The 53,908-nt window shown below is 62.9% G+C and carries 57 protein-coding genes and 3 pseudogenes (1 of these 60 cut by a window edge); 34 read left to right on the top strand and 26 right to left on the bottom strand.

Annotated features, from left to right (window positions below):
* Window positions 1–153 precede the first annotated feature (153 nt).
* A complete protein-coding gene (locus tag NKJ11_RS25370; RefSeq protein WP_031213674.1) occupies window positions 154–522 on the bottom strand; it encodes a YciI family protein in 369 nt (122 codons plus the stop codon).
* 260 nt (window positions 523–782) lie between these two features.
* Between NKJ11_RS25370 and NKJ11_RS25375 the strand changes: the two genes are divergently transcribed.
* The 3 genes and pseudogenes from NKJ11_RS25375 (at window position 783) to NKJ11_RS25385 (ending at window position 4,466) form a co-directional block, all read left to right on the top strand.
* Window positions 783–1,742 carry a TAXI family TRAP transporter solute-binding subunit gene (locus tag NKJ11_RS25375; RefSeq protein WP_352613439.1) on the top strand — a complete coding sequence of 320 codons (960 nt, stop codon included), beginning with the start codon at window positions 783–785 and terminating at the stop codon, window positions 1,740–1,742.
* Window positions 1,743–1,969: 227 nt separating this feature from the next.
* Window positions 1,970–4,086 (top strand): annotated as a pseudogene (locus NKJ11_RS25380) (TRAP transporter permease).
* A complete protein-coding gene (locus tag NKJ11_RS25385) occupies window positions 4,083–4,466 on the top strand; it encodes a DUF1850 domain-containing protein (protein WP_352628860.1) in 384 nt (127 codons plus the stop codon). Before NKJ11_RS25380 ends, NKJ11_RS25385 begins: the two are co-directional and overlap by 4 nt.
* Window positions 4,467–4,646: 180 nt before the next feature.
* Here NKJ11_RS25385 and NKJ11_RS25390 read toward each other — a convergent pair whose 3' ends face one another.
* Both NKJ11_RS25390 and NKJ11_RS25395 read right to left on the bottom strand, forming a co-directional pair.
* Window positions 4,647–5,108, bottom strand: coding sequence for a thiol-disulfide oxidoreductase DCC family protein (locus tag NKJ11_RS25390; RefSeq protein WP_502895849.1), 462 nt, complete (start codon window positions 5,106–5,108; stop codon window positions 4,647–4,649).
* A gap of 180 nt (window positions 5,109–5,288) precedes the next feature.
* On the bottom strand, window positions 5,289–5,429 hold the full coding sequence (locus NKJ11_RS25395) for a hypothetical protein (protein WP_023813501.1): 141 nt from the start codon (window positions 5,427–5,429) through the stop codon (window positions 5,289–5,291).
* A gap of 149 nt (window positions 5,430–5,578) precedes the next feature.
* Between NKJ11_RS25395 and NKJ11_RS25400 the strand changes: the two genes are divergently transcribed.
* The 3 genes from NKJ11_RS25400 to ligD all read left to right on the top strand — a co-directional run bounded on the left by NKJ11_RS25400 (window position 5,579) and on the right by ligD (window position 9,211).
* Entirely contained in the window at window positions 5,579–5,743 is a 165-nt protein-coding gene (locus tag NKJ11_RS25400; protein ID WP_164893053.1) for a hypothetical protein, read from the top strand.
* Window positions 5,744–5,806: 63 nt separating this feature from the next.
* Window positions 5,807–6,676 carry a non-homologous end joining protein Ku gene (gene ku / locus NKJ11_RS25405; RefSeq protein WP_128305295.1) on the top strand — a complete coding sequence of 290 codons (870 nt, stop codon included), beginning with the start codon at window positions 5,807–5,809 and terminating at the stop codon, window positions 6,674–6,676.
* A 12-nt stretch (window positions 6,677–6,688) separates the two neighbouring features.
* The gene (gene ligD, locus NKJ11_RS25410; protein ID WP_352613447.1) at window positions 6,689–9,211 is read left to right on the top strand and encodes a DNA ligase D; all 2,523 of its coding nucleotides are present in this window, start codon (window positions 6,689–6,691) and stop codon (window positions 9,209–9,211) included.
* Between the two features lie 23 nt (window positions 9,212–9,234).
* On the opposite strand, the gene NKJ11_RS25415 is transcribed toward ligD, so the two are convergent.
* Complete coding sequence (locus NKJ11_RS25415) at window positions 9,235–9,909, bottom strand: ArsR/SmtB family transcription factor (RefSeq protein ID WP_352613449.1); 675 nt, start codon at window positions 9,907–9,909, stop codon at window positions 9,235–9,237.
* 68 nt (window positions 9,910–9,977) lie between these two features.
* Between NKJ11_RS25415 and NKJ11_RS25420 the strand changes: the two genes are divergently transcribed.
* The 3 genes from NKJ11_RS25420 to NKJ11_RS25430 all read left to right on the top strand — a co-directional run bounded on the left by NKJ11_RS25420 (window position 9,978) and on the right by NKJ11_RS25430 (window position 10,931).
* The gene (locus NKJ11_RS25420) at window positions 9,978–10,193 is read left to right on the top strand and encodes a DUF1127 domain-containing protein (protein ID WP_352794560.1); all 216 of its coding nucleotides are present in this window, start codon (window positions 9,978–9,980) and stop codon (window positions 10,191–10,193) included.
* 64 nt (window positions 10,194–10,257) lie between these two features.
* The gene (locus NKJ11_RS25425; protein ID WP_013528650.1) at window positions 10,258–10,590 is read left to right on the top strand and encodes an NIPSNAP family protein; all 333 of its coding nucleotides are present in this window, start codon (window positions 10,258–10,260) and stop codon (window positions 10,588–10,590) included.
* On the top strand, window positions 10,587–10,931 hold the full coding sequence (locus tag NKJ11_RS25430; RefSeq protein ID WP_352794562.1) for an antibiotic biosynthesis monooxygenase family protein: 345 nt from the start codon (window positions 10,587–10,589) through the stop codon (window positions 10,929–10,931). The genes NKJ11_RS25425 and NKJ11_RS25430 overlap by 4 nt, the downstream gene beginning before the upstream one ends.
* Window positions 10,932–11,091: 160 nt before the next feature.
* Here NKJ11_RS25430 and mbfA read toward each other — a convergent pair whose 3' ends face one another.
* Entirely contained in the window at window positions 11,092–12,075 is a 984-nt protein-coding gene (gene mbfA / locus NKJ11_RS25435; RefSeq protein ID WP_352554346.1) for an iron exporter MbfA, read from the bottom strand.
* A 173-nt stretch (window positions 12,076–12,248) separates the two neighbouring features.
* On the opposite strand from mbfA, the gene NKJ11_RS25440 reads away from it, so the two are divergent.
* The 3 genes from NKJ11_RS25440 to NKJ11_RS25450 all read left to right on the top strand — a co-directional run bounded on the left by NKJ11_RS25440 (window position 12,249) and on the right by NKJ11_RS25450 (window position 14,453).
* On the top strand, window positions 12,249–12,572 hold the full coding sequence (locus NKJ11_RS25440) for a hypothetical protein (RefSeq protein ID WP_024502197.1): 324 nt from the start codon (window positions 12,249–12,251) through the stop codon (window positions 12,570–12,572).
* A gap of 246 nt (window positions 12,573–12,818) precedes the next feature.
* A complete protein-coding gene (locus NKJ11_RS25445) occupies window positions 12,819–13,802 on the top strand; it encodes a threonine/serine dehydratase family protein (protein WP_352554347.1) in 984 nt (327 codons plus the stop codon).
* A gap of 51 nt (window positions 13,803–13,853) precedes the next feature.
* On the top strand, window positions 13,854–14,453 hold the full coding sequence (locus NKJ11_RS25450; RefSeq protein WP_352613457.1) for a DNA-3-methyladenine glycosylase: 600 nt from the start codon (window positions 13,854–13,856) through the stop codon (window positions 14,451–14,453).
* Window positions 14,454–14,479: 26 nt separating this feature from the next.
* Here NKJ11_RS25450 and NKJ11_RS25455 read toward each other — a convergent pair whose 3' ends face one another.
* Genes NKJ11_RS25455 through NKJ11_RS25470 form a run of 4 tightly spaced genes read right to left on the bottom strand, consistent with a single transcriptional unit; the run spans window position 14,480 to window position 18,183 of the window.
* The gene (locus NKJ11_RS25455; RefSeq protein WP_352613459.1) at window positions 14,480–15,616 is read right to left on the bottom strand and encodes an ABC transporter permease; all 1,137 of its coding nucleotides are present in this window, start codon (window positions 15,614–15,616) and stop codon (window positions 14,480–14,482) included.
* Entirely contained in the window at window positions 15,613–16,533 is a 921-nt protein-coding gene (locus tag NKJ11_RS25460) for an ABC transporter ATP-binding protein (RefSeq protein WP_352677906.1), read from the bottom strand. The genes NKJ11_RS25455 and NKJ11_RS25460 overlap by 4 nt, the downstream gene beginning before the upstream one ends.
* The gene (locus NKJ11_RS25465; RefSeq protein ID WP_352677908.1) at window positions 16,530–17,483 is read right to left on the bottom strand and encodes an HlyD family secretion protein; all 954 of its coding nucleotides are present in this window, start codon (window positions 17,481–17,483) and stop codon (window positions 16,530–16,532) included. The genes NKJ11_RS25460 and NKJ11_RS25465 overlap by 4 nt, the downstream gene beginning before the upstream one ends.
* A gap of 13 nt (window positions 17,484–17,496) precedes the next feature.
* Entirely contained in the window at window positions 17,497–18,183 is a 687-nt protein-coding gene (locus NKJ11_RS25470; protein WP_352554353.1) for a CerR family C-terminal domain-containing protein, read from the bottom strand.
* Between the two features lie 104 nt (window positions 18,184–18,287).
* On the opposite strand from NKJ11_RS25470, the gene NKJ11_RS25475 reads away from it, so the two are divergent.
* From NKJ11_RS25475 to NKJ11_RS25485, 3 genes are all read left to right on the top strand, one after another.
* Complete coding sequence (locus NKJ11_RS25475) at window positions 18,288–18,761, top strand: CYTH domain-containing protein (RefSeq protein WP_352554354.1); 474 nt, start codon at window positions 18,288–18,290, stop codon at window positions 18,759–18,761.
* On the top strand, window positions 18,758–19,696 hold the full coding sequence (locus tag NKJ11_RS25480) for a CHAD domain-containing protein (RefSeq protein WP_352554355.1): 939 nt from the start codon (window positions 18,758–18,760) through the stop codon (window positions 19,694–19,696). Before NKJ11_RS25475 ends, NKJ11_RS25480 begins: the two co-directional genes overlap by 4 nt.
* A gap of 85 nt (window positions 19,697–19,781) precedes the next feature.
* Complete coding sequence (locus tag NKJ11_RS25485) at window positions 19,782–20,588, top strand: C40 family peptidase (RefSeq protein WP_128305306.1); 807 nt, start codon at window positions 19,782–19,784, stop codon at window positions 20,586–20,588.
* Window positions 20,589–20,653: 65 nt separating this feature from the next.
* Here NKJ11_RS25485 and NKJ11_RS25490 read toward each other — a convergent pair whose 3' ends face one another.
* The gene (locus tag NKJ11_RS25490) at window positions 20,654–21,655 is read right to left on the bottom strand and encodes a helix-turn-helix transcriptional regulator (protein ID WP_245486339.1); all 1,002 of its coding nucleotides are present in this window, start codon (window positions 21,653–21,655) and stop codon (window positions 20,654–20,656) included.
* A gap of 146 nt (window positions 21,656–21,801) precedes the next feature.
* Between NKJ11_RS25490 and NKJ11_RS25495 the strand changes: the two genes are divergently transcribed.
* From NKJ11_RS25495 to NKJ11_RS25510, 4 genes are read left to right on the top strand one after another with little or no spacing between them, the layout of a single operon-like run.
* The gene (locus tag NKJ11_RS25495) at window positions 21,802–21,945 is read left to right on the top strand and encodes a hypothetical protein (protein ID WP_023813481.1); all 144 of its coding nucleotides are present in this window, start codon (window positions 21,802–21,804) and stop codon (window positions 21,943–21,945) included.
* Between the two features lie 11 nt (window positions 21,946–21,956).
* Window positions 21,957–22,301 (top strand): hypothetical protein, encoded by a 345-nt coding sequence (locus NKJ11_RS25500; protein ID WP_352613473.1) that lies wholly within the window; start codon window positions 21,957–21,959, stop codon window positions 22,299–22,301.
* The gene (locus NKJ11_RS25505; RefSeq protein WP_352613475.1) at window positions 22,294–22,812 is read left to right on the top strand and encodes a hypothetical protein; all 519 of its coding nucleotides are present in this window, start codon (window positions 22,294–22,296) and stop codon (window positions 22,810–22,812) included. Before NKJ11_RS25500 ends, NKJ11_RS25505 begins: the two co-directional genes overlap by 8 nt.
* Window positions 22,813–22,834: 22 nt before the next feature.
* Complete coding sequence (locus NKJ11_RS25510; protein WP_164893054.1) at window positions 22,835–23,275, top strand: hypothetical protein; 441 nt, start codon at window positions 22,835–22,837, stop codon at window positions 23,273–23,275.
* 13 nt (window positions 23,276–23,288) lie between these two features.
* Here NKJ11_RS25510 and NKJ11_RS25515 read toward each other — a convergent pair whose 3' ends face one another.
* Window positions 23,289–24,086 (bottom strand): helix-turn-helix domain-containing protein, encoded by a 798-nt coding sequence (locus NKJ11_RS25515; RefSeq protein WP_128305308.1) that lies wholly within the window; start codon window positions 24,084–24,086, stop codon window positions 23,289–23,291.
* 111 nt (window positions 24,087–24,197) lie between these two features.
* Here NKJ11_RS25515 and NKJ11_RS25520 point away from each other — a divergent pair, with 111 nt between their 5' ends.
* Window positions 24,198–25,058 (top strand): SMP-30/gluconolactonase/LRE family protein, encoded by an 861-nt coding sequence (locus NKJ11_RS25520; protein ID WP_352613134.1) that lies wholly within the window; start codon window positions 24,198–24,200, stop codon window positions 25,056–25,058.
* 347 nt (window positions 25,059–25,405) lie between these two features.
* On the opposite strand, the gene NKJ11_RS25525 is transcribed toward NKJ11_RS25520, so the two are convergent.
* Window positions 25,406–26,299, bottom strand: a complete 894-nt coding sequence (locus NKJ11_RS25525) for an NAD(P)/FAD-dependent oxidoreductase (protein WP_352613136.1) — start codon at window positions 26,297–26,299, stop codon at window positions 25,406–25,408.
* Between the two features lie 104 nt (window positions 26,300–26,403).
* On the opposite strand from NKJ11_RS25525, the gene NKJ11_RS25530 reads away from it, so the two are divergent.
* Entirely contained in the window at window positions 26,404–27,075 is a 672-nt protein-coding gene (locus NKJ11_RS25530) for a TetR/AcrR family transcriptional regulator (RefSeq protein ID WP_502895366.1), read from the top strand.
* Window positions 27,076–27,345: 270 nt separating this feature from the next.
* Here NKJ11_RS25530 and NKJ11_RS25535 read toward each other — a convergent pair whose 3' ends face one another.
* From NKJ11_RS25535 to NKJ11_RS25545, 3 genes are all read right to left on the bottom strand, one after another.
* Entirely contained in the window at window positions 27,346–29,103 is a 1,758-nt protein-coding gene (locus tag NKJ11_RS25535; protein WP_352613138.1) for a SulP family inorganic anion transporter, read from the bottom strand.
* Window positions 29,104–29,172: 69 nt separating this feature from the next.
* Window positions 29,173–29,451 carry a helix-turn-helix domain-containing protein gene (locus tag NKJ11_RS25540; protein ID WP_023813472.1) on the bottom strand — a complete coding sequence of 93 codons (279 nt, stop codon included), beginning with the start codon at window positions 29,449–29,451 and terminating at the stop codon, window positions 29,173–29,175.
* Window positions 29,452–29,773: 322 nt separating this feature from the next.
* On the bottom strand, window positions 29,774–30,199 hold the full coding sequence (locus NKJ11_RS25545) for a hypothetical protein (protein WP_352794563.1): 426 nt from the start codon (window positions 30,197–30,199) through the stop codon (window positions 29,774–29,776).
* A 92-nt stretch (window positions 30,200–30,291) separates the two neighbouring features.
* Between NKJ11_RS25545 and NKJ11_RS25550 the strand changes: the two are divergent.
* Window positions 30,292–31,058, top strand: a pseudogene (locus NKJ11_RS25550) (IS5 family transposase).
* Here the strand turns inward: NKJ11_RS25550 and NKJ11_RS25555 are convergent.
* Window positions 31,055–31,768 carry a phosphatase PAP2 family protein gene (locus NKJ11_RS25555; RefSeq protein ID WP_352613142.1) on the bottom strand — a complete coding sequence of 238 codons (714 nt, stop codon included), beginning with the start codon at window positions 31,766–31,768 and terminating at the stop codon, window positions 31,055–31,057. The pseudogene NKJ11_RS25550 and the gene NKJ11_RS25555 sit on opposite strands and share 4 nt — an antisense overlap.
* 14 nt (window positions 31,769–31,782) lie before the next feature.
* Window positions 31,783–32,124, bottom strand: a complete 342-nt coding sequence (locus NKJ11_RS25560) for a hypothetical protein (RefSeq protein WP_013528672.1) — start codon at window positions 32,122–32,124, stop codon at window positions 31,783–31,785.
* A gap of 172 nt (window positions 32,125–32,296) precedes the next feature.
* On the opposite strand from NKJ11_RS25560, the gene NKJ11_RS25565 reads away from it, so the two are divergent.
* A complete protein-coding gene (locus NKJ11_RS25565; protein WP_023813469.1) occupies window positions 32,297–33,691 on the top strand; it encodes a sensor histidine kinase in 1,395 nt (464 codons plus the stop codon).
* Window positions 33,688–34,347 (top strand): response regulator, encoded by a 660-nt coding sequence (locus NKJ11_RS25570; RefSeq protein ID WP_023813468.1) that lies wholly within the window; start codon window positions 33,688–33,690, stop codon window positions 34,345–34,347. Before NKJ11_RS25565 ends, NKJ11_RS25570 begins: the two co-directional genes overlap by 4 nt.
* A gap of 280 nt (window positions 34,348–34,627) precedes the next feature.
* Here NKJ11_RS25570 and NKJ11_RS25575 read toward each other — a convergent pair whose 3' ends face one another.
* Window positions 34,628–35,074: a hypothetical protein gene (locus tag NKJ11_RS25575; protein ID WP_352628838.1), complete on the bottom strand. Its 447-nt coding sequence runs from the start codon at window positions 35,072–35,074 to the stop codon at window positions 34,628–34,630.
* 544 nt (window positions 35,075–35,618) lie between these two features.
* Between NKJ11_RS25575 and NKJ11_RS25580 the strand changes: the two genes are divergently transcribed.
* Both NKJ11_RS25580 and NKJ11_RS25585 read left to right on the top strand, forming a co-directional pair.
* Window positions 35,619–37,622: a PhoX family protein gene (locus NKJ11_RS25580; protein WP_352628836.1), complete on the top strand. Its 2,004-nt coding sequence runs from the start codon at window positions 35,619–35,621 to the stop codon at window positions 37,620–37,622.
* 225 nt (window positions 37,623–37,847) lie between these two features.
* Window positions 37,848–38,015 carry a hypothetical protein gene (locus tag NKJ11_RS25585; protein WP_352794565.1) on the top strand — a complete coding sequence of 56 codons (168 nt, stop codon included), beginning with the start codon at window positions 37,848–37,850 and terminating at the stop codon, window positions 38,013–38,015.
* Between the two features lie 48 nt (window positions 38,016–38,063).
* On the opposite strand, the gene NKJ11_RS25590 is transcribed toward NKJ11_RS25585, so the two are convergent.
* Window positions 38,064–39,254, bottom strand: a complete 1,191-nt coding sequence (locus NKJ11_RS25590) for a flavin-containing monooxygenase (RefSeq protein WP_352794566.1) — start codon at window positions 39,252–39,254, stop codon at window positions 38,064–38,066.
* A 350-nt stretch (window positions 39,255–39,604) separates the two neighbouring features.
* On the opposite strand from NKJ11_RS25590, the gene NKJ11_RS25595 reads away from it, so the two are divergent.
* Window positions 39,605–40,642 (top strand): phosphatidylglycerol lysyltransferase domain-containing protein, encoded by a 1,038-nt coding sequence (locus tag NKJ11_RS25595; protein WP_127296923.1) that lies wholly within the window; start codon window positions 39,605–39,607, stop codon window positions 40,640–40,642.
* Between the two features lie 153 nt (window positions 40,643–40,795).
* On the opposite strand, the gene NKJ11_RS25600 is transcribed toward NKJ11_RS25595, so the two are convergent.
* Both NKJ11_RS25600 and NKJ11_RS25605 read right to left on the bottom strand, forming a co-directional pair.
* Window positions 40,796–41,557 carry an ABC transporter permease gene (locus NKJ11_RS25600; RefSeq protein ID WP_128305642.1) on the bottom strand — a complete coding sequence of 254 codons (762 nt, stop codon included), beginning with the start codon at window positions 41,555–41,557 and terminating at the stop codon, window positions 40,796–40,798.
* Window positions 41,554–42,480 (bottom strand): ABC transporter ATP-binding protein, encoded by a 927-nt coding sequence (locus NKJ11_RS25605; RefSeq protein ID WP_352628832.1) that lies wholly within the window; start codon window positions 42,478–42,480, stop codon window positions 41,554–41,556. The genes NKJ11_RS25600 and NKJ11_RS25605 overlap by 4 nt, the downstream gene beginning before the upstream one ends.
* A 259-nt stretch (window positions 42,481–42,739) precedes the next feature.
* Here NKJ11_RS25605 and NKJ11_RS25610 point away from each other — a divergent pair, with 259 nt between their 5' ends.
* Together NKJ11_RS25610 and NKJ11_RS25615 are read left to right on the top strand one after the other, a co-directional pair.
* Complete coding sequence (locus NKJ11_RS25610; RefSeq protein WP_352794567.1) at window positions 42,740–44,101, top strand: cytochrome ubiquinol oxidase subunit I; 1,362 nt, start codon at window positions 42,740–42,742, stop codon at window positions 44,099–44,101.
* Between the two features lie 9 nt (window positions 44,102–44,110).
* Window positions 44,111–45,115, top strand: coding sequence for a cytochrome d ubiquinol oxidase subunit II (locus tag NKJ11_RS25615; protein WP_352794569.1), 1,005 nt, complete (start codon window positions 44,111–44,113; stop codon window positions 45,113–45,115).
* 146 nt (window positions 45,116–45,261) lie between these two features.
* On the opposite strand, the pseudogene NKJ11_RS25620 reads toward NKJ11_RS25615, so the two are convergent.
* The 5 genes and pseudogenes from NKJ11_RS25620 to NKJ11_RS25640 all read right to left on the bottom strand — a co-directional run bounded on the left by NKJ11_RS25620 (window position 45,262) and on the right by NKJ11_RS25640 (window position 49,185).
* Window positions 45,262–45,548 (bottom strand): annotated as a pseudogene (locus NKJ11_RS25620) (GIY-YIG nuclease family protein).
* 184 nt (window positions 45,549–45,732) lie between these two features.
* Window positions 45,733–46,470 (bottom strand): peptide-methionine (S)-S-oxide reductase MsrA, encoded by a 738-nt coding sequence (msrA, locus tag NKJ11_RS25625; RefSeq protein ID WP_352794570.1) that lies wholly within the window; start codon window positions 46,468–46,470, stop codon window positions 45,733–45,735.
* A 142-nt stretch (window positions 46,471–46,612) separates the two neighbouring features.
* Window positions 46,613–46,870, bottom strand: coding sequence for a hypothetical protein (locus NKJ11_RS25630; protein ID WP_352554371.1), 258 nt, complete (start codon window positions 46,868–46,870; stop codon window positions 46,613–46,615).
* 101 nt (window positions 46,871–46,971) lie between these two features.
* Window positions 46,972–47,670: a DUF1223 domain-containing protein gene (locus NKJ11_RS25635; RefSeq protein ID WP_352794572.1), complete on the bottom strand. Its 699-nt coding sequence runs from the start codon at window positions 47,668–47,670 to the stop codon at window positions 46,972–46,974.
* 345 nt (window positions 47,671–48,015) lie between these two features.
* Window positions 48,016–49,185 carry a TadE/TadG family type IV pilus assembly protein gene (locus tag NKJ11_RS25640; RefSeq protein WP_352794574.1) on the bottom strand — a complete coding sequence of 390 codons (1,170 nt, stop codon included), beginning with the start codon at window positions 49,183–49,185 and terminating at the stop codon, window positions 48,016–48,018.
* A 259-nt stretch (window positions 49,186–49,444) separates the two neighbouring features.
* Here NKJ11_RS25640 and lepA point away from each other — a divergent pair, with 259 nt between their 5' ends.
* The 5 genes from lepA to NKJ11_RS25665 all read left to right on the top strand — a co-directional run.
* A complete protein-coding gene (gene lepA / locus NKJ11_RS25645; RefSeq protein ID WP_352794575.1) occupies window positions 49,445–51,250 on the top strand; it encodes a translation elongation factor 4 in 1,806 nt (601 codons plus the stop codon).
* Between the two features lie 253 nt (window positions 51,251–51,503).
* Complete coding sequence (locus NKJ11_RS25650; RefSeq protein WP_352794577.1) at window positions 51,504–52,547, top strand: UvrD-helicase domain-containing protein; 1,044 nt, start codon at window positions 51,504–51,506, stop codon at window positions 52,545–52,547.
* Window positions 52,487–52,909 carry a 3'-5' exonuclease gene (locus tag NKJ11_RS25655; RefSeq protein WP_352794579.1) on the top strand — a complete coding sequence of 141 codons (423 nt, stop codon included), beginning with the start codon at window positions 52,487–52,489 and terminating at the stop codon, window positions 52,907–52,909. The genes NKJ11_RS25650 and NKJ11_RS25655 overlap by 61 nt, the downstream gene beginning before the upstream one ends.
* Window positions 52,906–53,562, top strand: a complete 657-nt coding sequence (locus NKJ11_RS25660; RefSeq protein ID WP_352794580.1) for a DarT ssDNA thymidine ADP-ribosyltransferase family protein — start codon at window positions 52,906–52,908, stop codon at window positions 53,560–53,562. Before NKJ11_RS25655 ends, NKJ11_RS25660 begins: the two co-directional genes overlap by 4 nt.
* Window positions 53,563–53,583: 21 nt before the next feature.
* On the top strand, window positions 53,584–53,908 hold the start of the coding sequence (locus NKJ11_RS25665) for an ADP-ribosylglycohydrolase family protein (RefSeq protein WP_352794581.1). The gene runs 1,343 nt beyond the window's last position; only the first 325 of its 1,668 coding nucleotides appear in the window; it begins with the start codon at window positions 53,584–53,586; its stop codon lies beyond the right edge, outside the window.

Genomic DNA, 53,908 nt, shown 5'->3' on the forward strand with positions numbered 1-53,908 from the left:
TGCCGTCACCGTCTTCGACCGTGATCCCACCGCCGTGGGGGGGGCGGGGGGGGGGGGGGGGGCCCCCGCCCCCCCCCCCCTCCTGGGCTTGGCCGCCCGGCGGGCCGGCGCGGCCCCCCCCCCGGGCGATGTCCGGGCGACTGTCCATCACCGTCATTTCTTGGGCATGTAGTCGGCCATTTCCCAGATCGGCCGCAATTCGACCGTGCCGGTGCTGGCTGCCGGACAGCGTGCCGCCCATTCGATGGCTGTATCGATGTCAGCCGCCTCGATCATGTAGAAGCCGGCAAGCTGCTCCTTGGTGTCGGCATAGGGGCCGTCGATCACGTTGGTCTTGCCGTCAGCGATCCGCACCGAGGTGGTGGCCTGGGTCGGGCGCAGCCTTTCGCCAGCCAGCCACGCACCGGATTTCTTCAACGCTTCGGTATAGGCGCCATAGGCCGCGCTCATCTGCTGGGCCTTCTCGATCGGCGTGTTCGCCAATGCGGCTTCGTCGCTATTGATCAAAATCATGTATCGCATGGTCTTCTCCCGTTTTGCGAAGGCCGCGTCCTTGCGAGGCCGGACGTATGTCGCGCGGCAGTGGCCGATTTCGACAGGCTGCTCAAAAAACTTTCGGCCCCGATGGCTTTTTGTGCAAGCCGCCATCTGTTTCCTGATCCCTCAACCGTTCGTCTAACGAGCGCAATTGCGGGTTGGCATTTGCGGCTCGCTGTCTAAACTCGCCCCGGTTCGCATCTAGGAGGCGGTGCGGTCGTCGATATTTTCAGGGAGGAGATCCGATGTTCAATTTCAAAACGAAATTCGTTGCAGCCGGCGCCGTGGCGCTCTCGCTTGGCCTGGGCACCATCTCAGCCAGGGCGCAGGAATTCATCAATGTGCTGACCGGCGGCACATCCGGCGTCTATTATCCGCTCGGCGTGGCGCTGTCGGAAATCTACGGCAAGGGCATCGAAGGCGCACGCACCCAGGTACAGGCGACAAAGGCTTCGGTCGAAAACCTCAATCTGTTGCAGCAGGGCAAGGGCGAGATTGCGTTTGCGCTGGGCGATTCCGTCAAGCTGGCCGCCGAAGGCAATGCCGAGGCCGGTTTCCCCGGCAAGCTCGATAAATTGCGCGGCATCGCCGCCATCTATCCCAATTATATCCAGATCGTCGCCAGCCAGGAGTCCGGCATCAAGACGCTGGCCGACCTCAAGGGCAAGAGCCTGTCGGTCGGCGCGCCTGCCTCCGGCACCGAGCTCAACGCCCGCGCCATCTTCGCCGCCGCCGGGCTGAAATATGAGGATCTCGGCCGGGTCGAATACCTGCCCTTCGCCGAATCGGTCGAACTGATCAAAAACCGGCAGCTCGACGCCACGCTGCAATCGGCCGGGCTCGGCGTCGCCTCGATCCGCGACCTCGCCACCTCGGTGCCGATCAATGTCGTGGCGGTGCCGGCCGAGGATGTCGCCAAAATCGGCTCGCCCTATCTTTCGGTGGTCATTCCCAAGGGCACCTATGAGGGCCAGAGCGAGGATGTCGCGACCGCCGCCGTCGGCAATTTCCTCATCACCCGCGCCGATGTCTCCGACGAAACCGCCTACCAGATGACCAAGCTTTTGTTCGAGCATCTCGACCAGCTTGCCGCGGCGCATGCCGCTGCCAAGGCGATCGACCCGGCCAAGGCGCTCGACGGCATGCCGGTGCCGCTGCACCCCGGTGCCGAGCGTTATTACAAGGAGAAGGGGCTGTTGAAGTAAGACGCGTGGCAACCTGACATGTCTTCGCCAGGCGCCCCCCTCTGCCCTGCCGGGCATCTCCCCCTCAAGGGGGGAGATTGGACGTCACCACACCCTTCGCCAATCGCTAACGTTGCAGGACGTGCGCAGACACCAACGCTGCTGATCTCCTCCCTTGAGGGGGAGATGCCCGGCAGGGCAGAGGAGGGCGCCACGCACTACACTTCGCTCCTTTTGGAGACCGTCGGATGAGCGAAGCAACGTCTGGAACAATACCCGACGGCAAATCCGCCACCTTCCATCTTCCTGTCGTCGAAGAGCAGGTTGAAGGGCTGCCGCCGGGCTTCGGCGACGGCCTTGCAGGCAAGGCCGCTTTTCTCATCGCTGTCGCCTTTTCCGTGTTCCAGATCTATGTCGCCGCCTATGGCAGCATTCCGAGCCAGGTGGTGCGGGCCATGCATGTCGGCTTCCTGCTGCTGCTCGGCTTCGGCCTGATCGCCAATCTGCGCGCCAAAAGCATGCCGGCCAAAGCCGCGTTCTGGACGCTCGGCGTGCTCGGTTTCGGCACCGGCCTCTACAATTGGGTGTTCTACACCGACCTCATCCGGCGCTCCGGCTTCCTGACCACGCCGGACCTGATCGTCGGCGCTGTGCTGGTGGTGCTGGTCTTCGAGGCGGCGCGGCGGCTGATGGGCCTGCCGCTGGCGGTCATCGCCTTCATCTTTCTCGCTTACTGCTTTTTCGGCAACCATCTGCCGCCGCCGCTCATCCATCGCGGCTATGATTTCGCCCAGCTGGTCGACACCTTCGCCTACGGCACCGAAGGCATCTACGGCACGCCGATCTATGTCTCGGCCGCCTACATCTTCATCTTCGTCGTCTTTGCCGCCTTCCTCGAACGTGCCGGCATGATCGCGCTGTTCAACGATTTCGCGCTGGGCCTTGTCGGCACATGGCGCGGCGGCCCGGCGCAGGTCTGCGTGCTGTCGTCGGCGCTGATGGGCACCATTCCGGCTCGGGCGTCGCCAATGTGGTGGCCAGCGGCCAGTTCACCATCCCGCTGATGAAGCGCTTCGGCTTCCGCTCGGCCTTTGCCGGCGCCGTCGAGGCGACCTCCTCGATGGGCGGCCAGATCATGCCGCCGGTGATGGGCGCGGTCGCCTTCATCATGGCCGAGACGCTGAACGTGCCTTATGCCGAAGTGGTCAAGGCGGCGATCATCCCGGCGCTGCTCTATTTCGGCGCCTGCTTCTGGCAGGTGCATCTGGAAGCCGGCAAGGCCGGCCTGCACGGCATGGCCAAGGCCGAGCTGCCCAACCCGTGGGACGCGGTGCGGCAACACTGGCCGCTGGTGCTGCCGCTGGCAGCGCTGATCTATCTGCTGTTGGCCGGCTACACGCCGATCTTCGCCGGCACGATGGGCCTGGCGCTGACCATCGTGCTCATCCTCGGCACGCCGCTGGCGGCGGCGATCGGACCGCTCGCCTTCCGCATCGTCTTCTGGATCGCGCTCGGGCTTGCCGCCGCCTCGTTCATGAAGTTCGGCGTCAACCTCCTCGGCCTGGTGATCGCCGCACTGGTCGTTGCCTGCTTCACGTTCAAGGGCGGCCGCGAGACGTTGCAAATCTGCGTCGACTCGCTTGCCGAAGGCGCCAAGAACGCGCTGCCGGTCGGCATTGCCTGCGCCATCGTCGGCATCGTCATCGGCACGCTGACGCTCACCGGCATCGCCTCGACCTTCATCGGCTGGATCATCTCGATCGGCCAGGACAATCTGTTCCTGTCGCTGGTGTTGACCATGGTCACCTGCCTGGTGCTCGGCATGGGCATCCCGACCATCCCCAACTACATCATCACCTCGTCGCTGGCCGGGCCGGCGCTGCTGGAACTCGGCGTGCCGCTGCTGGTCAGCCACATGTTCGTGTTCTATTTCGGCATCATGGCCGATTTGACGCCGCCCGTGGCGCTGGCCGCGTTTGCCGCCGCACCGATGGCTAGGGAAAGCGGCCTCAAGATCGGCATCCAGGCGACCAAGCTGGCTATTGCCGGCTTCGTCGTGCCGTTCATGGCGGTCTATACGCCGGCGCTGATGCTGCAGGACGCCGGGCCAATCGCCGCCCAGTTCGGCTATCCCGCCGAGGTCGCATACATCGTCGCCAAGGCGTGCATGGGCATCGTGTTGTGGGGTGCCGCCGCCGTCGGCTTTCTCGCCCGCCGCATGGCGTTGTGGGAACGGCTCATCGCCTTCGCGGCCGGCGTGCTTCTGGTCGCTGCGGTGCCGCTCACCGACGAGGCCGGCTGGGTGCTGGCGCTGGCCTGGATCGGCTGGCACTGTTTTCGCTCACGGCAGGCCGCTAAAGCATGAGCCTGTGCATCCTGGCCGCCGGCAAGACGGTGACGCTCTCCGTTGCCGCCTTCACCCTGTCCTGGACGCATTCGGTGGAACGGACGCGGTGGGAGGAAGACTGGAAGGTCACGCCTACCGGCCTGCAGTTGGTCGAAGCCCGGATCGAGGGCTCGGGCGCCGGCATGGAGCCACCGGAAGGCGCGCTGCTGAAGGAGGGTTGGTGGAGCTATGCGCCAGAGATCGACCCACAACGACGCGTTGTGCTCGCCGCTTCCGGCGCGACCGGCGACGGCTGGACACTGTGCACGGTTCAGGGCTGCAGGGAATTGGGCATGGCTGCAGGCGGACCGATCGTGCTGGAGCCGTGCGGGCCGGATGGCACGAGCCAACCACGATAATGCGTGATCGGCCTTCAGAGCAGATGAGAAATCTCGCCGGGAACGCGGAAGCGGCTTCCTCGGCGGCTTCGAACAATGTGGGCAGCGATCACAGCCACCTTGGCAACGCAAATGGACAATGCAGCCGCCAGAAGCCGTCGGTGTTAGATGAGACGCTTCACGCGCTGCTCCCCACGTTTTCTAGCCAAGGAACCGTTCCCGCAGCTCGGGTGCGGGGATCTCGCAGCTGTCCTTCCTGCCGAACAGGGCGTAGCGGTTCTTGGCGATGCGATCGTAGAGCCAACCACGCAGCGGGCGCGGCAGCAGCAGCAGTGTTTTTGCCGCCCGCCAGGGCCAGCCGAGTTCCGCCATGACGGCGACGAAGCTGTCCAGCCGCGTGAAGGCGACGCCGTCGATCAGGACGAGATTGGTTTCGTAAGAGTCCGTGCGCAGTCCATGCTTCCGAAACAGCGTTTCACCGAAGGGCGACTGCGCGCTGGCGAAGCGGAAACGGCCTTGGCGGTCGAGCCTGACCACCATGCGCACGAAGCCGGAACAGAGCACGCAGACGCCATCGAAAACGATCAATGGATGGCGTGCGTCGAGAGTTGTTCCGGAGGGACGGTTTGACTTGGGTCGACTGGGTTGGGAATGGTCGGTCAAGCTGGCCTCGGCTGCTCGTGTCCTACGACACTAAGCCGGGCCAGCGTCGGTATCAAAGCCGTGGCGATGTCGCACGGCGCCTGTCGGCGAGAGCGGGACGCTCGGCGCGATAGGTGGTGGCGCGGGTAGAGGCGGCGGGCCTGCAGATCCGGCTGTCGTGGCGATTTTCGAAAGCCATGATCAGTGCGCGCCCAGCGAGTTGCCGCGACGGGCGCAGGCCGGGCCGGGGCCGCGCATGTAATAGCGCTCGGGCCGATAAGTCGGCGCGATGAATTCGCGGATTGCGGCGGCATAGCCGATGAGGTGCGCGAGGAAGTTCATTACCCTGGTCCCTGTCCCGATTTCGGATGTCCCTTCCGAATTGCGGTCATCATAGCGTCGAGGCGTGAATAGTCGGTGAACGTGATGTTAATATCTGGTCGAAAATGCCTCGCTTCGTGGCTGGAATGCGGCTGATTCGGGGTCTTTCGGTGCAGTTGGTCGGCATTCCGGTCAATGTGACTTTTGCATCACATATGTTTCGTTTGAATGTCGCCCGTGCGCGGTTCTGTTTCAACTTTTGCCGCGCTCGCGAAATTTCCGTGCTGGCGGCCAGAACGCCACGGGTGGCCCTCGGCATCCAGATCGGCGCGTGAGCGCGGAACTGGAGCGCGGTCTGTCCGTTCTCACCTTCATCTCGTTCTGGAAGGGAAGAGCTCATGGCGCCGCGTCCGGCCTGGAAGGGCTATCTGAAGCTATCGCTGGTCACCTGTGCCGTCGAACTGACCAATGTCGTCACCCACACGGAGCGGGTCTCGTTTCGCATTCTCAACCGCAAGACCGGCAACACGGTGAAGCGGCTCTATGTCGATGCCGAAACCGGCAAGCCGCTGGAGGAGGATGAGGAGGTCAAGGGCTATGAACTCGACGATGGCGATTTCATCCATATCGAGGAGGACGAGATCGAGGCGGTACAGATCGAATCCTCGCACACGATGGCGCTGGACGGTTTCGTCGACAAAGCTTCGATCCAGCAGATCTATCTCGATACGCCCTATTATGTCGCCCCGGCCGACAAGGTGTCGGAAGAGGCGTTCGCCGTCATCCGGGATGCGATGGCGGGCAAGAAGATGGCCGGGTTGGCGCGTATCGTGCTCTACCGACGCGAACGGCCGGTGGTTATCGAGCCGCTCGGCAAAGGGATGGTGCTGACGACCTTGCGCTACGACAACACGGTGCGCCAACCGGAAACCGTGTTCGGCGACATCGAGTCCGTGAAGACCGATCAGGAGATGACCGACCTCGCCGAGTTGATCATCGACAAGAAGAAGACGAAGTTCGACCCCTCGAAATTCGACGACAAATACGAGGAGGCGCTGCTGGAGCTGATCCGCGCCAAGAAGGCCGGCCACAGGGCGCCGAAGGCCAAAGCGGCGCCCAAACCTTCCAATGTCGTCAATCTGTTCGACGCGCTGAAGAAGAGCCTGTCGGACTCCGGGTCATCGAAAAAGCCTTCTTCGGCGAAAGCCAAGCCGGCGGCCAAACGCGCCAAGCCGAAAGGCAGCGCGCCCAAACGCAAATCGGCCTGAGGAACCCAACGGATGGCCAGCCTCGAACAATATCATTCCAAGCGCGATTTCAAGAAGACCGCCGAACCGGCCGGCAAGGTTGCCCTGGCCAAGAAGGGCGAGGCCGGCGGCATCTTCGTCATCCACAAGCATGCCGCGACGCGGCTGCATTACGACCTGCGGCTCGAGCATGACGGCGTGCTATGGAGCTGGGCGGTGACGCGCGGCCCAAGCCTCGACCCGCATGAGAAGCGGCTCGCCGTGCATGTCGAGGACCACCCGATCGACTATGCGCCGTTCGAGGGCACCATTCCCAAGGGCGAATATGGCGGCGGTTCGGTCATCGTCTGGGACGAGGGCACCTGGACCCCCGAGATCGACCCGGCCAAGGCGATGAAGAAGGGCCATATCAGCTTTGAGCTTGAGGGCCACAAGCTGCATGGGGCATGGCATCTGGTGCGACTGAAGCCGCGTGCGGGTGAAAAACGCGACAACTGGCTGCTGATCAAGTCGGACGATGCCGCAGCGCGTCCTGGCGAGGATATTCTCAAGGAGGCGCCAGAATCGGTGAAGTCCGGCCTGACCATCGAGGAGGTCGGCGAGGGCAAGTCCGCAAAGGGTGAGAAGCCGAAAGTATGGCATTCCAACAAGCCGGCCGCCGGCAAAGCGAAACCCGGCAAACGCCTCGACTTCATCGAGCCGCAGCTGGCCACGCTTGAGCGCGATGCACCGCCGGGCAAGGACTGGCTGCATGAGGTGAAGTTCGACGGCTACCGCATGCAGGCGCAGATCGCCGGCACCGATGTGCGGCTGCTGACCCGGACCGGCCTCGACTGGACAAAGAAACTCGGCAGCGAGATCGTCGCGGAGCTGGCCGGGCTGAAGTGCAGCGACGCCATCATCGATGGCGAGGTGGTCGTGCTCGCCGACAGCGGCGTCTCGTCTTTCGCGCTGCTGCAGCAGGACCTGTCGGCGAAGCGGACGCATCGGTTCGTCTATTACGTGTTCGACCTGATGCGCCTCGACGGAAGGGATTTGCGCCGCGAGCCGCTGGTCGAGCGCAAGCAGGCCTTGCAGGAGCTGCTCGGCGAACAGTCCGACAATCCCGCGGTCCGCTTCAGCGACCATTTCTCCGAACCTGGCAAGATCATGCTGGAGCATGCCTGCCGCATGGGCCTGGAAGGCGTCGTCTCAAAGCGTGCCGATGCCCCCTATCGCAGCGGCCGAGGCCCGACCTGGGTGAAGTCGAAATGCACGGCGCGGCAGGAATTCGTCATCGGCGGCTATCTGCCGTCGGACAAGACCGGGCGCGGATTGCGCTCGATCCTCGTCGGCTTCCATGAGGGCGGCAAGCTGCATTATGCCGGCCGCGTCGGCACCGGTTTTTCGGGCAAGGGCGCCAATGAGCTGAAGGCAAAACTCGATGCATTGACGGCAAAAACATCGCCCTTCGCAACCGCCGTGCCGAAGGGAAAGGGCCTGGTCTGGGTCAAGCCCGAGCTTGTCGGCGAAGTGGAGTTTCGCAGCTGGACCTCGGACCGTATAATACGCCACGCCTCGTTCCAGGGATTGCGCGAGGACAAGGCGGCGGAGGAAGTCGTGCAGGAAAAGCCCAAAGCGTCGACAGGCAAGCCATCGACAGGCGAGAGCACGGCCAAGCCGGCACCGGGTGGCAAAGCCGCTAGATCGATGACGACCACGGTAAAACTCTCGCACCCCGACAAGCTGCTGTGGCCGGACGAAAACATCTCAAAGCGGGGCCTGCTCGACCATTACGCGCAGGTTTGGCCGCGCATGGAACAGTTTGTCGTCAACCGGCCGCTCAGCCTGGTGCGGGCGCCGGACGGTGTCGGCGGCCAGCGTTTCTTCCAGAAACATGCCTCGGCCGGCATGAGCGACAAGATCGCCCGCATGAAGGACCCTAGTGACGGCGAGGAGATCCTGTACATCCGGGATTTCGATGGTGTTGCCGCACTGGTCCAGTATGGCGTGGTCGAGATCCACATTTGGGGGTGCACGATCGATGAGATCGAAAAGCCCGACCAGATCATCTTCGATCTCGATCCCGATGAAGGTGTGGACGTGAAGGCGGTGCGCGAGGCTGCACTCGATATCAGAGGCAAGCTCGACGAGCTGTCGCTGCCGAATTTCGTCAAGACGTCGGGCGGCAAGGGTTTTCACGTCATGGTGCCGCTGAGACCAGCGGCGGATTGGGAGGAGGTCAAAACCTTCGCCCATGATTTCGCCAGGGCGCTGGAGCAGGGTGCCCCCGACCGCTACACGGCGACGCTGTCGAAAAAAGCGCGCACCGGAAAGATCTTCGTCGACTATCTGCGCAACGGCAGGGGCTCGACGACGGTCGCGCCCTATTCGTCGCGCGCCAAGAAGGGCGCCACCGTGTCGATGCCGGTGAGCTGGCCAGAGATCGAGGCCGGCTTGGCGCCGAACGCTTTCCCGATCGGCGACAAGACGACGCTGAAGCAATTGGCGAAAGCCGATCCGTGGAAGGAGTTTTTCGGGCGGGGGAAGGTGTTGAAGCGGGGGGGAGCCTCGTGAAGGTGTGAGCGAGCGCCAACACCTCAACTCAAAAACACCCTCTCAAACGCCTGCTTGCCCGGCGGCGAGAAGATCACCGCGCGGCTGTCCTTCTCGCGGCGCGCCCATTTCTCGGCAAGGATCTTGTCGAGGATGGCGGCGCCCAGCGTGCCGGCGAGGTGTGAGCGCCGCACGCTCCAGTCGAGGCAAGCGCGGCACACCGGCCGTCGCGGCTTGGTGTAGACGTCGATGCCTATCGCCGCGAAATGCGAAGCCGCCGATGGCCCGAGCCTGATCTCCTGCTCGTCGCGGACCAGTACGTTCTTGGCGACGAGCCGATCGAGCATCGCCACCGCCTGCTCGCCGGCGAGGTGATCGTAGCAGACGCGCGCCACGCGCATGGCGCCATCGCGCGGACCCGGGCGCACACGCTTTGGACCGACGGCTTCCGCGACGCCTGTGATGGCTTCGATCATGCCCGCCACCTGCGGTCCGGCGAGGCCGTAATAGCGATGCCGGCCCTGGCTCGCCACCGTGAGCAGCCCGCCTTCCATCAGTTTGCCCAGATGCGAGCTGGCGGTCGGCAGCGAAACGCCGGCCTCGAGCGCCAGTTCGCTCGCCGTCAGCGCCGTGCCGCCCATCAGGGCATTCAGCATGTTTGCGCGTGCCGGGTCGCCGACCAGGCTGGCTATGCGGGCGATGTCTGGTCCTTCGCGCATGGTTCGTTCCTCATCGAAGCATCCTCGTCAGATAACCACTATTCTCAGGTGAGATCAAGGAGACGACGATGGCCGCACGAACCGCTTTCCCCGCAGCCCCACTTCCCAGCCGCCGATCGTTCCCGTTCGTCACCTGGCTTCGCTCGCGGCTGCTGGCCCGCTGGTATGACCGCCATTTGCAGCGTCTCGACCTGGCCGAGATCGACGATCACCTGCTGAGCGATCTTGGGCTGACGCGGCGAGACGTGCGCCGCGAATGCGCGAAGTCTTTCTGGCAGCCCTAGCAGACCAGACGAGACAACGTTTCGGCGCCGCTCGAACTATCGACGCAACCCCAAGGAGACCACAATGACCATCACCTGCTTCATCCGCTACGAGATCGACCCGTTCGGCAAGGCGGCCTTCGAGGAGTATGCGCGCAACTGGGGCCAGGCCATTCCACGTTGCGGCGCCGATCTGATCGGTTACTACGCGCCGCATGAGGGCTCGGCGACGACCGCCTATGCCGCCTACAACATCGAGAGCCTGGCGGCCTACGAAGCCTATCGCGCCAGGCTTGCCGCCGATCCCGCCGGCAAGGCAAACTACGAATTCGCCAAGCGCGAGAGATTCATCCTGAAGGAGGATCGCATGTTCCTGAAACTGGCCTCAGGCCCGCACGCGAAACTGGTGCTGCCGTGATTGCCGTCATCTTCGAAGTCGAGCCGGCGGAAGGCCGGCGCGACGCCTATCTGAGGATCGCCGCGGACCTGCGTCCACTGCTCGACGGCATCGACGGCTTTCTTTCCATCGAGCGTTTCCAGAGCCTGGCCGATCCGAACCGGATCCTGTCGCTGTCATTCTGGCGCGACGAGGAAGCCGTGAAGGCCTGGCGCAACACCGAGGAACACCGCCAGGCGCAGAAGGCCGGCCGTGGCGGTATCTTTGCCGGCTACCGATTGCGCATCGCCCATGTGGTGAGGGATTATGGGCTGAAGGAGAGGGACGAGGCGCCTAGGGATAGCCGGGCGGTGAATGGGTGAGTGGTAGCCGATCGCCGCGCCGTCGCCCCCTCATCCGGCCGCTTCGCGGCCACCTTCTCCCCCAGGGGAGAAGAGTTGGCGCCGGCGCTGGTAGTCTCCTCTCCCCTCGGGGAGAGGTCAGCCGAGCGAAGCGGAGGCTGGGTGAGGGGGCGCTTTGCGGTTACGCATTCCCGATCAGCACGCCGGCCGCGAACACCAGGGCGCCGCCCAGCACCACCTGGAAGGCGGCACGCAGGAAGGGCGTCTGCATGTAGCGGTTCTGGACAAAAGCGATCGCCCACAGTTCGAAGAACACCACCACTGCAGCGACACCCGTCGCCGTCCAGAAGCTCGGAATGAGATAGGGGAGCGCGTGTCCGAGACCGCCCAACGTCGTCATGATGCCGACGGTCAAACCGCGCTTGATCGGCGAGCCGCGGCCCGACAGCTTGCCGTCGTCGGAAGCGACCTCGGTGAAGCCCATCGAAATGCCGGCGCCGATCGAAGCGGCAAGCCCGACCAACAGCGTCTGCCAGGTGTCATGCGTGGCAAAGGCAGCGGCAAAGATCGGCGCCAGCGTCGACACCGATCCATCCATCAGCCCGGCCAGCCCTGGTTGCACATAGGTAAGGATGAACTGGCGCTGCTCGGCGCTGGCCTCCTCGGCCTTGACGGCGCCCGGTACATGTTTCTGCTCCAGCCGCTGCGCCAGGGTCTCATGGCCCAGTTCGGCCACCGCCAGATCGTCGAGCAGTTTTCGCGTCGAGGCATCTGCCGTGCGCTTGGCCGCCTCGACATAGAAAAGGTAGGCTTGCCGCTCCATCGCCTCGGCTTGGCTGCGCACGTGCTCGATGCCGAGCGGCCGGACCAGCCAGTCGGGCTTGCGCTCGTAATAACCCTTCACATGTTCGCGCCGGATCAGCGGTATGCGCTCGCCGAACCGCTTGCGGAAAAGCTCGATCAGCGCATCGCGATGGCCATCCTCTTCCTCGGCCATCTCCTCGAACACTTTCGCCGATTGCGGGAAGTTTTCCGTCAGCCCGTCGGCATAGGCGCGGTAGATGCGTCCATCATCCTCCTCGGACGAAATGGCCAGCGCCAGGATCTCCTGTTCGGACAGCGATTCGAAGGGACGGCGGCCGAAGCCGAAAACACGGGAAAGCATGAGGAATTCACCCTAGTTTAGAATAGTTCTAAACTAGGGTTTTGAGCGCCTCCGGTCAATTGCGCGCTCGGTCGCGGTCAAGAATTGTTGAAGCTCGTAAGCCGGGCTGGCCCTTCATTATCAGTGAATGTTCACCTATATAATTTTACCTAACCAGAACAAGGAACCGGCAGATGACGGCAAAACAGCCTCCGCATCCCTATGACCCAAAGCCCGTTCTCGATCTCATCGCCAGCATCGAGGCCGACCTGCAGCGCCTGAAGGGCCTGGTCGAACAGCAGGTCGAGAAATTCGACCCCGCCAATCCCCACAACAAGGCGCCGGATGGCAAACTGACCGAGGAAGGCGTCGAGTGCTGCTACCGCATGTTCGACGAGGGCAAGTCGCGCTACTCGGTCGCCCAGCAGATGAAGATCTCGTTTGCCGCCGCCAGCCACCGGTTCAACAACTGGCGCAAGCTGGGTGGGAGCAAGAGGCAGAGAACGCTGTTGGGGTGAGAACCCGGTTCGCCGCAGGCGAATTGAAAGGTCCGGTGGACCTTTCAAAGGATTCGGACCGGGGAGCTGCCGCAGGCAGCGGGCCCCGGTTGAGACGCTCGGCCATAGCGGAGCGAGACGGCGGCGGGCGTGCCGCCGTGGCGTTGCCGGTTGCCCCGCCAAACTTTGTGACGGTCACATTTTTTCATTGGTGCGCCACATCTTTTTGCGGGCATCATGGGAAGACCCCCGTCCACTGGACCTCACATGACCGCCATATCCCCTCCCGGCATCGCCGACATCCACGCCGCCGCCGCACGTCTCTCCGGCCTGATCGTCGAAACCCCCTTGATCGAATCGCAGGAGCTGAACAAGCGCTTCGGCGGCCGCATCCTGTTCAAGCCGGAGACGCTGCAGCGCACCGGCTCGTTCAAATTCCGTGGCGCCTACAACAAGCTGTCGTCGCTGAGCGAGGAGGAACGCAGTCGGGGCGTCGTCGCCTTCTCGTCGGGCAATCATGCGCAGGGCGTCGCGGCGTCGGCGGCGATGTTCGGCGTCGAGGCGGTCATCGCCATGCCTTCGGACGCGCCGGCGATGAAGATCGCTAACGTCCGCAAGATGGGGGCGGAGGTGGTGCCGTTCGACCGCTTTCGCGACGACCGCATGACCGTGGTTCGCCCTTACATGGAAAGGGGCATGGTGCTGGTGCCGCCTTTCGACGACCCGGCCATCATTGCCGGCCAGGGCACGATCGGCCTCGAATTGATGCGCCAGGCAAAAGTGCTTGGCGTCGACCTCGACGCGGTGATCGTCCCCTGTGGAGGCGGCGGCTTGTCGAGTGGCATCTCCGTTGCCGTCAAGGACGCCTCGCCTGACACCGCGATCTGGGCCGTGGAGCCCGAGCATTTCGACGACACCCGCCGGTCGCTGGCCGCCGGTGCCAGGGTTTCGAACGAGCCCGGCCATAGCTCCATCTGCGACGCGCTGCTGACCGCCGAGCCTGGCGTGATCACCTTCGAGATCAACCGCAGGAATCTCACCGGCGGCATCGCTGTCTCGGACCAGGCGGCGGCGCAGGCGATGCGCGACGCCATGGCCTATCTCAAGCTGGTGGTAGAGCCCGGCGGCTGCGTGGCGCTGGCGGCACTGTCATCGGGCGAGATCGAACTGTCGGGCAAATGCGTTGCCGTGGTGCTGTCCGGCGGCAATGTCGATTTCGGCACTTATGCCGGGATCATGGCGGCTGCTTAAAGCGGTGACAGGCGGGTCGAGCGGATACCCTGAAATCCGGCAGCGCTGAGCATGGCCATCCACCGCCCGCTCGCGCGCTCGGAACTGCTTGGTGATACGGCATCGCTGGCCCGCACTCTCATCGGCAAGATCGTGGTGCGCGAGCTTCCTGAAGGCGTCGTCAGCGGCCGCATTGTCGAGACCGAGGCCTATGTGACCGGCGACGCCGCCGGGCACGGCTACCGGGGCATGACGCCGCGCAACCGTTCGCTGTTTCTCGAGCCTGGGCACGCCTATGTCTATCTCGCCTACGGCATCTCCTACATGCTCAACGTTTCGAGCGAGATGGTGGGGACCGGAACCGGCGTGCTGATCAGGGCGCTGGAGCCGCTCGAAGGCATCGCGATCATGCGGCTCAATCGCGGCATCGAGCGTTTGCGCGACCTGGCGCGGGGACCGGGAAGGCTCGCCCAGGCGTTGCGGATCGATCGTTCGCTCGACGGGCTCGATCTCTGCCGCGAAGGCCCGCTATGGCTCGGACATGATGGTGGCGAACCCGGCGAAATCGGGAAGAGTGTCAGGATCGGCATCTCGAAGGATGCGGACCGCCTGCTGCGGTTCTATGTCAAAGGGAACCCGTTCGTCAGCGGTCCAGCTTCGCTCAACGGTTAAGCGATGGCCGCTGATTGGCCTTGACCCTAATCCAGCGTCCGCCTGAACCGCACCAATGCCACACCGGCAAACAAGGCCACGAACACCACCAGCCAGCCGATCTCGCCTGCCACTGCGGGCAGTTCAGCGCCCTTCAGCATCACGGCGCGGGTGATGCGCAGGAAATGCGTCAGCGGGAATATCTCGCCGAAGATTTGCGCCCAGTCCGGCATGCCGCGATAGGGGAACATGAAACCCGACAGCATGATCGACGGCAGGAAGAAGAAGAAGGTGAGCTGGAGCGCCTGCATCTGCGTGCGGGCGACGGTCGAAATCGTGTAGCCGAGCAGCACCAGCGCCAGCACGAAGATCAGCACGGCGGTCAACAGCAGCGACATCGACCCGGTGAAGGGGATTGCGAACAGCAGCTTCGCCGCCGCCAGCACCACCACCACCTGCACGCCGCCGACCGCCAGATAGGGCAGCACCTTGCCCATCATGATCTCGAGCGGGCTCGACGGCATGGCCAGAAGGTTCTCCATCGTGCCGCGCTCGGTCTCGCGCGTCAGCGCGATCGAGGTCATCATCACCATGGTCATCTGCAGGATGACGCCGAGCAGGCCGGGCACGATGTTGTATTGCGAGATGCCTTCGGGATTGTAGCGCCGGTGTACGACGACATCGAGCTGACCCTTGGCGGCCTCGGCGGCGGCTTCCTGCGTGCCTTGCGCCCTCAGCAGCGCCTGGCTGGCGACGGTGCCAAGCGTCGAGATGGCGCCGCTGGCCACAGCCGGGTCGGTGGCATCCGCTTCGATGAGTATCTGCGGGTTGTTGCCGCTCTCCACCCTCCTGGCGAAATCGGCGGGGATGGTGACGACGAAGGCGACGTCGCCGCGCGATATCAGGAACTCGGCCTCGGCGGCACTTTGCGCGACATGGTCGAAACGATAGTAGCCGGTGGTCTGCAGCGCCGCGACAATGGCACGCGTGTAGGGATCGTTGCTCGTCGCCACGAGTGCCGCCGGCAGGCTCTTCGGGTCGTTGTTGATGGCGTAACCGAAAAGCACCAACTGTATCAGCGGCACGCCCAGCATCATGGCGAAGGTGATGCGGTCGCGCCGCATCTGGATGAATTCCTTGATCAGCAGCGCGCCAAGCCGGGCGAAGGAAAAGACGCTGTTCATGCCATGTTGTCCTTCGAGCCGGACATGAACTGGATGAAGACGTCCTCGAGGCTGGTTTCGCCGGGCGAAACTTTCACGCCCTTATGTTCTTTCTCGACGTCGGCGAGTGCGGCTTCGAGCTTCTTCCTGTCGGAGCCGACGACATGCAGCGTCGCGCCGAACGGCGCCACCTGGTCGACGCCGGGGCGGCCCTGAAGCGCTTCGGCGACCTGATCGAGCCGCGGGCCCTGCAGGACAAACGTGGTCAGCCCGGCATTTTTCACCACTTCGGCGACGGTGCCGGTGGCCAGCATCTTGCCGTAGGAGATATAGCTGATGCGGTGGCAGCGCTCGGCTTCGTCCATGTAGTGGGTGGAGACCAGCACGGTCAGCCCGCCGCTGGCGAGGCGATGGATCTCGTCCCAGAATTCGCGCCGCGCCTTCGGATCGACACCGGCCGTAGGCTCGTCAAGCAGCAGCAATTTCGGCTTGTGCATGATGCAGGCGGCCAGCGCCAGCCGCTGCTTCCAGCCGCCCGACAAGGTGCCGGCCAGCTGGTTGCGGCGCGACGCCAGGCCGAGGTCCTCCAACGTGCGCGCCACATGCTCCTCGACCGGCTTCAACCGGTAGAGCCGCGCCACGAATTCGAGATTCTCGCCGATCGTCAAATCCTCGTAGAACGAGAATTTCTGCGTCATGTAGCCGACTTCACGCTTGATGCGCAGGCTCTCGGTGCGGATGTTGAAGCCGAGCACCGTGCCTTCGCCTTCGTCCGGCGTCAGCAGGCCACACATGATGCGGATGGTGGTGGTCTTGCCCGAACCGTTGGGCCCGAGAAAGCCGACGATCTCGCCCTCGGCGACCGACATCGTCACATGGTCGACGACGGTCTTGTCGCCAAAACGCTTGACCAAGCCATGGACGTCGATGGCGTTCATTTTGCACTGTCCGCGAGATCAACATCGACGATCTGGCCGGGCTGCAGCGGCCCGGCATCGCCCTCCGGCCGCGCTTCGACCAGATAGACCAGCTTCTGCCGGTTCTCGAGCGAATAGATCACCGGTGGCGTGAACTCGGGATCCGGCGAGACATAGCTGACGCGCGCCTTCACATCCGGGCCGCAGCCGTCGCAATGGACGCCGAGCAAGGTGCCGACCTTGACCGAGGAGAAAGCGTTCTCCGGGATGTAGACGCTGAGCTTGACCGCGCCGTCGGGCAGGATCGAGATGACAGGCGCCGTCGGACCTGATGTATCGCCCGGATTGCGGATGACATCGTTGACGCGGCCCGGAGAAGGCGCTGCCAGCACCCGCTTCGACAGCCGCCATTGCGCCTGCTCCAGGGCCGCCTGCGCCTGCTTGACCTGATTGTCGGCGGCCTTGATCGTCTCGGGGCGTGCCGGCAGGCCGCCGACGGCGAGATTGGCATTGGCCTGGCCGACCTGCGCATTGGCCGTTTCGAGCGAGGCCGACGCGGTGTCGAAGTCGGCTTGCGTGCCGGCGCCGCGCTTGAACAGATCGGCGGCGCGGTCGTATTTGCGCTTGGCGTCGGCGGCCTGGGCGCTGGCCATGTCGACCTCGGCCTTCAGCACGGCGATCTCTTCCGGCCGCTTGCCGATCTGCAGGTCGGCCAATTGCGCCTGGGCCTGGGCAAGGCCGGCCTGCGCCTGCGCCACCGCGATTTTTGCGTCGGCACTTTCCAGCGTCACCACGGTCGTGCCGGGCACCACACGGTCGCCGCGCTTCACAGCGACGGTCTCGACCTGCGCCACCTCGATCGGCGCCAGCAGCACGTAGTCGCCCTCGACATAGCCGACGGCCAGCGGGGCTGCCGGGGCACAGGCCGAGAAGAGCTGCGCGGCGAGCGGCAGCGAACACAGAAAGCTCATGGTCTTTGCCCCTTCATGCTTTGCTCTTTTTGGAAGCCAATATGGCCTTGAGATTACCCGATGTGACCGCCACCACCTTGGCCGCCTCGGCGGCGCCGATGTCGTTCCAGCCCATGCGGCGCATCACCGCCTCGCGGCCGATGCGGAAATAGATGACCTGGCCAATCAGCGTGAACACGGTGAGCCTTGTGGCCTCGCTTTCGGCGGGCTCGCCGGTTGCCTGTTCCCAGAGTTGGCACAGCCGGCGATGGCTCGGCTCGAAGACACCGTCATAGATACGATCGAGGGCTGCCGTTGGATGGGAAAGTTCGCGCAGGATGAACTGCACGATCTCGCCGGCCTGCGGACTGGCCACGACAAAGCCGACCATTCGCTCCAGCGCCGCGAAGAGCTGCGCCTGCGCTGCCTCGGGACCGACCGGCGCGGTCGCCTGCGCGTTGCCGAGCGCCGGGCCGGCGACCGTCTGGATGGTCTCGACGATAAAGTCGGCGGCGGCCGTGCGAAGACCCTCCTTGCCGCCGAAATGATAGGCGATCGAGCCGATATTGGCTTGCGCCTCGGCGGCGATCTCGCGCGTCGAGGTGCCATCGAAGCCCTGCCTTCCGAACAGCTTCAGCGCCGCCTGGACAAGGGCCGCGCGCGTCATCTCGGCGGGAGATGCTTCGCGGCGAAGGTTTTTGGCATCGGGCTGCTTGATCATTTCGCGACTTTAATCAATCGATTGATTAAAGTCAATTCACGAACGTCAATCCGTGTATGTCATCGTCTTGCCACGGATAGCGGCAACCGCTTTAGTGCGCGGCCATGGGTAAGGAAGTCGAACGAAAATTCCTGGTCACCAGCACCGCATGGCGGGAGCTGGCCGAGGCGGATATCCGCATTCTCCAGTTCTATCTCGCTGCCGGCCCCGAGCGCACGGTGCGCATTCGCATCAGCGATGGCACTTCCGCCAGGCTGACGCTCAAATTCGGCAGCAAGGCGCGCGAACGCGACGAATTCGAATATTCGATCCCGCTGTCGGAGGCGGTGGAGATGCTGGACTTCGCCATCGGACGTGTCATCGAGAAGACACGTCACCATGTTAGGCACCGTGGCTATCTCTACGAAATCGATGTCTTTGGCGGTCCGCTTGCGGGACTTGTGATCGCCGAACTTGAGACGCCGGAGGACGTGCCGGACGAAATGCTGCCTGACTGGCTCGGCCGCGAAGTCACCGGCGAGTCAAAGTTCTACAACGCGTCGCTCGCCCTTGGGGGGATACCGGAGATCGCCGCATGAGCCTTCGTATCGATCCGCGCCTGCCGCTGACCGGCGAGGTCAGGCGTATCCTTGCCGAGGAAATCGGCAAGGCGCTGCATCACCTTGACGCCGCACGGAGCCGCCCGGAACAGGCGCTGCACAAATGCCGCAAGCGACTGAAGAGCGCCCGCGCCCTGCTGCGGCTTGTTCGTTCCGGCGACGAAACGTTCTGTGAGACCGAGAACCAATGCTATCGCAATGTGGCCGGCCTGCTTGCCGGTCCGCGCGAGGCGACTGCGCTGATCGAGACCATCGACCGGCTGGCGGCGAGCTTTCCCAAGGAGAGCGCCGACGATGGGCTTACTGCTGCGCGCGACAGGCTGATCGCGCGCCAGCATGAACTGCACGAAGGCAGCGGGCTCGAAGCGGCGATCGGCGCGGCGACCGCCGCTTGCGAGGATGGCCTCAAACGCATCGAAGCGCTGGCCTTGCCCGACCAGCCGGAACAGGCGGCCGACGTGCTTGCCGAAGGTGCCCGCGTCACGCTGCGCCGTGCCAGGAAGGCGCTCGACAAGGCCGGATCGCGGGGCGCGGCCGATGATTTCCACGATTTGCGCAAGGCGGCCAAGACCCACGGCATGCATCTGTCGCTGCTCGGCAGGCTGTGGCCGACACCGATCAAGGCCCGGCGCAAGGCGGTCGACGAACTGGGCGAGCGGCTGGGCGACCTGCACGATGTGCTGGTGATGCGCGCGCTGCTCGAGGCCGACGACCAGCCGCTCGGGCTGCCCGAGGACACGAAACTTCTGGGCAAGCTGTTGAAACGGTCGGAGAAGCAGCTGAAGAAGAGCTGCCTTGCTGAGGCGGCCGAACTGTTCAGCGACAGTCCCAAACGCTCGACACGCAAACTGGCCCGCAAGGCGCGTGACGATCTGGCTGCGCCGCCGGAAGAGGCCGCTGCGACGGCAAGCTGACTTGGCGCCTTCCTCTCGGTCCGGACAGGGGGAGGAAAGGCGTGCGCTAGCCCTCATTACCCGCCCATGCTAATCGCCATGGGGCATGACCGAGCCCGGCGACACGCTTCTGGATCGACTTGGCCGCTGGCTTGCCGGCCGGCTGCAGGAAGAATCCTCCGGCTACGAGCCCTACACACCGTCCGATGCCGAAACGCTGCGCCGCACGCTTGAGCCCGGCGACATCCTGCTGATCGAGGGCAACCAGAAGATCTCGGCGGCGATCAAATACCTGACCCAGTCGACCTGGTCGCATGCGGCCTTCTATGTCGGCGACGCCTTGCCAGAGCCGCAAGACGGCTCGGAGCGGCCGCGGCTGATCGAGGTCACGATCGGCGAAGGCTGCGTCGCCGTGCCATTGTCGCGCTACCGCACCTACAACACCCGCATCTGCCGGGCGAGCGGGCTGGCGCCGGAGGATCGCGACAAGGTCGTCGCGTTCATGATCGGCAGGCTCGGCCTGAAATACGACCTCAAGAACATTTTCGACATGCTGCGTTTTTTCTTCCCGACACCGCCGGTGCCGGTGCGCTGGCGGCGCCGCATGCTGGCCTTCGGCTCCGGCGACCCGACACGGGCGATCTGCTCTACGCTGATCGCCGAGGCCTATGGCCAGATCCGCTATCCGATCCTGCCCGAGATCACCCGTGCGCCCGGCCGCGCCTCGGCGCAGTCGAATTACTCGCGCAAGGAGATCCTGCACATCCGCCACCACTCGCTCTACACGCCGCGCGATTTCGACCTGTCGCCCTATTTCCGCATCGTCAAGCCGACGCTGGAATATGGTTTCGACTACCGGGCGGTGACCTGGGATGACAAGGTTGCCGATCCCGGGGCGAAGGCCGCCGAATAGACGCGATCAAATGAGTCCAACCGCGTGGACGGCCCGGGAGCGCGCCGGTCGGCGGCGCTTTGGCGTCAGTGCTTGCAAGCCGCAGCGCGCACGTCCGAGGGAGTAGCGTCATAACGCCGACGGAACGCCCGATTGAAATAGGAAAGGTCGTTGAAGCCGGCCTCGTAGGCGATCGCGGTGATGCTGCGTCCGGCATGGCGTGGATCGCCGAGCATGCGATGGGCGCGCGCCAGCCGCTGGTTCATCATGAAATCAATCAAGGATGTGCCATCGCTCTCGAACAGCTTGCGGACGTAGCGTGCCGACAGTCCGTGGCGGGCGGCGACGTCCTGCGCCGACAGGTCGACATGGCCACCATGCGCGACGATATCGGCCTTGATGGCGCGCAAGCGGGCAACGCTGACGCCACGGCCGCGTGCGATCTGGGCCGCATCCCTGGTCGCGCCCATGGCGAGTGCGGCAAGGTCGAAGACATGCGTCGCCGCAAGGTGGCAGGCCTCCGCGGTCAACTCGTCTCCGACCTCCTGGATCGAGCTGATATAGTCGAGCAACAGCCGCATCGCCCCGCTCTGGGTCGGCAAGGGCCGCATAAGGACCGCGGCCGGATCGCCGATCAGAGGCGAAAGCTGCTTGCGCGAAAAACTGAGATTGACGAAGCGGAACCCGCCGGCGCCGATCAGGTTGAGGCCAACCTCTTCACCGCTCATCATGAGCGCCTGGCCGTTGCCGACCGCCTCCTCGCGGCCGCGATGCTTCATCACGCTGCCCCCGTCGAGGGCCGCCAGAAGAACGAAGTCGTCGTTGTCGATCAGCGACGACGTATGATGCACCCGGAATTCCGATGAGCTGCCGGTGGCGATGCCGAGGCCCGGCAACGCGCGCACCCGCATGTCGATCTGCGCCGGCGCCAGCGGATCGAGGTCCACCCTCAGAACGGTGCGGCCGTAAACCTCGCGCGTAATCTCGACGCGATCCCGCTCCGGAAACATCTCCGTCGCCAGCCTGAACGAAGCTGACGGCCCCATCGTCGCAGTCATCGACACCCCCATGCCCAAGAGCGCGGTCATATGCGCCGCGGCCTGCAAAACGTCAATCCCGGGCCGTTTTGGCCGCTTTCAGTGCCGTTCTGTCCAAGCTGACCCCCTTCGATGCCCCTAGTTTGCGGCGCGATTCCAAAACCGGAACCGCATTGGCGGCAATCCAAGGGGGCACGATGTTTCATTTGCAATTGTTCAAGACGCTGTCGGCACTGGCCGCGGCGGGCTTCAATCCGCGCGTCTATCTGCTGTCGATCGCCTTGGGCAACGCGGTGACCGATCATCGCGAGGCCAAGCTGCCGCCGCGCGCTGCCCGATGATGAGCAGCACCATGAAAAGGATCATTTTCCTGGCCCTGACCCTTGCCCTGGCGGGCTGCCAAACGGGCCAGGCCGACAACAACCCGGCATCGATCGCGAGCGCGGCCGGCAGCAAGAAGGCCCAGAACGAACCGACGACGGAAACGGCCTGCGCCGATGCCGCCAAGACGGCGGCGAAGGCGCAGACCAATGCGGCTCTGCTCGGCGGTGTCCTGTCGATGGCGGGGGGTCTTGGCGGTCTGGCTGGCAATGGTGGGGTCATTGCCGGCCAGGCCGCCTCGATCGGCGGCTCGGTTCTGCAGTCCCAGGCGACGAGCAGTGCCCGGGCCGGCATTGCGGAGGATTGTTATGGCTGAGCGGCGTTTCGCAGCCATGCGCCGGCTGGCCGGCGCGCTCGCACTTGCCGGCATGATCTTCGACAGCCCGCAGGCCTTGGCGCTGACAGCGCGGGATGCGTCGGCGGTCGTCGGCCTGATCGAGGCCTTGCAACCCGAATTCGGTCAGTTCGCCTATGACGAGGAGATCGCCGCCGACTGGTACGAGCGCGATGCCGCGGACAAGGGCTTGATCGGCACAGCCGGTTTCACCGCCGATAGCTGGAAGATCGCGCTTGGCGAGACCATGCGCGGGTTCCTGGCGACGATGCCGGTCGCAGAACTCGATGCCATTTTCGCCAAGCTCAGGAATGCCATATCCGGCATGAAGGAGCTGACCGACGCACAGAAGACAGAGACCATCGCCGCCATCGACGAAGAGGTCGAAGGGTTGATGGCTTTGCGGGCCGAGGGCGACCCCTTCGCCGATGTCGTCAGGCCGCTGACGCCAAAAATCCGCAGCCTCATCCTCGGCCCGGCGATGGGGCGATAGGATGTTGGGCAACAGGAAACGGGTGGCGGGAAAAGCAACTCCGAGCGGGAGCCTCGAGGCCGAACATCGCGGCATTTTTCCAACCACGGCACGTGTCAGGCGGGGCAGCCCGATCGCGATGCTTATCTGCCTGCTGGCGTCCAGCTGCAGCCAGACGGCCGCCAGCCCGCCGATCACGCCAGAGCAGCATGCGCAATTGGCGGAGCTGGCGGCCGGCCCGGACTCGCCGGAGGGCCTTGGCGAGGCCCTGGCTGCAGTCGAGGCGACCAGGAAAATGCAGGACTGCAGGGCCAGCATGAACGAGACGGCCGGGCAGATGAAGATGATGGGCGCGGTCAATGGCGCGGTCGGCATCGCCGGCCGCATGGCAGGCCCAGGCGGCAAGACAGCGGCGAAAATGGTGGCCATCGGCACCGCCAGGGCCGTGCGCGGCAAGCTCAGCCGCCAGATGCAATCATGCTGAGACGATTGGCCGATCAGGCCGGCAGCGGCCGCCGTGTCTTGGCGGCCGGGTCCGTTGCTCTCGCACCGGCATCTCGCGCGTGCGGCCCGATCGGCATGATCGCCGGGAATGGCGTCGCGCCAAAGGCAAACGTCCATTTGTAGCCGACCAGCCCGTCTTCCGGCGTCGTGTGCTGGTCGTGATGGGCCAGCAGTTTGGCGCGATCGGCGAGGTCCTGCGCCTCGCGTCGCACCATCTCCGCCGTCTCCGGCCGCATCCGCCTGCTAAAGCTGACGAAGGTCGCTTCCTTGTCGATATGGGTGATCGCCCAGCCGATGAAGTTCTTGTTGGTCATCTCGAACAGCGGCCGCAGCGGCCCTTCGAAATTCCACTGGATCGGCGTCTCGACAAGCAATCTCGCCGTGAGCCCGCGGCCGAGCGCGATCAGGCCGAGCTCCTCGAGATCGCGCAGATAGAGGAACATCGAGGCTTCGCTCAGGCCTTGCGAGCGCATGATGCCCTCGGGCGTGAATTTTTCCGACAGCATGACGAAGATGAACAGCAGTGCCGGCCGGCCGGCGAGCCTGCGTTCGATCTCCGGCGCGATGTGGTTGACCGGCCCAGGCCCCCGGTTCATCGAGCCGAGCACGTTCTCCAGCTCGACACCGGCGGCAGCGCAGATCTCCACCAGCCGGTCGAGCTTGCAGTTGCGCTCGTGGAAGATGCGCTTCACCGTCGGCTCGGAAACCCCCATGCGTTCGGCAAGCTCGCGATAGGTGACGCCCTTCGCCTTCAGCGTCCGCTTCAACGCGTCGAAGATAAGGCCGTTCATGGAATGCACCTCTTGCCGTGGGTTTCGTATCGACTTTCGATACTAGCGGTTATCGGCCTTTCCGGAGTATCGAAAATCATAGCTCTCCGCCGTCATCACAGGAGAGCAGCCATGAACACCCTCGTCACATCAGCCTTTCTCGCCGTCATCGGCATCGCAGCCGCGCCTGCCGCCGAGGCTGGAGAACTCTGGCGCGCCACCGGCCTCGAACAACCGGAATCGGCACTGTTCGACGCAGCCAACAATCGCCTTATCGTTTCCAACATATCAGGCAATCCCGGCGAGGCCGACGGCAACGGCTATCTCAGCGTGCTGTCCGTGGACGGCAGGACGGTCACCCGGCACTGGACCGACGGCATGGACGCGCCCAAGGGTATGGCGATAGCGGGCGGCAAGCTCTATGTCGCCGACATCACCAAGGTTCGCGTCGTCGACCTCGCTAGCGGCAAGCTCGTCGCCAGCATCACGGTACCGAACGCTGTTTTCCTGAACGACATGACATCGGACCAATCAGGCAAGATCTATGTCACCGACATGCTGGCCGACACGATCTATCGCATCGACGGCGAACAACCGGAACTGTTCGCTAGGGATGCGATGCTGGCTTCGCCCAACGGCGTCTTCGCCGATGGCGACAGGCTGATCGTCGCCTCCTGGGGCAAGGGCATCAAGCCCGACTTCAGCACGGCGGAGCCGGGTGGGCTGCTGTCGGTCGACATCGCCAGCAAGGTGGTTTCGCCCTTGCCGGGCGCGCAGAAATTCGCCGATCTCGATGGCGTCATAGCCATCGGCGACACCATCTACGCCACCGCCTACATGACCGGCACGCTCTACCGCTATCAAGCCGGCGGCGCGCCGGAAGCGTTGGCGCATTTCAAACCGGGCAGCGCCGACATCGGCACCGACGGCAAGTCGATCCTCTATGTGCCGTTGATGAACGAGGGCGAAGTGGCTGCGCTGAAGCTCGACTGAGAGCCATGATCGGTGCCTCAGGGCCGATCTCTGAGACGTTCGCCAACAGCCCCTGTCGTTCATCGGCGAGGATCGCCAACTCGAACTCTTATTGTGGCTAGTAAACGACGTCGCCCGGATCGGCCCGCCAAGCGCCAATAGCGTACATTGCCAAGCAGATATTTTGATGTCGCCTTTGGGCCGGTAGCAGTCCGTCAGCTTCTAGTGGAGAGGCATCGAAAGCGGACATCGGGTTGCGGGCGTACCGACGGCTCAATTGGGGCCGGCAGCAGACTGGCTGGTATTGTCGGGCAGCCGACGGTGGCGACGACGTAGGGAGACCGGTGCGGAGAGGGGAATCTGTGTTCTCAAACCAGCATCGACTGCTGGGCGGAGATACCCGCCGTCGCGCCTTGCGATATTGCCGTGGTGACCGAGGCCATGGCCGGGTTCGCAAGATCGCCGGCAGCATAGATGCCGGCTGTGCTGGTTTCGCGGCGCTCATCGACCTTGATGGCGATGCCGAGGGGCGTATTGACCGTGGCGAGGCCCACTAATTCATGCAGGCTTGCGGACGGCTTGTTGCGCGGATGCGCGAACAGGATGTCGACCGCGGCATTGCGGCCGCTCTCGAGATTAACGGTGGTGATATGGCCCCGGTGATGGGCGATTTCGGCGATCCGGCCATCAACGATAGGTATGTTGCGGCGCGCCAGATCGGCTCGAACATCGGGTGAAATGTCGTGACCATCGGCGAAGACCGTCAATGTTTCGGTCCAGTCGTGGTACAGCCTGACATAATTGTGCGACGGCGGGCCGGACCAGACGAGGCCCCAATGCTGGTCGGCGACTTCAAAGCCATCGCAATAGGGGCAGGGCACAATGGATGTGCCCCAGCTTTCGGCAAAGCCCGGAACATCCGGCATCTGGTCGGCGACGCCATAACTCAGGATCAGGCGGCGCGCCCCAAGGCGTTCGCCATCGCCAGTGAGGACCGAGAAATCGTCGATGGTGCCGGAGATGCTGTCGGCCCGGCCATTGACCAGCCTGATCGTGGGATAACGCGCCAGTTGCTTCCGCGCTTCGGCCAGGATGTCCAGCGGTGGCTTGTGATCGTGGCCGAGCAGACCATGCGAGTGGCCGGCGAAGCGGTTGCGCGGCAGGCCGGTATCGAGAACGGTGACCTTGCGGCGGGCACGTCCGAGCTGCAGGGCGGCGGCGAGACCGGCAAAGCTGCCGCCGATGATGATGACGTCATCCATGGTGATGGGCTCCGTGTGTGGATGAGGGATGGCTTGGCCTGGCTTGCACATTTTTGACACTGCGTGGTCGTAATTCAAGAATTATGATACTGTCAAGGACTGGAATTGTCGTGACCGAAAACAGCCAGGGCCGGCGCGGCCGGCCCGCCAATGAGGCGCTTGGCCAAACGATAGTCGACGCCGCGTGCGAACTCTTTGAGGAATTGGGTTTTCATGCGACGACATTGGACAAGGTCGCCCAGAGAGCGAAGATATCCAAGCTCAGCATCTATCGGCACTTCGAGAACAAGGAGGCGCTGTTCAGCGCGGCCATCGCGGCCCGCTGCCATCAGTTTGCACCACAGGCCCTTTTTGAAGGCGTCGACGGTTCGGCCGAAGATCAGCTCATGGTGGTGGGATCATCCCTGCTTCGCACGCTGTTGAACCCGGACGTCCGCAGTGTCGAAGCCATGATCATGGCCGACAAGACGAATCAAAAGTCGTTAAGCAAGCTCCATTACGAAGCCGGCCCCGCCCATGTCATCGCCCAAATCGAGGCCCTGTTGCGTCAGTTGCACGCGAAGGCGGTTCTGAACGTGACCGATCCTCTCCGGTCCGCCCGCCTGTTTGCCGCGCTTATCAAAGGATCCGATCTCCTGATTATCGCACGCTTCGATGAGGCGAGAGCAGAGGACGACAACGAAATCGAATCCTATTGCCGGTCGGCCGTCGCCATGTTCATCGCCGCGCACGGTGGCACGACCACCCGGGCGGATAGCCCAGGAGTACTTGCATGATATTTGGGGCTCGCATTGACATCAACGCGACTATTATCGTTGGGCAGCGGGCTGACCGGCGGCGTAACCTGCTACCACCCCATTCGAGGCCTTAGTGCTGGCTTAGCAGACCGTCAGCTTTCGGGAAGCTGCAACGATAGTCTGAATGGCGGAAACGAGGGCGCAAAGCGGCCGTTCACGTCGCGCCGTGCGTGAGTCAACCCAGGGCCAAAACGTTTGCGTTCAACCGGCGGACACCTGTGTGGCCCGCCGACCGGCAAATCCCGATTTCTACTCTGCCTCCAGCTTCCCTTTCAGCTGCGCCCGCGCATCCTTGATCGAGGCGGCATAGGTCACCAGCGGGCGCTTGACGCCGTGGTTGATCAGCATACGCCGGATCTGCGGCGCGGCACCTGATATGATGAAGCGGACGCCGGCGCGTTTCGCCTTGTGGGCGGCGCCCTCGATGACGTTGGCCGCCGTCGAATCGAAGAACGGTACGGCCGAGCAATCGAGGATGAAGTTTTTGCGCTGGTCGGCGATGCGGTCGAGCACGGTGCCGACGGTCGACGCGGCGCCGAAGAAGAAAGCGCCGGAGATGCGGTAGACCACGGTGTCGGCGTCGGTAGCCTCGCTGGCATCGTAGGCGTTGGTGCTGTCGGCGACATCCTCCTGCACCAGCGGCTGATCGGCCTCGACGGCAATGGACTTGGCCATGCGGTCGATGAACAGGATCGACCCCAGCACGAAGCCGACGACGATGCCTTCGGTCAGGTCGCGGAAGATGACGAGCAGGAAGGTCGCCATCAGCACCAGCGCGTCGCCGCGCGACGTGCGCAGCAAGGTGGCGAAGGCCTGTTTCTCGAACATGTTCCAGCACACGACGGCCAGCACGCCGGCAAGGGCGGCGAGCGGGATGTAGCTGGCGAGCGGCGCCGCCACCAGCATCAAAGCGAGCAGGATGGCGGCGTGGACGATGCCCGAAACCGGTCCGTGGGCGCCGGCCCGCACATTGGTCGCCGTGCGGGCGATGGTGCCGGTGGCACAGATGCCGCCGAACAGGGCGGACGCGATGTTGGCGAAGCCTTGCGCCACCAGTTCGCAGTTGGAGCGATGCCGCCGGCCGGTCATTCCGTCGGCGACCACTGCCGACAGCAGCGATTCGATGGCGCCCAGCAAGGCGAAGGCAATGGCATCCGGCAGCACGTCAATCATCCTGTCCAGGCTGACCGGTGGCAGAGCGGGCATTTGCAGGCTGCGCGGGATACCGCCAAAGCGGGTGCCGATCGTCTCCGCCGGCAGCGCAAGAAGCGCCACGACCAGAGACGCCAGCCCGATGGCGATGAGCATTGCGGGCCATGTCGGCCGCCAGCGCTTCAGGCCGGCGATGGTGACGAGGGTCAACACCGCCACCAAGGTCGCCGCCGGGTTGATGGTGCCGGCCGCCTCGGCGACCGCCATCAACTTGGACACCAGCGGTCCGGGCTCCTTGCCGGCAAGCCTCAGCCCGAACAGTTCGACGATCTGCCCGGAAAAGATGATGACGGCGATGCCGGCGGTGAAGCCGACCGTCACCGGATAGGGAATGAACTTGATGTATGTCCCAAGACGAAGATAGCCGATGGCGAGCAGGAAGACCCCTGCCATCATCGTTGCCAAAAGCAGCCCATCGATGCCGACACGGGCAACCGTCGCTGCCACCAGGACGATGAAGGCGCCGGCCGGACCGCCGATCTGGAAGCGGCTGCCGCCGAGCGCCGAAATGATGAAGCCGCCGACGATCGAGGTGTAGAGGCCGCGCTCGGGAGCGACGCCCGATGCGATCGCGATCGCCATCGACAAGGGCAGCGCGACGATGGCGACCGTCAGCCCGGCAATGGCGTCCGCCTTGAAGTCGGCGAAGGTGTAGCCCTCGCGCCAGACCGTCACCAGCTTGGGCGTGAACAATTCGGAAAATGTCGGCTTTGCCGACCCGTGGGCCGACCCGTGGCCAAACCGGTGGGCCGACTTATGGACCGGTTGATGCACTGCCCGCTGCGTCTGATCCATGGACTGCCTTTCGCACCCTGAAAGGCGGCGGGATCGTCGGCAGGGCTGTCGGCGGTCGCCGTCGCGACTTTATGCCGGCTCAGCCTTGGGACCCCGCGGCACGGCAGGCTTGAGGCGCACGCCCCGGCCGCCGCGCTCGCTGGTCTGGTTCTCGCCGATCAGCTCCACCCCGGCCTCGTCGAGAGCCTGGATGACCTTCATCAGCGTGTCGACCACGCCCCTGACCACGCCATCGCTCGCCTCCATGCGCTGGATGGTCGGAAGCGAAACGCCGGCGCGCTCGGCGAGCGTCTTCTGATCGATGCCGGCCAGCGCCCTTGCGGCGCGCATCTGCGCGGCAGTGATCATCGGCCACAATCCCCGTCTGAGTCTGCAGGAGTAAGGTGTAATACCATCATAGTGATGTTTCAAGCATTAGTATGAACCTCTGAGACGTAATGGGGCGGGCGTGACCGATCATTTTCAGATACTTCCCGGGATTGCGCGCTAGGGTGTCCATCTGGGCAGGGGGTAACGCGGTTGAGCATCCTCAAGACCTTCATGACGTGGGCGGCCTTGCTGTCGGCCGGCTGCGGGCACGGGCTGATCAACCGGCTGATCTAGGACGTAAACTCATAAACGCGGAATTATGAGGATAGAAAAGCGGTCCTTTCAAAAGTGGCCGGTTGGGTCACGGTTTTGAAGCGTAAACCAGACCGAGGAGGCTCTTTCCGAACCGTTCATCCCATAGCCGACCCCAATCCGCGATAAGCCGCTCCTCTGGTGTGACTGCGCGTCTAAATTCTACTAACCTCGATATGCCGCCGTCTTCCGTCTCAACATCTGCATGGGTCATTTTCGGAGTTCCGTCAGAAAAGCGTAGATACATGTACGCAAAAACAATCAGGTGCCGCTTTCCCAATGACGCGACACGCTCGTCAATTGTCTTGACCGCAGACTGCACTGCATTGAAATCAGCAATCCTTACCGCTCGCTCAAGCCGAACGAAGTCCAGAAAAACCAACTGATTCGTGATCGTAATAAGCCCGTCGGGCGTCTTATCGACGCCATGGGAAATCAGTTTCTCCTTGACGAATCCATAGATCGAACCGGGCATTCACAGCGTTTACAATGTGAACCACTGCGTTCGCTAGGAGTCTTTTCGACTGGCGGCTTTCTTATTGCTGCTAAATCTGATTCAGGCTCGGCATGAGCCGATATGACCTGACCGACTTCGAATGGGGCGTGATCCAGCCGCATCTGCCCAACAAGGTGCGAGGCGTGCCGCGTGTAGACGACCGACGTGTAATGAATGGCATCTTCTGGGTTCTGCGCTCCGGTGCGCCGTGGCGCGACCTGCCCGAGCGGTACGGCCCACGAACCACCTGCTACAACCGCTTCGTGCGATGGCGGAAGGCGGGCGTGTGGGACCGGCTGATGGATGCCATCACCGCCGCGCACGACGGTGACATCCAGATGATCGACAGCACCTCTGTTCGCGCCCACCAGCAGGCCGCGACGGCAAAAAAGGGGGGCCAGATCACTGTCTCGGTCGATCGCGCGGCGGGCTCACGACGAAAATCCACGTCGTTGTCGATGCGCAAGGGCTCCCCATCCGGCTCGGCCTGACCGCCGGACAGGCGCATGACAGTCAGATCGCAGATCAACTGCTCAACCACCTCAGCCCGCGCACCATCGTGCTGGCCGACAAGGCCTACGATGCGGATCGCATCCGCTCCTTGATCGAGGAGCAGGGTGCAACGCCCAACATCCCGCCTAAAAGCAATCGGCGCTGGAAGCCGTGCTTCAGCAAACGGCTCTACCGCGAGCGCAATCTGATCGAGCGCTTCTTCTCCAAGCTGAAGCACTTCCGCCGCATCGCCACCCGCTACGACAAGCTCGCCGCCAACTTCCTCGCTATGGTCCAGCTCGCTTCAATGCGCCTGTGGCTGCGCGCTTATGAGTCTACGGCCTAGTCTCCAGTCTCGCCGTCCGGGTGCTGCCCACGCCATCGCTGCCACGCCCGGGCAGCGAGCCAGCAAAGCATCGCCCAGACGAAGCCCGCGCACCAGCCGGCAAGCACGTCCGATGGCCAGTGGACGCCAAGATAGATGCGGCTGATGCCAACCAGCAGCGTCGTCAGAACCGCCAGCGACAGCACATAGATCTTCGTCATTCGACCGGGCAGGAAGCGTGCCGCCAGCGCGCCGAGCGTCAGATAGGTCACCGCCGACAGCATGGCGTGGCCGCTCGGAAAAGACAGCGTCGTTTCGTTGACGAGATGCGAGACGAGTTCGGGGCGCGGCCGGTCGATGCCGGCTTTCAGCAGGCTCGACAATACCTGCCCCCCGGCCACCGCCACGAAGATGAAAAGGGCGGTCGCCGGCCTGCGGATAAGCAGGAGATACACGATGACCGCCGTCACGATCAGCACCAGCACGCTGCCGCTGCCGAGGCTGGTGATGTCGCGCATCGCCCCTTGCAGCCACAGCGGGCCGACCGGGCTGTCGGGGCGGCCCGCCTGGCGGAAGGCGAGCAGGATTTCGGTATCGAAGGCGTGCGGCGTGGTGGCGCGCGCCATCTCCATCAGCTCCTCGAATCCCCACAGGCCGGCGGCGATGACCAGGCCGGCCAGCAGCACCGGGAATTCAACCCGGTTGAGCAAAGCGTTCGCGGCGTTCTTCATCGGCAATTCGCCCGTTACAGCCGGCCTTGCAGATAGGGTCCGAGCGTGATCAGCGCCACCGCTGCGATCGCCAGCATGATCCCGGTCGCCTGCAGCGCATTGACGCGCTCGCCGAAGAAGACCAGTGCCACGACGTTCACCGAGACCAGCTGGATGACGGCGGAAAGGCTGAACGACACCGACATGCCGAATTCGCGGATCAGCCGCAGCATGATCAGATTGCCCAGCGAATAGAGTGCCAGCGTCAGCGCGATCTTGCCAAGGCTCGGCGCCAGGCCCCATTGCTTGGCGGCTGTCGCCGCCAGCAGGAAAATGACCGTCGAAAAGCCGAGCTGCAGCAATCCTGAAAAACTCAACGCTCCGTCCCCTCTCGAAGCGGCTCCCGCCGCGTGTGTCGCGGACGTTGTTTCCCAAGCGCGCCGGGACGTCAAGCGACCTCGACCAAACGAAGCTCTTGGCAATGGCAAGCCGGAAGCTCAAAGTACTACCATCGCCCAATCTGTCGGTTCGAAGGGCGGTCAGGGGCTCATGATTCGCAGTTTTCAAAACCTGGTGCGGCGCTGGAGCGAGCTTTCCCTTGCCCTGCAATTCGTCATTGCCGGCGGCTTTGGCCTGCTGGCTGTCATGTTGGTGGTCGGCACCTGGGTGACGGCGCAGATCCGGGACGGCGTCATCCGCAATTCGGCCGCCACGACGGCCCTTTATGTCGACAGCGTGATTGCGCCGCTGCTTCCCGACTTGCGCAAGGAGCAGGAGCTCAGCGAGTCCGTCAAGCAGGCGCTGGACGAGACGCTTGGCCAGGGCGCGCTTGGTAAGCGCCTCGAATCGTTCGTACTCTGGCGCCGCGACGGGACGGTTCTCTACGCCAAGGAGACGGCCCTGATCGGCCGCCGCTTCGGTCCGAGCGACAATCTGCGTTCCGCCTTCGAAGGCAACGTCGTCGCTGAATTCAATACATTCGATGATGATGAACGCGAGGAGAAGGCTACCCGCTTGCCCTTGCTGGAGATCTACAATCCCGTGCGCGAGCCCTGGTCGGGCGAGGTGGTGGCGGTCACCGAGTTCTATGAGATCGCCGACGATTTCCAGGCCACCCTGGCGTCCGCTCTGTGGTCGAGCTGGCTGATCGTGGCCGGCGCGACCCTGGCGGCATTCCTGCTCCTGTCGGGCATCGTCCTGCGCGGCAGCCGCACCATCGACGACCAGCGTGGGGCGCTGCGCCGCCAGGTGTCGGAGCTGCAGGGTCTGGTGGCGCAAAACAGTGCCTTGCGACTGCGCGTGCAACGGGCCTCTCGCCGCGCCACCGCGCTCAACGAAAGATATCTGCGCCGCATCGGCGCCGACCTCCATGACGGCCCGGCCCAACTCGTGGCCCTGGCGGCGCTGCGCATGGATAGTCCGATATTTTCCAGCGATGGCCATTCGGGCGTAAGCCGTTCGACCGAGGTCGCGATGATCCGCAAGACACTGGAGGATGCGATGCGCGAAATACGCGGCATCTGCACCGGCCTTGTCCTTCCGCAGATCGAGACGGCTGCCGCAAACGACATTCTGCGGCTGGCCGTCAAGGAACACGAGCAGAGGACGGGAACGTCGGTGACGCTGACGCTGGCCGGACAGTTGCCGGAACCCGGCGCTTCCGAGAAGATCAGCATCTATCGTTTCGTTCAGGAAGGGCTGAACAACGCCTATCGCCACGGGCTAGGCAAGGATCAGGCGGTGAGTGCCGGGATGAAAGGTGGCAGGCTTTTTGTCGAAGTGTCGGACGGCGGGCCGGGTTTCGATCCGGCGGCACGGGTCGAGGGCCTCGGGCTCGCCGGCCTCAGGGAGCGGGTCGAAAGCATTGGCGGACAGTTCGAAACCTTGACCGGGCCGCAAGGTACGCGTTTGGTAATCCGTCTGTCGGTCGAGGAGCAAGCATGACTGGTACCATCCGCATCGCCATTGTCGACGATCATCCCCTCTTTCGCGAAGGTGTGACGCGCAGCCTGTCGGAGATCGGGGGCTTCGAGATGGTTGGCGAGGGCGCCACGGCGCAGGATGCCGAACGCCTCGCCACGACGGTGCGGCCCGACATCTTGCTGCTCGATATCTCCATGCCTGGCGGCGGGCTGACCGCGGTCGCAAGCATCCTCGCCAGCCATCCCGCCCAGAAGATCGTCATGCTGACCGTTTCGGAGGCCAATGCCGATGTGACAAAGGCGCTGAACGCAGGGGTGAATGGCTATGTCCTCAAAGGCGTCGGGTCGCGCGGGCTCGCCGACATCCTGCGCAATGTTGCAGCCGGCGAAAGCTATCTGTCGCCGACGCTGTCGGCCCGGCTGCTTTCGGATCTCCAGTCCCAGCAGCCGACCGACGGCATTGCGGAACGGCTGCGGCAGCTCACCGATCGGCAGACGGAAATCCTGCGGCTGGTGGCGGAGGGGCTGAGCAACAAGGAAGTCGCCTTGCGGCTTGAGCTGCAGGAGAAGACCGTCAAGCATCACATGACCGGGGTGCTGTCGAAGCTCAATGTGCGAAACCGCACCGAAGCGGCCTTGATGATGCGTGAGTTGCGCGACCGCGACAGGCCTTCTTAGAGCATTTTACCGTTTCACGGAAACGGCGAGCTGCTCTAATTCTTTGTTTTGACGCGATTCTAGACGGAAAACCGCTTCACACTTTTCCTAGAATTGCTCCAGGCCAGGTACGGAGAAATGCGCAGCGGTTTCCCGTCCCGGATTGCGCAAAAGCACGTCGCGCCTCGGGACTGCAGCCATTGCGGTGCCGAAAACCGGGACGCTGGCCAAAAACGAGGTCACCTCCGCCGGGGGGCGGCGGAGGTGACGTGCAAAGCTGACCGTTGCCTGTTGGCCAGCTTCACAAGGCCTTGAGACGATTGGCATCGGCCGGGGTAGCCTGGCGGTCGATGATCGTGCGACCGAGCGCGTCCTTCATGCTGAAACGACCGTTCTCGAGCTTTTCCGTTATGCCGTCGGGGTGCCGGACCGTGATCTTGTTGCCGGTCACGTCGACCTTGTCACCGGTCTTTGCATTGACATGGCTCCCGCTCTTACCCTGATTGGATCCTGATTTGCCGCTGTTGCCATTCCCATTGCCGTTGCCGCTATTGCCGCTGTTCCCGCTATTGCCTCCGCCGGAATTGCCGCCGTTGCCGCCGCCACCTTTGCCGGCGTATGCGCTGGCGGTCTGGATGCCGGAAACGGAGCCGTCCAGGACAATTTGGTAGGGAGCAATCGTCAACGCCAGCGCCGCTGCCGATTTGAGCGCCAGCCGGCAACAACGGGTCGTGACCGATCTGTGCATTTTGATCTCCGACGACTGAGCCCGGCGCGCCCCACCCCAACGTTGCAGTGCAACAACATTGCCGAAAGACGCGGCGCCCGGAAGCGACCTCCGACCGTTGCGGTTGTCAACTAGGACCTTTGCAAGCGCAAGATTGGACTAAAGTCCCAAGCCTATGCTACATTAGCTTTGCATGAACGGCGCCGCCATCGCTAAACGGGAGACTCGCTTTCCCGACGCCTGACGACGGCAGACGCCGAACATCAAGTCACCTCCGCCGGGGGCGGCGGAGGTGACTTGTCGAGCCGGCTTTGTCCGTTGATCCGTTTGCAACGACTGACGCCATGGATGCGCGGCGAAACATGCCGCCGAAGGTCTCCTTCATCTCGAAAAGACGATTCCGGAGCAGTTCACGGCCTTCGGGAATGCTGAGCCAGCGCTGCGCGTAGTGCCTGTCGCCTCTGAAAGGCCTCCCGATGTCACGAAAATGTGACCCGGCGATTATAAGGGGGGTCAAACAGGTACCCCACGCTCCAGCCAACCCGACAGCCAGAGGCAAGCCACGATGACTGACCTTCGCTCCCCCGACACCCGATTCCGCACCAGCCTGCTTGAGGAAAACGACGGTCCGGCCATCAACGCCTCCGACAACCGCACCATGGGCGAGATCATCGCCGCGCGGTTCTCGCGCCGCGGCTTCCTCAAGGGCTCGCTGGCCGTCTCGGCCATCGCCGCCACCGTCAGCCCGCTGGCGCTGATCAGCGCCGACGAGGCCAGGGCAGCGGAAGGCTCTGCCTTCGCGTTCGACGAACTCGAGGCCGGCATCGACGACAAGCACCATGTCGCGTCGGGTTACGATGCCGATGTCCTGCTGCGCTGGGGCGATCCGTTGTTTGCCGATTCGCCCGACTTCGACCCCATGAAACAGTCGGCCGAGGCCCAGGCGAAACAGTTCGGCTACAACAATGACTATGTCGGCTACATCCCGATCGACGGCTCGGCCGAACATGGCCTGCTGGTGGTCAACCACGAATACACCAATCCGCATCTGATGTTCCCGGGCATCGTGAAGATCGTCGAAAAGGACGGCAAGAAGTCAGCAGAAATCGCACCCCTCTCGAAGGAGCAGGTCGATGTCGAGATGGCCGCCCATGGCGGCACCATCGTCGAGATCCGCAAGGACGGTGGCAAATGGCAGGTGGTGCGCGACGGCAAGCTCAACCGCCGCATCACCTCCAACACCGAAATGGCGCTGTCCGGCCCGGTTGCCGGCCATGACCGCGTCAAGACCAATGCCGATCCGTCCGGCACCAAGGTGTTCGGCACGTTCAACAATTGCGCCGGCGGCGTCACGCCCTGGGGCACCTATGTGATGGCCGAGGAGAACATCCATGGCTATTTTTCCGGCGAGCTGCCGGAAGGCCACAAGGAAGCCGCGAACTACAAGCGTCTCGGCATTCCCGAAGGCGCCTATGAATGGGCGGCGCATTACGAGCGTTTCGACCTCGCCAAGGAACCCAACGAAGCCAACCGCTTCGGCTGGATCGTCGAGGTCGATGTCAACGACCCGACCTCGACGCCGAGGAAGCGCACCGCCATGGGCCGCTTCAAGCATGAGGGCGCCGAATCGATCGTCGCCAAGGACGGCCGCGTCGTCTTCTATCTCGGTGACGACGAGCGCTTCGACTATGTCTACAAGTTCGTGACCAGGGCCGCGTTCAATCCGAACGATCGTGCCGCCAACAAGGACCTGCTCGACGATGGCACGCTGCATGTCGCCAAGTTCGCCGAAGACGGCACGGTCGAATGGCTGCCGATCGTCTTCGGCCAGGGGCCGCTGACGGCTGAAAACGGTTTTGCCAGCCAGGCCGACGTGCTGATCGAGACGCGCCGCGCCGCCGACCTGCTCGGCGCCACCAAGATGGACCGCCCGGAAGACGTCCAGCCCAATGGCGTCAACGGCAAGGTCTATGTCATGCTGACCAACAATTCGAAGCGCAAGGCCGACCAGGTCGACGCTGCCAACCCGCGCGCCGAAAACGCCTTCGGCCACATCATCGAAATCGCCGAGGACGGCGGCGATTTCACCGCCGCCAAGGGCAAGTGGGAAGTGCTGCTGAAATGCGGCGATCCGGCGGTCGCCGATGTCGGCGCCACCTTCTCGACAGCAACGACGGCCAATGGCTGGTTCGGCATGCCCGACAATTGCGCGGTCGATTCGGCCGGGCGTCTCTGGGTCGCGACCGACGGACAGGGGCCGAAAGCCACCGGCCGCACCGATGGCCTGTGGGCAGTGGACACCGAGGGGGCGGCGCGGGCGACCTCGAAACTGTTCTTCCGCGTGCCGATCGGCGCCGAGATGTGCGGTCCGCTGTTTGCGCCCGACGACCAGACCGCCTTCGTCGCCGTCCAGCATCCGGGCGACGGCGGAGAGGACTGGGAAGCGTTCGGGCGCCCCTCTTACTATGAGGACCTGTCGACGCGCTGGCCCGACTTCAAGCCCGACATGCCGGTGCGGCCGTCGGTGGTCGCCATCACCAGACAAGGCGGCGGCAAGATCGCGGTCTGATTGCCCACTCGCATGGGCAGCAGCGGAGCAGAATTTGCGCCGCTGCTGCGCCTTGAAGCCGCGGCATGTATCCCTTGGGCTGCGGAGCAGCTCCAGAGGTCTGCGCCGCGTCGCTTCGCTCCTTGCTCCGCCCCAGGATGACGAGGCGACGGGGGAAGTCGGTCAAGCCTCGGGAAAGATTGGCAATTTAAACGTGGCGCTCTAGGTCTTTATCAGGAGATCGCCATGTCGAAGTCTGTCTATGACCGTGGCTTGCTCAAGCCAGCCGATATCGCCAAGCTGCAGCGCGTGTTCGACGAGGCCTGCCGGCGGCGCGAGGCACATCCCGATTCCGCCGACGCGCGGGAAATCGCGCTTAACCTGCTCGCCCTGCACAATGCCGGCATGGTGTAAGAAGACATGCTGATGGAAGCCGTCGGTTTCCGGCGGCTGGAACCGAAATCAGCGTGATGCGCTGGATTGGTGCGGGGCCGACCTTGCAATTCGTTTGGCGATCGCCTTGGCCAGGATGCCGGCATTGGCGAAGCAGCCGCGAATGCTTGGCCGCATGCCGGTGAACCACAGACCGGGCAATTTTGGATCGGCTTGGCCACCGTTGAAGAGCGGAACGCCCTTGGCGTCGAGCACGCCGAGCTTGCCGACCATGGGCTCCAGCCCGGTGCGGTAGCCTGTCGCGGCAATGACGATGTCGGGATAGATCAGGCTGCCATTGGCCAGGATCACGCCATCGCGGGTGAATTCCCGTATGCCCGGCACGACGGTGATCTTGCCGGCCTTGATGGCGCCGACGGCGCCGTCATCGGCGGCGATCGCGGTATAGTCCGAGGTCAGGCGGCTGGCGCCGCCCGCAGGCGCGGCCGGCAGGCCGAATTTGGTCAGGTCGCCGAAAACCAGGCGCTGCGTTGCCGTCATCACCGCATCGGCGAGCCGCAACGGCAGGCGCGCCATGAACGGCGAAAGCCGGTGCACGGCGATCTTGGCAATCCGCTTGGGCAGCAAAGCGGGGCCGCTGCGGGCCGACAGCCAGATAGCGGCCGTGTCTATGCCGGCCAGATGATTGAGCGCATCGAAGCCCGAATTGCCGGCGCCGACGACCAGCACTCTTTGGCCCGCATAGGCTTGCGCGTCACCGAAATCCGCCGAATGGATGATGCGCCCGACGAAATCCTTCATGCCTTTCCATTCGGGGGTGAATGGCTGGCTGTCGCGGCCGGTGGCGATGACGACATTGCGGGCGAAGCGCAGTCCGGTGCTGGTGCGCAATGCCCAGTGATCGCCCTTGAAGGTGATCTCTTCGACCGCGACGCCAAATTGCACCGGCAGCCGGTTCTCCTTCTGGAAATCGTTCATGTGGCGGATGACGACCATCCTTTGCGGAAAGGCGGGCGTGCCAGGGGGAAAGGCGAGACCAGGCAGCGAAGAAAGATCGCGATGGGTGTTGAGATGCAATTGCTGGTGGCGCCGGTGCCAGGGCTCGGCCAGCCGGCTTTCCTTTTCCAGGATCGCCGTCGGCACGCCGGCGTTCATCAAGGCATGCGCGGCGGCCAGCCCGGCAGCACCGGCGCCGACGACGATTGCCGGCTCGACCATGGCCGGCAGATCCGCAACCGATCTGATTGTCGTATCCGTCATTCACTCGAATCCCATTGGACGTCCCGCCGCAAGGCTCGCAGGACGCTGTAACCGTTTGATCGCGCGCAGGATCCCTGCAGCAAACCGCGGCCGAATTTCGAGCGATGCGATTTAGAGCCACACGCCGGGCCGCGGTTGCGCTCTATATGGCATATGCGCGATATCAACGGTAATCAGGTCGCGGCAATGTGATTGATTCGAGGCCTTGGTGGCTGGCGGGTCTCGGTTATCCCCCACGCGCATGTCCGAAATCGAGTCCGATTTTCGAGTCATGCGCAGAATCAAAGTGTTACAGCACCTTGGCGCGTCCTGGACGGCCGGCGCTGTAGGCGGCACGCGGAATCTCGACCATGCCCTCCTTGCGGTTTTATTTCGACAAGATCCTTGAGGCTGCCGCGCCCGAGGTCGAGCGGCAGGCGCTGACCCATGTCGAACGCCTGGCACTGGTGCGCCGCTATGGCGACTTCTCGCTCGCCTATTCCACCGCCGTGCAAGGCAAGCTTTCCTATTTCGGCGACGCCGACGGCTACATCGCCTTCGGTACCAAGATGAAGCACCATTTCGCGCTCGGCGACCCGGTGGCGGCTCCGGCGCGTCGGGCCGATTACATCAAGCGCTTCGTCGAGACCGCCGGCAGCCCATGGTTCGTGCAGGTGGGCGAGGACACCGCACGCGTGCTGGCCGGCCTTGGCTACAAGGTCAATCGCCTCGGCATCGACACCCGCCTCGCCCTGCCCGAGCATGATTTTTCCGGGAAGCGCAACGAGACCGTGCGCTACTCCGAGCGCTGGCTGCTGAAGAAAGGCTTTTCGTTCGAAGAGGACAAGCGCACCATCTACCTCGACGAGATCGCCCGGCTTTCGGAAAACTGGCGCGGCGACCGCATCGTCAAGCGCTGGGAGATGGGCTTTCTCAACCGCCATTTCGCCGACCATCTCGGCACCGACATGCGCCGTTTCGTCCTGCACGGTCCCGATGGCGAACTGGTCGCTTTGCTCGACTTCGACCCGTTGTTTGCCGACGGCAAGGTCATCGGCTACACCACCGCCTTCAAGCGCAAGCATCTCGACGCTTCACCGCATGCCGAGGTCGGCCTGACCAAATTCGCCGTCGACCGTTTTCGCGAAGAGGGCATCTCGGTGGTCACGCTCGGCCTGTCGCCGCTCGTCGATGTGGGTCCGAGCGGATTTGCCGAAAGCGATTTCTGGCGCAATGCCTTCCAGCGCGCCTATTCTTCGCCCTGGGTCAACCGCCGCAGGTTCAACCTGCAGGGCCAGGCGGCCTTCAAGCGCCGCTTCCACGGCGTCGAAGAGCCGGTCTATATCGCCTTCCGCAAGGGAACGTATGTCGAGATGCTGGGGCTGCTGCGGCTGGTCAAGGCGATCTAGGTCTGCTGATATTCAGGTGATGCCGGCCTGCAAATGGCGGCTTCCTGCGCTTCCGGTGCTCACGTACGAAAAGTACGCTCCGCTCCGGTTCTCGGAATCCACCATTTTCGTCTCGGCCTGACCTGAATCTCAACAGACCTGTACTCTCGCCGCTCAATTCCTCAGCCGATAACCGGTCCTGAATATCCAGGCGACGATGCTTATGCAGACCAGCAGGAAGACGACCGTCATGCCGAGGCTGACGCCGACCGAAACGTCGGACTTGCCGTAGAAGCTCCAGCGGAAGCCGCTGATCAAATAGACGACCGGGTTGAACAGCGTCACCGTGCGCCAGATCTCGGGCAGCATGTTGATCGAATAGAAGCTGCCGCCGAGGAAGGTCAGCGGCGTGATGATCAACAGCGGCACCAGCTGCAGCTGCTCGAAACTCTTCGCCCAGATGCCGATGATGAAGCCGAACAGGCTGAAGGTCACCGCCGTCAGCACCAGGAAAGCGAGCATCCAGAACGGATGCAGGATGGTGAGCGGTACGAACAGCGAGGCGGTGGCCAGGATGATCAGGCCGAGGATGATCGACTTGGTCGCGGCGCCGCCGACATAGGCGATGACGATCTCCAGATAGGAGACCGGCGCCGACAGAAGCTCGTAGATCGAGCCGACGAATTTCGGGAAATAGATGGCAAAGGAGGCGTTGGAGATCGACTGCGTCAACAGCGACAGCATGATCAGACCCGGCACGATGAAGGCGCCGTAGCTGATGCCGTCGATCTCGGTGATGCGCGAGCCGATGGCCGAGCCGAAGACGACGAAATACAGCGATGTCGAGATGACCGGCGAGACGATGCTCTGCAGCACGGTGCGGAAAGCACGCGCCATTTCCATCCGGTAGATCGCCCATACTGCGCGAAGGTTCATGGCTCCCTCCTCACCAGATTGACGAAGATCTCCTCGAGCGAAGAGTTTTGCGTGTCGATATCGCGGAACTGGATGCCGCCGGCCTCGAGGTCGCGCATCAACGAGGCGACGCCGGGCCGCTCGGCCTGGTTGTCATAGGTGTAGGTCAGCTGCCCGCCATCCGGCGACAATTCCAGCGCATAGCGCGAGAACGCCTCGGGAATGGCCGTCAGCGGATTGCGCAGTTCCAGCACCAGCCGCTTGCGGCCGAGCTTGCGCATCAGTTCGGCCTTGTTCTCGACCAGGATGATCTCGCCGCGATTGATGACGCCGACGCGGTCGGCCATCGCCTCGGCTTCCTCGATATAGTGCGTGGTGAGGATGATGGTGACGCCGTCCTCGCGCAGCCGGCGCACCATCGCCCACATGTCCTGGCGCAGCTCGACGTCGACGCCGGCGGTCGGCTCGTCGAGGAATAGGATGCGCGGCTCATGCGACAGCGCCTTGGCGATCATCAGCCGGCGCTTCATGCCGCCCGACAAGGTGATCGCCTTGGCGTCCTTCTTGTCCCACAGCGACAGGTCGCGCAGCACCTTCTCGACAAAGCCGGGGTTGGCCGGCTTGCCGAACAGGCCACGGCTGTAATTGGCCGTCGCCCAGACGCTCTCGAAGGCGTCGATGGTCAGTTCCTGCGGCACCAGCCCGATCAGACCGCGCGCGGCGCGATAATCCTTGTTGATGTCGTGGCCGTCGACGGTGACCGTGCCCGACGAACGGTTGACGATGCCGCAGACGATCGAGATCAGCGTCGTCTTGCCGGCGCCATTGGGTCCAAGCAGCGCGAAGATCTCGCCGCGCTGAATGTCGAGATTGACTTCCTTGAGCGCGGTGAAACCGGTTGCGTAGGTCTTGGAGACCCCGGAAATGGACAGGATGGAAGGCATGGATGAAAACGGCTGCTTGAAAGAGGTCCCCTGATATAGGACGAATGTCGGTGCTTGCAACCGCAAGTCAATGCCCTGCTGACAGTTCTCGACAATCGTGCCCGGCCGGCCGTTGCAGGTGCGGCGCACAGGCCCAGAGTTGCGCGGCACAACCGGCAAAATTGTCCTGTGGCGTTCAGCCTCGCGGCAGGACGCCGCTTTGACCTGAACTCGCTTCGGGCCTATCCTTCGCGAGTATTTGCAGCAGCCGGAGCCCATCATGGACCCGCTCATACTTTCGCGTATCCAGTTCGGCACGAATATTTCATTCCATATTCTATTTCCGACGATCACCATTGCGCTGGGTTGGGTGCTGCTGTTCTTCAAGCTGCGCTACAACGCGACCAACGATTCCGCTTGGATGCGCGCCTATTTCACCTGGGTGAAGGTTTTCGCGCTGTCCTTTGCCATGGGCGTGGTTTCGGGCGTCACCATGAGCTTCCAGTTCGGCACCAACTGGCCGGGCTACATGGAAAAGGTCGGCAACATCGCCGGGCCGCTGCTGGCCTACGAAATCCTCACCGCCTTCTTCCTCGAAGCGGCCTTCCTCGGCATCATGCTGTTCGGCTTCCGCCGCGTCTCCAACCGCATCCACACGCTGGCGACGGTGCTGGTCGCCGGCGGCACCACCGTCTCGGCATTCTGGATCATCGCGCTCAATTCCTGGATGCAGACGCCGGCCGGCTTCGAGATGCGCGACGGCGTGGCGCATGCGGTCGACTGGTGGGCAATCATCTTCAACCCGTCAATGCCTTACAGGCTGACCCACATGCTGCTGGCGTCGGGGCTGACGGTGTCGTTCCTGATCGCTGGCCTGTCGGCGCTGCGCTATCTCACCGGCGACCGCTCGGAATCGATGTGGAAGGCGCTGCGCACCGGCGTCTTCACGGCGGCGACCCTGATCCCGATCCAGATCTTCGCCGGCGACCAGCATGGGCTGAACACGCTGGAGCATCAGCCGCAGAAGATCGCCGCCATGGAGGCCAACTGGAACACCGGCCCCAACGTGCCGCTGGTGCTCTTCGCGCTGCCCGACGAGGCAGCCAGGGAGAACAAATTCGAGATCGCCATTCCCAATGGGGCCAGCCTGGTGCTGCGGCACTCGACCAGCGGCGTGGTGCCGGGGTTGAACGACTATCCCGGCAATCATCCGCCGGTCTTTCCGGTGTTCTGGGGTTTCCGCATCATGGTCGGCACGGGCATATTGATGCTGCTCGTCTCATGGTCGGCGGCCTTCTTCCTCAAGCGCCGGCACAGCCTGCCCAAGCCGCTGGCCATGCTGATGGTGCCGATGGCGCTGTCGGGCTGGCTGGCGACGCTGGCCGGCTGGTACACCACCGAAATCGGCCGCCAGCCCTGGCTGGTGACCGGCGTGCTGAAAACCGCCGACGCGGTCGGCCCGGTGGCCGGCAGCCATGTCGCGCTGACGCTCGCCATATACCTCGTTCTCTATGTGCTGTTGCTGATCGCCTATCTCGGCGTGCTGGTGCACCTGGCGCTGAAGGCGGCGAAGGACGGCGATTCATCGCCGCTGCCGGGCGTCATGAACGCCGCCATGTCGCAGCCGGCGGCTGGCGAGTAGGAGAAGAAAATGAGCTTCGACTGGCCAACCGCGCTCCCCTTGATCTTCGCCGGCCTGATGGGCCTCGCCATCCTGATCTACGTCATTCTCGACGGTTTCGATCTCGGCATCGGCATTCTGTTCGCCGCCGCTGAAGACGCCGAACAGGATACGATGATTGCCGCGATCGGCCCGTTCTGGGACGCCAACGAAACCTGGCTGGTGCTGGCCGTCGGCCTGCTGCTGGTCGCCTTCCCGCTGGCGCATGGCGTCATCCTGACGGCGCTCTACATTCCGGTCTTCGTGCTTTTGCTCGGGCTGATCCTGCGCGGCGTCGCCTTCGATTTCCGCGCCAAGGTGCCGACCGAGCGCAAGCACCGCTGGAACCGTATTTTCTTCCTCGGCTCCATCATCGCATCGCTGGCGCAGGGCTATATGCTGGGCGTCTATGTGCTGGGCCTCGATGTCGGCCTCGGCGGCGTGGCGTTCGGCGTGCTGGTGGCGTTCTGCCTTGCCGCGGCCTATGCGGCGATGGGCGCCGCCTGGGTGATCTACAAGACTGAAGGCGAGTTGCAGAGGAAGGCCGTGCGCTGGCTGCGCACCGCGCTGGTGCTGACCGCGCTCGGCATGGCGGCGGTGTCGCTGGCGACGCCCTTCGCCAGCCCGCGTATCTTCGACAAATGGTTCGTCTGGCCGGTAATGCTTTATCTGTCGCCGCTGCCGATCCTGTCGGCGCTTTTGTTCCTGTGGCTGTGGCGGCAGACCTTCCATCTGCCGAAGCCCGACGACCGCCATTCGTTGATGCCGTTCCTGACGCTGGCCGCCATCTTCGCGCTCGGCTTTGCCGGCCTCGCCTGGTCGTTCTACCCGTTCGTGGTGCCGGATCGCCTGACCATCTGGCAGGCGGCTTCCGCGCCGGAGAGCCTGGCCATCATTCTGGCCGGCACCGTGGTCGTGCTGCCGGTCATCATCTTCTATTCGTTCTATGCCTACCGGGTGTTCGGCGGCAAGGCGACGGATTTGACTTATGATTGAGGTGGGTCAGTGGGGGTCAAGGTGGCAGCGGCTACCGTGCCTTTGTCATCCTAGGGCGGAGCAAGGAGCGAAGCGACGCAGCGCAGACCCTAGGATCCATGCCGTAACGGTGGTGCAGTGATCCGACGGTGCAAGAAACGGTGCGCCTACCACCCCGTCCCGCGAAAAAGCTTGAACCACTCCGGATTCGCTTTTTCGATCAGGTCGATCTTCCATTGGCGAGGCCAGCGCTTCAGTGATTTCTCGCGCTGGATGGCATCAGTGATGTCGAAAATTCCTCATACCAGACCAGCCGCTGCACGCCGTAGCGGCTGGTGAACCCTGCGCCTTGGCCGGATTTGTGTTCCGGCATGCGGCGGCCGAGGTCATTGGTGACACCGATGTAGATCGTGCCACGCTTTTGGCTAGCGGTCATGTAAACGTAGCCGGTCATCGCGTAAGGATAGCTGGCGATCTACCGGGCAGCTATCCTGATCCGCCGCATTCTACGACCAATGTCACGGCATGGATCCTAGGGTCTGCGCTGCGTCGCTACGCTCCTTGCTCCGCCCTAGGATGACGAAGGGAAGGAGGGCATCGCCGCCCTTCGCACCTCCCACACGCCAACCAGCGCTATCTCAATTGCTCGCCGACAGCACCAGCACGGGCTTTTCGCTGTAGAGCGTCGGGAACAGTGCCTTCAAGTTCGCCACCTTGGGCAGGTCGTTGTAGACGATGTAGGGATAGGTCGGGTTCAGCGTCAGGAAATCCTGATGGTAATTCTCGGCCGGATAGAAGGTCTTGCCGGTTTCCAGCGTGGTGACGATCGGCTCCGGGAACACCTTGGCCTGGTCGAGCTGGGCGATGTAGCTTTGCGCGATCTTCTTCTGTGCATCGTTTTCGGCGAAGATCGTCGAGCGGTATTGCGTGCCGGAGTCCGGACCCTGGAAATTCAGCTGGGTCGGGTTGTGGGCGACCGAGAAATAGACCTGCAGCAGCTGGCCATAGGTCACCTTCGACGGATCGTAGGTGATCTCGACGGATTCGGCATGCCCGGTGCGGCCTGAGCCGACCGTCTCGTAGACGGCGGTGTCCTTGTCGCCGCCGGTGTAGCCGGAGACGGCCTTGGTGACGCCCTTGACGTGCTGGAAGACGCCCTGCATGCCCCAGAAGCAGCCGCCGGCGAAGATTGCCTTTTCAGTGCCGGTGGCCGCCTTCTCGTCGATTGCCGGCGGCGGGATCTTCACCGCGTCCTCGGCCGAAACCGCCGGCGTCAGCCAGAAGGCGGCGCCCGCTGCGGCAAGTGCCAGGGCGGCGAGCGCGCTGCGGAAGACGTTCGACGATTGTCTGGTGACTGGTTTTTGAATGTCGGTCATGGCTTGAGCTCCTGTGACGTCCATCATGTGGAGTCTATTGGATAAGATACGATCATGCGACGGGCGAGTTGCGGCCGAAGCCTCACTTTCACGTGCATCCGGATACGGACCCGCGGGACCGAAGCCGGAAACAGCACCACCTTTACTTGGCCGGCGCCATCGCATCCGTTGCCGGCTTCATGGCGTCGGCGGCCGGCTTCATGGAATTGGTGGCCATCGGATCGGCTGGCTTCATCGCCTCGGTTGCAGGCTTCATCGCATCCGCGGCCGGTTTCATCGCATTTGCAGCCGGCTTCATCGCGTTGGTCGCGTCGTCGGCACGAGCGATGCCGCCGGAAAACAGCGCCGTCGAGCACAAAGCGAGAGCGAGCGCCGGCAGCGTCAGGCGGGAAATGGTCATGATGATCTCCTTGGGTTGGTCGTGAAGGCGCGCCCTCTTGGCGGCCGTGCTATGCGGCGCCGCTCCATGCGGCGTTGCGCAATCTCTTGCCGAAGCGCGATCTAGTCGGTCGCGGCAGCCAGGATCGGTCCGCCACCGGGCGACTGCACGAGCACGGCGGTGCTCAGGCCGCCGGATGCGGCGGGCAGCGGATACGTCGTGGCCGCGCCGGTCCAGCTGCCGAGGTTTTTGAGCGCATGCACGACATTGGCGTGCGGCAAGGTGCGGCCGGTGTTTTCGCCGCGCGCCACCGGCACCTCGACGACGCCCTTGGCATAGCGCACCAGCCAGACATCGGCGTGGCCGCCAGGTGCGGCGCCGGCGCCGATCCTGATCTTGCCGCCATCGAGCGACAATGCCGGGCCGCCCGTCCGGCCGCTCTCCGAGATCAGCTTTTCGATCTCGCCGGGTGCGGCGCCGACAACATCGGCATGGCCGTTGACCACCACTTGCGGCGTGAACGGCCCGTCATGGCCGAGCGCCGGCTCGTAACTGACCTGGCGCCGGGTGAATTCCTGTTTTCCGAAAATATCCTTCCAGCCGAGATAGTCCCAGTAGGTGACGTTGAACGACAGCGCCAGCACACCGGGCTGGTCCTTGACCTTGATCAGATTGGCATTGGCCGGCGGGCAGGACGAGCAGCCCTGGCTGGTGAACAGCTCGACCACGGTGAGCGGCTGGGCGGCGGCCGCACCGAGCGACGCCGCCAGCGCGAGCGCTGAGAGGCTGGACACTGTGACGAACTTGCGGGATCGCGACATCGGCTTGCTCCGTGGGCGGCGGCGCCTGGATGCACCACTCATCTCCCCACTTCGCCGCTGCTTGCTGCTTCGTTACAGCGCTCACTGGTTTGTGATGAAGGTTCGGGAGATCGCAGGGAAAGCCGGAGGGACAGCACCCCCCTCTGGCCTGCCGGCCATCTCCCCCGCAAGGAGGGAGATCGACCCTCATCACGGCTTTCGCCTATCACTAGCTTCGCAACAGGAGCGCGGCCGACGAAGCTGCCAATCTCCCCCCTTGCGGGGGAGATGTCCGGCAGGACAGAGGGGGGTGTGAAGGATCGCCAAGCCTCACAAGCCCATAGGGCGTTTAGCCTGGGGCAGCGTCTACTGCGTCAGCACCGTGTTGGAGGGCCGCTTGTTGAAGTCGCACTTGCCGGTCACGCTGTAGAAGAAGTCGGCGTTCGTGACGTCTGGCAGTGGAGGATTGTTGCCGCCGTCTTCCCATGCCTGGTCGCTGGTCTGGCTGCAAGGCACCACTTTGAAGATGTCGACGTCCGTGTTGCTGGCAACCTCGACGGGGAGGTATTTGGAAGGGTCCAGTGCCTTTTGTGCCGCGGTGCTGTACCCGGCGCCGAGGTAGAGCCGGTTCGACGTGTCTGTATTGTTCGACTTGAGCGGGTTGACCGGTCCGGACGGCACATCCATCTGCAGATAGAGCTTGTCCACCGTGCTCACGTTGATTGTTGCGCCACTGCTGTTTCCGGCGGTATTCGTGGTCGCGCACGTCGTCTTGAAATAGATGGTGGCGCTCGTCTTTCCGCTTTTTGCCACCGCGGTGCTTCTGTAAACTCCCGCAGTGGCAGTGAAATCGGTTACCGATCCTACCGTCGTGCACACTTGGGTCTGAACCAGCGTATTGGTTGGTCCCGTGGTAATAGTTGTCGTCCCGTAACCTTTCGGCTCGGTAGCCGTATAGGTCTTACCCCCGCTCGTATAGGAATAACTATACGCTTTGTAGTTATAGTTGGCCTTCATCATGGCCGTCGGTGTGGTCGTGGAAGTCCAACCGTAGGGAAGGCCGTACAAGGTCATGGTCTTGTTCCAGTAGCCTGAAACGTGATCGACGTTGAATGTGGCCTCCACCAGTGCGGGCGTCTTGCTCACCGCCGACGAGACACCGACCGGCACCGTGGTGATCCGGGCGATCTGCATGAACACGGTCGGCATGGCGTAGCTTGCCGAGGCCCGCGCTGTGGCGGTGCCGTTGGCGCTGACGTCGAAGCTGTTCAGCGTCGCTGTGCCCTGTCCGCCGTTTTCTCTGTAGGTATCCTGGAGCACCACCTGGCGCTGCGGCTTCGTCGAGGCCGTTTCCATCGTGGTGATCGACAGGATCGCGGCGTCGAGTGCCGCCTGCTCGGTCGACCTGGTCTGGACCGCGGAGGTGTAGTCGACGGAAAAGCCGATCGCGGTGATCAGCGGAATCATGGCGAGAACAAGTATCGGTGCGAACGAGCCGCTCCGCGACTCGATAAAACTGCCTGCAAGCCCCCGCATGCCTTCGTCCTTACATCAGATATTTCCTCCGGCTAACATGCCGATCACAAATTATGCTCTAACGCGCGTGGTTAAAATTTATCGATTTTTCGAGGAATCCGGGGGGAAAGGCGACAAGCGCCCGCACCGCTTGCCCCGGCAGCGGCCTGCTCTGCCTTCCCGGCAGCGCCTGTACGGCTTGCAAGGCAACGGGCCGCGCCACATGTACGGCGGCAGCCTGCCGCTTGCTCGGGCAAGCCACCCCTGCTAAACGCGCGCCATGAGCACGCCCCTCGACCACATCCGCAATTTCTCCATCGTCGCCCATATCGACCATGGCAAATCCACGCTTGCCGACAGGCTGATCCAGCTGACCGGCGGGCTGGAGCTGCGCGACATGAAGGAGCAGGTGCTGGACTCGATGGACATCGAGCGCGAGCGCGGCATCACCATCAAGGCGCAGACGGTGCGGCTGAAGTACCACGCCAACAATGGCGAGGACTATATCCTCAATTTGATCGATACGCCCGGACATGTCGACTTCGCCTATGAAGTGTCGCGCTCGCTCGCCGCCTGCGAGGGGTCGCTTCTGGTGGTCGACGCCTCGCAGGGCGTCGAGGCGCAGACGCTGGCCAATGTCTACCAGGCGATCGACAACAACCACGAGATCGTCGTGGTGCTGAACAAGGTCGACCTGCCGGCCGCCGAGCCCGAGCGCATCCGCGAGCAGGTCGAGGAGGTGATCGGCATCGACGCCTCCAACGCCGTGCTGATCTCGGCCAAGACCGGCCTCGGCATTCCCGACGTGCTGGAAGCCATCGTCCACCAATTGCCGCCGCCGCGCGAGGGTGACGCTTCGGCCCCGTTGAAGGCGATGCTGGTCGACAGCTGGTACGACGCCTATCTTGGCGTCATCGTGCTGGTGCGCATCATCGACGGCGTGCTGAAAAAGGGCCAGACCATCCGCATGATGGGCACCGGCGCCAAGCACCTGGTCGAGCGCACCGGCGTGTTCACCCCGGCCCGCATCAATGTCGACGAGCTCGGCCCCGGCGAGTTCGGCTTTTTCACCGGCTCGATCAAGGAAGTGGCCGACACCCGCGTCGGCGACACCATCACCGAGGACAAGCGCACAACCGCCAAGGCGCTGCCCGGCTTCAAGCCGGCGCAGCCGGTGGTGTTCTGCGGCCTGTTCCCGGTCGACGCCGCCGATTTCGAGGACCTGCGCGCCGCGGTTGGCAAGCTGCGCCTCAACGACGCCTCCTTCTCCTTTGAAATGGAAACCAGTGCGGCGCTCGGCTTCGGCTATCGCTGCGGTTTCCTTGGCCTGCTGCATCTGGAAATCATCCAGGAGCGGCTGGAGCGCGAGTTCAACCTCGACCTCATCGCCACGGCGCCCTCAGTCGTCTACCGGCTGGCGCTAACCGACGGCTCGATGAAGGAATTGCACAACCCGGCCGACATGCCGGATGTGGTGAAAATCTCGGCCATTGAGGAGCCGTGGATCCGCGCCACCATTTTGACGCCCGACGACTATCTCGGCGGCATTTTGAAACTCTGCCAGGACCGGCGCGGCATCCAGGCCGACCTGTCCTATGTCGGCAAGCGCGCCATGCTGATCTACGATCTGCCGCTCAACGAAGTCGTCTTCGATTTCTACGACCGGCTGAAGTCGATCTCCAAGGGTTACGCCTCCTTCGACTATCACCTCACCGACTACCGGGAAGGCGACCTCGTGAAGATGTCGATCCTGGTGAATGAGGAGCCGGTGGATGCGCTTTCCATGCTGGTGCACCGCACGGCGGCGGAAAAGCGCGGTAGGCAGATGTGCGAGAAGCTGAAAGAGCTGATCCCCAACCATCTGTTCAAGATCCCGATCCAGGCCGCAATCGGCGGCAAGGTCATCGCCCGCGAAACCATCTCGGCACTGCGCAAAGACGTCACCGCCAAATGCTACGGCGGCGACGTGAGCCGGAAGCGCAAGCTGTTGGACAAGCAGAAAGAGGGCAAGAAGCGGATGCGCCAGTTCGGCAAGGTGGATATTCCGCAGGAGGCGTTTATTCAGGCGCTTAAGATGGGGGATTGAGGAGCCGATTCGAGCTTTTCGCGAACAGGATCCGTATCCCTGGATGATCAAGGGTTGTCGAATAACGATCCAGCTTTTCGTGCCACGAAGTGGGAGGCATAGGCCTGCGCAGCATGCTATGTAAGACGGGCTTCCTGTAACTAGAGATGCTCATACACGTATCCAATTTTCTTGTGTCAAAACTTGGAATACTGTAGCGCTCAACGGCTTGTTTTAACAGTGGGCAAAAACGCCACTGGCTCGGGGGGCAACAATGAGAGTTCTTCCAAATATAGTTCCAACGCCAGAGCAGCTACCAATAATTAGCGCCAACAGATTAGGCATCGAGGTAATAAGAGGAGCGGCCGGAAGCGGTAAGACTTCCACCGCTATTCTGAGGCTTCGTTCTTTAGCTTACATGTTTGAGGCTAGGCGAACTAGGCAAGAGAATGACACACCTGTACGACTTTTAGTTTTAACATTCAATAGGACTCTTGCTGGTTACATTAGAGCTCTTACTGAGGACCAGGTTGAAGAGTTTGAAAATACCGATCTTGAGATAAATACTTTCGCTAAGTGGTCTATAGGTCTCCTTGGTGGAAGAAATATCATTTCCGATACTAGGCGTGAGCAAGTTATATCCGGACTTGCTCGTACCATTCCTCTTGCTGGATCATATGTTGTAAAGGAAGTCGATTACCTTCTGGGGCGGTTCGAGCCCGACGGCATCGAAAGCTATTTAACGGTTGAACGGACTGGGCGGGGCACTGAACCTCGTGTAGATCGTGCCCTCAGGAGGCGATTGCTGGATGAGGTGGTCTACCCGTATAAGGAATGGCTCAATAATAATAACCTATTTGACTGGAATGATATTGCGGTTGAGATGGCTCAATCTAGAGAAAATCTGGAGTATGACATCGTCATCGTGGATGAAAGCCAGGATTTTTCAGCAAATCAACTAAGAGCTATCCGGCACCACATTGCCGACGAGTTCGCTGTCACATTCGTGATTGACACTGCACAGCGTATCTATGCCAGAGGCTTCACATGGGCCGAAACTGGTTTCGATATGCAAGGGGCTAGGTACCATACCCTACGCGCGAACCATAGGAATACGGTTCAGATAACAGCCTTCGCAGCTGGAATCCTAGCTGGTTTGGCTGTGGAAGAGGACGGGGCTCTGCCAAGACTGGAAAGCGCCACAAGGCAAGGCCCGTTGCCCGTTATACTGAAAGGTCGATACGATCCACAGGTGGAATGGCGCTGGATTATATTCACAAAACCGTCAACCTTGAAGAGGAGAGCGTTGCATTCCTGAAGCCTCAAGGGGGTGGATATTTTGATAGGCTGAAAGAATTTCTGGATGACCGTGGAATTTCCTATGTAAATATAACTAGAGAGGCGGATTGGCCGGAAGACGGAGGGAGTGTTGCCCTAAGTACCTTCCACTCAGCCAAAGGACTTGAATTCGACTACGTTATAATACTTGGACTAAATGACAGAAATACTGATCACGCGGCTGATCAGATTGATGATCAACTTACGGTTCTGCGAAGACTGCTTGCTGTGGCGGTAGCTCGGGCGAGAAAGGCGGTAATTATTGGTTACAAGCCGGGCGAGGAATCAGATTTAGTCCAATTTTTTGCTGAAGGAACGATCCAAGAGATCGACCTACGATGATTGACGTCGAACTTCGAGAACGAAATATTACGGAAGTGCTCCACTTTACAACGAATCGTGGTGTTGTAGGGACCCTCGCTTTGCGATCTTTGCTGTCCCGGAGAAGATTGCCGACCGAAGCCTATTTGGAACATGTTTTGCATCCAAATGCTGGTGTTCGACCAGAAGCGTCAATCTACTTCGACAAGAGCGCGGATTGGTTGGATTACGTCAACCTATCCATATCGGAGATCAACAGCCGTTTTTTCAGTGTGTCTGAGCGCTGGCACCAAAACGCGGACGTGTGGTGGGCAATCCTAGCCTTCGACCCCATCATAATGACCCATGATGGCGTTGTCTTTGCCACCACCAACAACGGATATCCCTATTGCCAACGCGCCTCAACCGAAGCAGGATTCGAAGCTCTGTTTGGGCCGAGCATCCGACGAAAGTCGGACTGGAGGGCAACCAGAGGTGGGCGGCCCAGCTCTTTGCCGACCTGCGAACAGGCTGAGGTGCTCTATCCGCATCAGGTGTCGACCGACTATCTCAGGAGGGTGTATGTGAGAAGCGGGGATGACGTCGACAGTATTTCGGGATGGTTGCGCGAATTAAGTCATACAGGAGTTCAAGTCACACTTGATCCTGATAAGTTCCTGGGCACACCAAATTGAAAGAAGAATTGAACGGTGCGCATGGTCGATAACCGGGAGAGAAGCATCGTACGTTCTGCGCTTTGGGCAGCAGGGGGCGATGCATTGGGATGGATTACTGAATTAGCGCGGGATGGTACTGTAGAGGCTCGCTCTGGTGTTGATTATGTTACGGAGCCGATAGATTGGCGCCGCTACATTGGTGGTCGCTCTGGTGTCCGGGTATTTTTGCCCGCTGGAACTTACTCGGACGACACGCAACTTCGACTGGCGGTCTGTAGAGCTATTCGCGGAAATGGTGTGTTTGATGCCGAGGCGTTTGCGCGGGTTGAGCTGACTGTATGGCCTAGTTATGCGCTTGGAGCGG

This window comes from Mesorhizobium sp. M0243 (assembly GCF_040321775.1).
Taxonomy (GTDB): domain Bacteria; phylum Pseudomonadota; class Alphaproteobacteria; order Rhizobiales; family Rhizobiaceae; genus Mesorhizobium.

Excerpts from the sequence above, each read along its gene's own strand:
- NKJ11_RS25545 (WP_352794563.1), bottom strand. The coding sequence starts at position 30,199 with ATGCCCGGTTCGATCTATGGATTCGTCAAGGAGAAACTGATTTCCCAT.
- ligD (WP_352613447.1), top strand. The coding sequence starts at position 6,689 with ATGGCCAGCCTCGAACAATATCATTCCAAGCGCGATTTCAAGAAGACC.
- NKJ11_RS25440 (WP_024502197.1), top strand. The coding sequence starts at position 12,249 with ATGACGGCAAAACAGCCTCCGCATCCCTATGACCCAAAGCCCGTTCTC.
- NKJ11_RS25630 (WP_352554371.1), bottom strand. The coding sequence starts at position 46,870 with ATGACCATTTCCCGCCTGACGCTGCCGGCGCTCGCTCTCGCTTTGTGC.
- NKJ11_RS25485 (WP_128305306.1), top strand. The coding sequence starts at position 19,782 with ATGACCGAGCCCGGCGACACGCTTCTGGATCGACTTGGCCGCTGGCTT.
- NKJ11_RS25465 (WP_352677908.1), bottom strand. The coding sequence starts at position 17,483 with ATGAGCTTTCTGTGTTCGCTGCCGCTCGCCGCGCAGCTCTTCTCGGCC.
- NKJ11_RS25615 (WP_352794569.1), top strand. The coding sequence starts at position 44,111 with ATGAGCTTCGACTGGCCAACCGCGCTCCCCTTGATCTTCGCCGGCCTG.
- ku (WP_128305295.1), top strand. The coding sequence starts at position 5,807 with ATGGCGCCGCGTCCGGCCTGGAAGGGCTATCTGAAGCTATCGCTGGTC.
- NKJ11_RS25385 (WP_352628860.1), top strand. The coding sequence starts at position 4,083 with ATGAGCCTGTGCATCCTGGCCGCCGGCAAGACGGTGACGCTCTCCGTT.
- msrA (WP_352794570.1), bottom strand. The coding sequence starts at position 46,470 with ATGACCGACATTCAAAAACCAGTCACCAGACAATCGTCGAACGTCTTC.
- NKJ11_RS25580 (WP_352628836.1), top strand. The coding sequence starts at position 35,619 with ATGACTGACCTTCGCTCCCCCGACACCCGATTCCGCACCAGCCTGCTT.
- NKJ11_RS25520 (WP_352613134.1), top strand. The coding sequence starts at position 24,198 with ATGAACACCCTCGTCACATCAGCCTTTCTCGCCGTCATCGGCATCGCA.
- NKJ11_RS25575 (WP_352628838.1), bottom strand. The coding sequence starts at position 35,074 with ATGCACAGATCGGTCACGACCCGTTGTTGCCGGCTGGCGCTCAAATCG.
- NKJ11_RS25565 (WP_023813469.1), top strand. The coding sequence starts at position 32,297 with ATGATTCGCAGTTTTCAAAACCTGGTGCGGCGCTGGAGCGAGCTTTCC.
- NKJ11_RS25655 (WP_352794579.1), top strand. The coding sequence starts at position 52,487 with ATGGCGCTGGATTATATTCACAAAACCGTCAACCTTGAAGAGGAGAGC.
- NKJ11_RS25460 (WP_352677906.1), bottom strand. The coding sequence starts at position 16,533 with ATGAACGCCATCGACGTCCATGGCTTGGTCAAGCGTTTTGGCGACAAG.
- NKJ11_RS25525 (WP_352613136.1), bottom strand. The coding sequence starts at position 26,299 with ATGGATGACGTCATCATCATCGGCGGCAGCTTTGCCGGTCTCGCCGCC.
- NKJ11_RS25470 (WP_352554353.1), bottom strand. The coding sequence starts at position 18,183 with ATGATCAAGCAGCCCGATGCCAAAAACCTTCGCCGCGAAGCATCTCCC.
- mbfA (WP_352554346.1), bottom strand. The coding sequence starts at position 12,075 with ATGCTTTCCCGTGTTTTCGGCTTCGGCCGCCGTCCCTTCGAATCGCTG.
- NKJ11_RS25425 (WP_013528650.1), top strand. The coding sequence starts at position 10,258 with ATGACCATCACCTGCTTCATCCGCTACGAGATCGACCCGTTCGGCAAG.
- NKJ11_RS25635 (WP_352794572.1), bottom strand. The coding sequence starts at position 47,670 with ATGTCGCGATCCCGCAAGTTCGTCACAGTGTCCAGCCTCTCAGCGCTC.
- NKJ11_RS25450 (WP_352613457.1), top strand. The coding sequence starts at position 13,854 with ATGGCCATCCACCGCCCGCTCGCGCGCTCGGAACTGCTTGGTGATACG.
- NKJ11_RS25640 (WP_352794574.1), bottom strand. The coding sequence starts at position 49,185 with ATGCGGGGGCTTGCAGGCAGTTTTATCGAGTCGCGGAGCGGCTCGTTC.
- NKJ11_RS25475 (WP_352554354.1), top strand. The coding sequence starts at position 18,288 with ATGGGTAAGGAAGTCGAACGAAAATTCCTGGTCACCAGCACCGCATGG.
- NKJ11_RS25590 (WP_352794566.1), bottom strand. The coding sequence starts at position 39,254 with ATGACGGATACGACAATCAGATCGGTTGCGGATCTGCCGGCCATGGTC.
- NKJ11_RS25650 (WP_352794577.1), top strand. The coding sequence starts at position 51,504 with ATGAGAGTTCTTCCAAATATAGTTCCAACGCCAGAGCAGCTACCAATA.
- NKJ11_RS25570 (WP_023813468.1), top strand. The coding sequence starts at position 33,688 with ATGACTGGTACCATCCGCATCGCCATTGTCGACGATCATCCCCTCTTT.
- NKJ11_RS25455 (WP_352613459.1), bottom strand. The coding sequence starts at position 15,616 with ATGAACAGCGTCTTTTCCTTCGCCCGGCTTGGCGCGCTGCTGATCAAG.
- NKJ11_RS25370 (WP_031213674.1), bottom strand. The coding sequence starts at position 522 with ATGCGATACATGATTTTGATCAATAGCGACGAAGCCGCATTGGCGAAC.
- NKJ11_RS25600 (WP_128305642.1), bottom strand. The coding sequence starts at position 41,557 with ATGAACCTTCGCGCAGTATGGGCGATCTACCGGATGGAAATGGCGCGT.
- NKJ11_RS25375 (WP_352613439.1), top strand. The coding sequence starts at position 783 with ATGTTCAATTTCAAAACGAAATTCGTTGCAGCCGGCGCCGTGGCGCTC.
- NKJ11_RS25660 (WP_352794580.1), top strand. The coding sequence starts at position 52,906 with ATGATTGACGTCGAACTTCGAGAACGAAATATTACGGAAGTGCTCCAC.
- NKJ11_RS25420 (WP_352794560.1), top strand. The coding sequence starts at position 9,978 with ATGGCCGCACGAACCGCTTTCCCCGCAGCCCCACTTCCCAGCCGCCGA.
- NKJ11_RS25555 (WP_352613142.1), bottom strand. The coding sequence starts at position 31,768 with ATGAAGAACGCCGCGAACGCTTTGCTCAACCGGGTTGAATTCCCGGTG.
- NKJ11_RS25495 (WP_023813481.1), top strand. The coding sequence starts at position 21,802 with ATGTTTCATTTGCAATTGTTCAAGACGCTGTCGGCACTGGCCGCGGCG.
- NKJ11_RS25505 (WP_352613475.1), top strand. The coding sequence starts at position 22,294 with ATGGCTGAGCGGCGTTTCGCAGCCATGCGCCGGCTGGCCGGCGCGCTC.
- lepA (WP_352794575.1), top strand. The coding sequence starts at position 49,445 with ATGAGCACGCCCCTCGACCACATCCGCAATTTCTCCATCGTCGCCCAT.
- NKJ11_RS25490 (WP_245486339.1), bottom strand. The coding sequence starts at position 21,655 with ATGACCGCGCTCTTGGGCATGGGGGTGTCGATGACTGCGACGATGGGG.
- NKJ11_RS25515 (WP_128305308.1), bottom strand. The coding sequence starts at position 24,086 with ATGAACGGCCTTATCTTCGACGCGTTGAAGCGGACGCTGAAGGCGAAG.
- NKJ11_RS25395 (WP_023813501.1), bottom strand. The coding sequence starts at position 5,429 with ATGAACTTCCTCGCGCACCTCATCGGCTATGCCGCCGCAATCCGCGAA.
- NKJ11_RS25605 (WP_352628832.1), bottom strand. The coding sequence starts at position 42,480 with ATGCCTTCCATCCTGTCCATTTCCGGGGTCTCCAAGACCTACGCAACC.
- NKJ11_RS25585 (WP_352794565.1), top strand. The coding sequence starts at position 37,848 with ATGTCGAAGTCTGTCTATGACCGTGGCTTGCTCAAGCCAGCCGATATC.
- NKJ11_RS25610 (WP_352794567.1), top strand. The coding sequence starts at position 42,740 with ATGGACCCGCTCATACTTTCGCGTATCCAGTTCGGCACGAATATTTCA.
- NKJ11_RS25415 (WP_352613449.1), bottom strand. The coding sequence starts at position 9,909 with ATGCGCGAAGGACCAGACATCGCCCGCATAGCCAGCCTGGTCGGCGAC.
- NKJ11_RS25500 (WP_352613473.1), top strand. The coding sequence starts at position 21,957 with ATGAAAAGGATCATTTTCCTGGCCCTGACCCTTGCCCTGGCGGGCTGC.
- NKJ11_RS25535 (WP_352613138.1), bottom strand. The coding sequence starts at position 29,103 with ATGGATCAGACGCAGCGGGCAGTGCATCAACCGGTCCATAAGTCGGCC.
- NKJ11_RS25445 (WP_352554347.1), top strand. The coding sequence starts at position 12,819 with ATGACCGCCATATCCCCTCCCGGCATCGCCGACATCCACGCCGCCGCC.
- NKJ11_RS25540 (WP_023813472.1), bottom strand. The coding sequence starts at position 29,451 with ATGATCACTGCCGCGCAGATGCGCGCCGCAAGGGCGCTGGCCGGCATC.
- NKJ11_RS25595 (WP_127296923.1), top strand. The coding sequence starts at position 39,605 with ATGCCCTCCTTGCGGTTTTATTTCGACAAGATCCTTGAGGCTGCCGCG.
- NKJ11_RS25480 (WP_352554355.1), top strand. The coding sequence starts at position 18,758 with ATGAGCCTTCGTATCGATCCGCGCCTGCCGCTGACCGGCGAGGTCAGG.